This window comes from Nitrospinota bacterium, assembly GCA_016217735.1.
Taxonomy (GTDB): domain Bacteria; phylum Nitrospinota_A; class UBA7883; order JACRGQ01; family JACRGQ01; genus JACRGQ01.
In genome coordinates this window covers 1-56,829 of the sequence record JACRGQ010000067.1, presented here as the reverse complement: position 1 = coordinate 56,829, position 56,829 = coordinate 1, and the positions used below count along the sequence as shown (strand labels likewise).

56 protein-coding genes and 4 tRNA genes (1 of these 60 only partly in view) are annotated in these 56,829 nt (G+C 59.5%); 40 read left to right on the top strand and 20 right to left on the bottom strand.

All coding sequences use genetic code 11. The annotated features are described in order from the left end of the window. On the top strand, positions 1 to 1,748 hold the 3' portion of the coding sequence (locus tag HZA03_11425) for an LTA synthase family protein (GenBank protein ID MBI5638567.1). It extends 115 nt beyond the left edge of the window; the window shows 1,748 of its 1,863 coding nt (coding positions 116–1,863); its start codon lies beyond the left edge, outside the window; the stop codon is at positions 1,746 to 1,748. Between the two features lie 179 nt (positions 1,749 to 1,927). Here the strand turns inward: HZA03_11425 and HZA03_11420 are convergent, their stop codons facing one another. Together HZA03_11420 and HZA03_11415 are read right to left on the bottom strand one after the other, a co-directional pair. Continuing rightward, complete coding sequence (locus tag HZA03_11420; protein ID MBI5638566.1) at positions 1,928 to 2,596, bottom strand: hypothetical protein; 669 nt, start codon at positions 2,594 to 2,596, stop codon at positions 1,928 to 1,930. 40 nt (positions 2,597 to 2,636) lie between these two features. Next, positions 2,637 to 3,446, bottom strand: a complete 810-nt coding sequence (locus tag HZA03_11415; GenBank protein MBI5638565.1) for an enoyl-ACP reductase — start codon at positions 3,444 to 3,446, stop codon at positions 2,637 to 2,639. An 88-nt stretch (positions 3,447 to 3,534) separates the two neighbouring features. Here HZA03_11415 and HZA03_11410 point away from each other — a divergent pair, with 88 nt between their 5' ends. Together HZA03_11410 and HZA03_11405 are read left to right on the top strand one after the other, a co-directional pair. Further along, complete coding sequence (locus tag HZA03_11410) at positions 3,535 to 4,536, top strand: zinc-dependent alcohol dehydrogenase family protein (GenBank protein ID MBI5638564.1); 1,002 nt, start codon at positions 3,535 to 3,537, stop codon at positions 4,534 to 4,536. 14 nt (positions 4,537 to 4,550) lie between these two features. Beyond that, the gene (locus HZA03_11405) at positions 4,551 to 4,856 is read left to right on the top strand and encodes a hypothetical protein (GenBank protein ID MBI5638563.1); all 306 of its coding nucleotides are present in this window, start codon (positions 4,551 to 4,553) and stop codon (positions 4,854 to 4,856) included. On the opposite strand, the gene HZA03_11400 is transcribed toward HZA03_11405, so the two are convergent. Then, entirely contained in the window at positions 4,857 to 6,488 is a 1,632-nt protein-coding gene (locus HZA03_11400) for a PPC domain-containing protein (GenBank protein ID MBI5638562.1), read from the bottom strand. 220 nt (positions 6,489 to 6,708) lie between these two features. On the opposite strand from HZA03_11400, the gene HZA03_11395 reads away from it, so the two are divergent. The 3 genes from HZA03_11395 to HZA03_11385 all read left to right on the top strand — a co-directional run bounded on the left by HZA03_11395 (position 6,709) and on the right by HZA03_11385 (position 7,061). Next, positions 6,709 to 6,786, top strand: a tRNA-Arg gene (locus HZA03_11395). A gap of 10 nt (positions 6,787 to 6,796) precedes the next feature. Further along, a tRNA-Ser gene (locus tag HZA03_11390) sits at positions 6,797 to 6,886 on the top strand. Positions 6,887 to 6,971: 85 nt separating this feature from the next. Then, a tRNA-Ser gene (locus HZA03_11385) sits at positions 6,972 to 7,061 on the top strand. Positions 7,062 to 7,173: 112 nt separating this feature from the next. On the opposite strand, the gene HZA03_11380 is transcribed toward HZA03_11385, so the two are convergent. The 3 genes from HZA03_11380 to HZA03_11370 all read right to left on the bottom strand — a co-directional run bounded on the left by HZA03_11380 (position 7,174) and on the right by HZA03_11370 (position 10,158). Next, on the bottom strand, positions 7,174 to 7,737 hold the full coding sequence (locus tag HZA03_11380; GenBank protein ID MBI5638561.1) for a YkgJ family cysteine cluster protein: 564 nt from the start codon (positions 7,735 to 7,737) through the stop codon (positions 7,174 to 7,176). 153 nt (positions 7,738 to 7,890) lie between these two features. Continuing rightward, positions 7,891 to 8,910, bottom strand: a complete 1,020-nt coding sequence (gene queA, locus HZA03_11375) for a tRNA preQ1(34) S-adenosylmethionine ribosyltransferase-isomerase QueA (protein MBI5638560.1) — start codon at positions 8,908 to 8,910, stop codon at positions 7,891 to 7,893. Between the two features lie 3 nt (positions 8,911 to 8,913). Continuing rightward, positions 8,914 to 10,158 (bottom strand): SpoIID/LytB domain-containing protein, encoded by a 1,245-nt coding sequence (locus HZA03_11370; protein ID MBI5638559.1) that lies wholly within the window; start codon positions 10,156 to 10,158, stop codon positions 8,914 to 8,916. Positions 10,159 to 10,346: 188 nt separating this feature from the next. Between HZA03_11370 and HZA03_11365 the strand changes: the two genes are divergently transcribed. From HZA03_11365 to acs, 5 genes are all read left to right on the top strand, one after another. After that, positions 10,347 to 10,556, top strand: a complete 210-nt coding sequence (locus tag HZA03_11365; protein MBI5638558.1) for a hypothetical protein — start codon at positions 10,347 to 10,349, stop codon at positions 10,554 to 10,556. Positions 10,557 to 10,758: 202 nt separating this feature from the next. Next, positions 10,759 to 11,901, top strand: coding sequence for a hypothetical protein (locus tag HZA03_11360; protein ID MBI5638557.1), 1,143 nt, complete (start codon positions 10,759 to 10,761; stop codon positions 11,899 to 11,901). Between the two features lie 133 nt (positions 11,902 to 12,034). Continuing rightward, positions 12,035 to 12,316, top strand: a complete 282-nt coding sequence (locus HZA03_11355; GenBank protein ID MBI5638556.1) for a type II toxin-antitoxin system RelE/ParE family toxin — start codon at positions 12,035 to 12,037, stop codon at positions 12,314 to 12,316. A gap of 18 nt (positions 12,317 to 12,334) precedes the next feature. Next, positions 12,335 to 12,637 carry a HigA family addiction module antidote protein gene (locus tag HZA03_11350; GenBank protein MBI5638555.1) on the top strand — a complete coding sequence of 101 codons (303 nt, stop codon included), beginning with the start codon at positions 12,335 to 12,337 and terminating at the stop codon, positions 12,635 to 12,637. Positions 12,638 to 13,065: 428 nt separating this feature from the next. Next, a complete protein-coding gene (acs, locus tag HZA03_11345; GenBank protein ID MBI5638554.1) occupies positions 13,066 to 15,045 on the top strand; it encodes an acetate--CoA ligase in 1,980 nt (659 codons plus the stop codon). Between the two features lie 91 nt (positions 15,046 to 15,136). Here acs and HZA03_11340 read toward each other — a convergent pair. Next, a tRNA-Val gene (locus HZA03_11340) sits at positions 15,137 to 15,211 on the bottom strand. Between the two features lie 117 nt (positions 15,212 to 15,328). On the opposite strand from HZA03_11340, the gene rimO reads away from it, so the two are divergent. From rimO to HZA03_11310, 6 genes are all read left to right on the top strand, one after another. Further along, the gene (gene rimO, locus HZA03_11335; GenBank protein ID MBI5638553.1) at positions 15,329 to 16,615 is read left to right on the top strand and encodes a 30S ribosomal protein S12 methylthiotransferase RimO; all 1,287 of its coding nucleotides are present in this window, start codon (positions 15,329 to 15,331) and stop codon (positions 16,613 to 16,615) included. Positions 16,616 to 16,738: 123 nt separating this feature from the next. Beyond that, positions 16,739 to 16,939: a hypothetical protein gene (locus HZA03_11330; GenBank protein ID MBI5638552.1), complete on the top strand. Its 201-nt coding sequence runs from the start codon at positions 16,739 to 16,741 to the stop codon at positions 16,937 to 16,939. After that, positions 16,936 to 17,271, top strand: coding sequence for a divalent-cation tolerance protein CutA (locus HZA03_11325; protein ID MBI5638551.1), 336 nt, complete (start codon positions 16,936 to 16,938; stop codon positions 17,269 to 17,271). The genes HZA03_11330 and HZA03_11325 overlap by 4 nt, the downstream gene beginning before the upstream one ends. Positions 17,272 to 17,418: 147 nt before the next feature. Next, the gene (locus HZA03_11320) at positions 17,419 to 19,638 is read left to right on the top strand and encodes a DUF721 domain-containing protein (GenBank protein ID MBI5638550.1); all 2,220 of its coding nucleotides are present in this window, start codon (positions 17,419 to 17,421) and stop codon (positions 19,636 to 19,638) included. A 236-nt stretch (positions 19,639 to 19,874) separates the two neighbouring features. Further along, the gene (locus tag HZA03_11315; GenBank protein ID MBI5638549.1) at positions 19,875 to 20,564 is read left to right on the top strand and encodes a hypothetical protein; all 690 of its coding nucleotides are present in this window, start codon (positions 19,875 to 19,877) and stop codon (positions 20,562 to 20,564) included. A gap of 65 nt (positions 20,565 to 20,629) precedes the next feature. Then, on the top strand, positions 20,630 to 21,016 hold the full coding sequence (locus HZA03_11310) for a response regulator (GenBank protein MBI5638548.1): 387 nt from the start codon (positions 20,630 to 20,632) through the stop codon (positions 21,014 to 21,016). A gap of 18 nt (positions 21,017 to 21,034) precedes the next feature. On the opposite strand, the gene HZA03_11305 is transcribed toward HZA03_11310, so the two are convergent. Together HZA03_11305 and HZA03_11300 are read right to left on the bottom strand one after the other, a co-directional pair. Beyond that, positions 21,035 to 22,420, bottom strand: a complete 1,386-nt coding sequence (locus HZA03_11305) for a diguanylate cyclase (protein MBI5638547.1) — start codon at positions 22,418 to 22,420, stop codon at positions 21,035 to 21,037. Further along, positions 22,417 to 22,740 (bottom strand): hypothetical protein, encoded by a 324-nt coding sequence (locus HZA03_11300; GenBank protein MBI5638546.1) that lies wholly within the window; start codon positions 22,738 to 22,740, stop codon positions 22,417 to 22,419. The genes HZA03_11305 and HZA03_11300 overlap by 4 nt, the downstream gene beginning before the upstream one ends. Positions 22,741 to 23,062: 322 nt before the next feature. On the opposite strand from HZA03_11300, the gene HZA03_11295 reads away from it, so the two are divergent. The 3 genes from HZA03_11295 (at position 23,063) to fliE (ending at position 25,368) form a co-directional block, all read left to right on the top strand. Beyond that, positions 23,063 to 24,490, top strand: a complete 1,428-nt coding sequence (locus HZA03_11295; GenBank protein ID MBI5638545.1) for a DUF4403 family protein — start codon at positions 23,063 to 23,065, stop codon at positions 24,488 to 24,490. Positions 24,491 to 24,632: 142 nt separating this feature from the next. Beyond that, positions 24,633 to 25,052 carry a flagellar basal body rod protein FlgB gene (flgB, locus tag HZA03_11290; GenBank protein MBI5638544.1) on the top strand — a complete coding sequence of 140 codons (420 nt, stop codon included), beginning with the start codon at positions 24,633 to 24,635 and terminating at the stop codon, positions 25,050 to 25,052. Positions 25,053 to 25,062: 10 nt separating this feature from the next. Further along, positions 25,063 to 25,368: a flagellar hook-basal body complex protein FliE gene (gene fliE / locus HZA03_11285; GenBank protein ID MBI5638543.1), complete on the top strand. Its 306-nt coding sequence runs from the start codon at positions 25,063 to 25,065 to the stop codon at positions 25,366 to 25,368. Between the two features lie 217 nt (positions 25,369 to 25,585). On the opposite strand, the gene HZA03_11280 is transcribed toward fliE, so the two are convergent. From HZA03_11280 to HZA03_11245, 8 genes are all read right to left on the bottom strand, one after another. Next, a complete protein-coding gene (locus HZA03_11280) occupies positions 25,586 to 27,163 on the bottom strand; it encodes a HAMP domain-containing histidine kinase (GenBank protein MBI5638542.1) in 1,578 nt (525 codons plus the stop codon). 4 nt (positions 27,164 to 27,167) lie between these two features. Continuing rightward, entirely contained in the window at positions 27,168 to 28,103 is a 936-nt protein-coding gene (locus HZA03_11275; protein MBI5638541.1) for a hypothetical protein, read from the bottom strand. A gap of 47 nt (positions 28,104 to 28,150) precedes the next feature. After that, on the bottom strand, positions 28,151 to 29,014 hold the full coding sequence (locus HZA03_11270) for a 5'-nucleotidase C-terminal domain-containing protein (protein ID MBI5638540.1): 864 nt from the start codon (positions 29,012 to 29,014) through the stop codon (positions 28,151 to 28,153). A gap of 2 nt (positions 29,015 to 29,016) precedes the next feature. After that, complete coding sequence (locus tag HZA03_11265; protein ID MBI5638539.1) at positions 29,017 to 31,065, bottom strand: TonB-dependent receptor; 2,049 nt, start codon at positions 31,063 to 31,065, stop codon at positions 29,017 to 29,019. A gap of 201 nt (positions 31,066 to 31,266) precedes the next feature. After that, positions 31,267 to 32,427 carry a nickel pincer cofactor biosynthesis protein LarC gene (gene larC, locus HZA03_11260; GenBank protein ID MBI5638538.1) on the bottom strand — a complete coding sequence of 387 codons (1,161 nt, stop codon included), beginning with the start codon at positions 32,425 to 32,427 and terminating at the stop codon, positions 31,267 to 31,269. Beyond that, on the bottom strand, positions 32,408 to 33,184 hold the full coding sequence (gene larB / locus HZA03_11255) for a nickel pincer cofactor biosynthesis protein LarB (protein ID MBI5638537.1): 777 nt from the start codon (positions 33,182 to 33,184) through the stop codon (positions 32,408 to 32,410). The genes larC and larB overlap by 20 nt, the downstream gene beginning before the upstream one ends. Beyond that, positions 33,184 to 34,191 carry an NAD(P)-dependent glycerol-3-phosphate dehydrogenase gene (locus HZA03_11250; protein ID MBI5638536.1) on the bottom strand — a complete coding sequence of 336 codons (1,008 nt, stop codon included), beginning with the start codon at positions 34,189 to 34,191 and terminating at the stop codon, positions 33,184 to 33,186. Before HZA03_11250 ends, larB begins: the two co-directional genes overlap by 1 nt. A gap of 55 nt (positions 34,192 to 34,246) precedes the next feature. Further along, entirely contained in the window at positions 34,247 to 34,624 is a 378-nt protein-coding gene (locus HZA03_11245) for a hypothetical protein (GenBank protein ID MBI5638535.1), read from the bottom strand. A 132-nt stretch (positions 34,625 to 34,756) separates the two neighbouring features. Here HZA03_11245 and der point away from each other — a divergent pair, with 132 nt between their 5' ends. The 11 genes from der (at position 34,757) to HZA03_11190 (ending at position 46,433) form a co-directional block, all read left to right on the top strand. Continuing rightward, positions 34,757 to 36,289, top strand: coding sequence for a ribosome biogenesis GTPase Der (gene der / locus HZA03_11240; GenBank protein ID MBI5638534.1), 1,533 nt, complete (start codon positions 34,757 to 34,759; stop codon positions 36,287 to 36,289). Next, positions 36,261 to 36,968, top strand: coding sequence for a type 1 glutamine amidotransferase (locus HZA03_11235; protein MBI5638533.1), 708 nt, complete (start codon positions 36,261 to 36,263; stop codon positions 36,966 to 36,968). Before der ends, HZA03_11235 begins: the two co-directional genes overlap by 29 nt. A gap of 4 nt (positions 36,969 to 36,972) precedes the next feature. Beyond that, the gene (locus tag HZA03_11230) at positions 36,973 to 37,797 is read left to right on the top strand and encodes a phospholipase A (protein MBI5638532.1); all 825 of its coding nucleotides are present in this window, start codon (positions 36,973 to 36,975) and stop codon (positions 37,795 to 37,797) included. 200 nt (positions 37,798 to 37,997) lie between these two features. Further along, positions 37,998 to 38,165 (top strand): hypothetical protein, encoded by a 168-nt coding sequence (locus HZA03_11225; protein MBI5638531.1) that lies wholly within the window; start codon positions 37,998 to 38,000, stop codon positions 38,163 to 38,165. 171 nt (positions 38,166 to 38,336) lie between these two features. Then, positions 38,337 to 39,773: an Asp-tRNA(Asn)/Glu-tRNA(Gln) amidotransferase subunit GatB gene (gene gatB / locus HZA03_11220; GenBank protein ID MBI5638530.1), complete on the top strand. Its 1,437-nt coding sequence runs from the start codon at positions 38,337 to 38,339 to the stop codon at positions 39,771 to 39,773. A 97-nt stretch (positions 39,774 to 39,870) separates the two neighbouring features. Next, a complete protein-coding gene (locus HZA03_11215) occupies positions 39,871 to 40,398 on the top strand; it encodes a cytochrome c (protein MBI5638529.1) in 528 nt (175 codons plus the stop codon). A gap of 69 nt (positions 40,399 to 40,467) precedes the next feature. After that, positions 40,468 to 41,724 carry a (Fe-S)-binding protein gene (locus HZA03_11210; protein MBI5638528.1) on the top strand — a complete coding sequence of 419 codons (1,257 nt, stop codon included), beginning with the start codon at positions 40,468 to 40,470 and terminating at the stop codon, positions 41,722 to 41,724. A 67-nt stretch (positions 41,725 to 41,791) separates the two neighbouring features. Beyond that, positions 41,792 to 42,517 (top strand): hypothetical protein, encoded by a 726-nt coding sequence (locus HZA03_11205; GenBank protein ID MBI5638527.1) that lies wholly within the window; start codon positions 41,792 to 41,794, stop codon positions 42,515 to 42,517. Then, positions 42,514 to 44,193 carry a type II secretion system ATPase GspE gene (gspE, locus tag HZA03_11200; GenBank protein ID MBI5638526.1) on the top strand — a complete coding sequence of 560 codons (1,680 nt, stop codon included), beginning with the start codon at positions 42,514 to 42,516 and terminating at the stop codon, positions 44,191 to 44,193. Before HZA03_11205 ends, gspE begins: the two co-directional genes overlap by 4 nt. Beyond that, positions 44,193 to 45,407, top strand: coding sequence for a type II secretion system F family protein (locus tag HZA03_11195; protein ID MBI5638525.1), 1,215 nt, complete (start codon positions 44,193 to 44,195; stop codon positions 45,405 to 45,407). The genes gspE and HZA03_11195 overlap by 1 nt, the downstream gene beginning before the upstream one ends. A gap of 9 nt (positions 45,408 to 45,416) precedes the next feature. Continuing rightward, complete coding sequence (locus tag HZA03_11190; GenBank protein ID MBI5638524.1) at positions 45,417 to 46,433, top strand: glycosyltransferase family 2 protein; 1,017 nt, start codon at positions 45,417 to 45,419, stop codon at positions 46,431 to 46,433. Between the two features lie 197 nt (positions 46,434 to 46,630). On the opposite strand, the gene HZA03_11185 is transcribed toward HZA03_11190, so the two are convergent. Further along, positions 46,631 to 47,320, bottom strand: coding sequence for a class I SAM-dependent methyltransferase (locus HZA03_11185; GenBank protein MBI5638523.1), 690 nt, complete (start codon positions 47,318 to 47,320; stop codon positions 46,631 to 46,633). Positions 47,321 to 47,520: 200 nt separating this feature from the next. Between HZA03_11185 and HZA03_11180 the strand changes: the two genes are divergently transcribed. The 9 genes from HZA03_11180 to HZA03_11140 all read left to right on the top strand — a co-directional run bounded on the left by HZA03_11180 (position 47,521) and on the right by HZA03_11140 (position 53,825). Continuing rightward, complete coding sequence (locus HZA03_11180) at positions 47,521 to 47,979, top strand: capsular biosynthesis protein (GenBank protein MBI5638522.1); 459 nt, start codon at positions 47,521 to 47,523, stop codon at positions 47,977 to 47,979. Beyond that, entirely contained in the window at positions 47,979 to 48,464 is a 486-nt protein-coding gene (locus HZA03_11175) for a hypothetical protein (protein ID MBI5638521.1), read from the top strand. Before HZA03_11180 ends, HZA03_11175 begins: the two co-directional genes overlap by 1 nt. A gap of 1 nt (position 48,465) precedes the next feature. Beyond that, positions 48,466 to 49,164 carry a glycosyltransferase family 2 protein gene (locus HZA03_11170; protein ID MBI5638520.1) on the top strand — a complete coding sequence of 233 codons (699 nt, stop codon included), beginning with the start codon at positions 48,466 to 48,468 and terminating at the stop codon, positions 49,162 to 49,164. A gap of 1 nt (position 49,165) precedes the next feature. Then, a complete protein-coding gene (locus tag HZA03_11165) occupies positions 49,166 to 49,531 on the top strand; it encodes a DUF2304 domain-containing protein (GenBank protein MBI5638519.1) in 366 nt (121 codons plus the stop codon). Continuing rightward, positions 49,524 to 50,414: a 4-(cytidine 5'-diphospho)-2-C-methyl-D-erythritol kinase gene (gene ispE, locus HZA03_11160; protein ID MBI5638518.1), complete on the top strand. Its 891-nt coding sequence runs from the start codon at positions 49,524 to 49,526 to the stop codon at positions 50,412 to 50,414. Before HZA03_11165 ends, ispE begins: the two co-directional genes overlap by 8 nt. Then, positions 50,414 to 50,725 carry a septation regulator SpoVG gene (gene spoVG / locus HZA03_11155; protein MBI5638517.1) on the top strand — a complete coding sequence of 104 codons (312 nt, stop codon included), beginning with the start codon at positions 50,414 to 50,416 and terminating at the stop codon, positions 50,723 to 50,725. Before ispE ends, spoVG begins: the two co-directional genes overlap by 1 nt. Before the next feature lie 367 nt (positions 50,726 to 51,092). Then, positions 51,093 to 52,502 carry a sigma-54-dependent Fis family transcriptional regulator gene (locus HZA03_11150; protein MBI5638516.1) on the top strand — a complete coding sequence of 470 codons (1,410 nt, stop codon included), beginning with the start codon at positions 51,093 to 51,095 and terminating at the stop codon, positions 52,500 to 52,502. A 2-nt stretch (positions 52,503 to 52,504) separates the two neighbouring features. Next, positions 52,505 to 53,605, top strand: coding sequence for a TIGR01212 family radical SAM protein (locus HZA03_11145; GenBank protein ID MBI5638515.1), 1,101 nt, complete (start codon positions 52,505 to 52,507; stop codon positions 53,603 to 53,605). Next, positions 53,598 to 53,825 (top strand): DUF2905 domain-containing protein, encoded by a 228-nt coding sequence (locus HZA03_11140; protein MBI5638514.1) that lies wholly within the window; start codon positions 53,598 to 53,600, stop codon positions 53,823 to 53,825. The genes HZA03_11145 and HZA03_11140 overlap by 8 nt, the downstream gene beginning before the upstream one ends. Before the next feature lie 7 nt (positions 53,826 to 53,832). Here the strand turns inward: HZA03_11140 and HZA03_11135 are convergent, their stop codons facing one another. Next, a complete protein-coding gene (locus HZA03_11135; protein ID MBI5638513.1) occupies positions 53,833 to 55,545 on the bottom strand; it encodes an EAL domain-containing protein in 1,713 nt (570 codons plus the stop codon). A 489-nt stretch (positions 55,546 to 56,034) separates the two neighbouring features. After that, positions 56,035 to 56,829, bottom strand: a 795-nt coding sequence (locus tag HZA03_11130) for a tetratricopeptide repeat protein (protein MBI5638512.1), incomplete at its 5' end; no start/stop codon positions are given.

Below are 56,829 nucleotides of genomic sequence, written 5' to 3'. Positions count from 1 at the left end.
TGCAAATTCTCCACGGCTTCGCCGAGGGCATCCGGTTCGACCTCTCCATCTCCCTCACCTTTCTTGCCCTTCCGTTCGTAATGATGAACCTGCCGGGGGCGTTTTTTCGCGGCGCGAAATGGACAAAAGCGTGGGGATGGGCGGCGTATGCCATCCTGCTGGGCGGAGCGCTGCTGCTGGCGGGGGATACCGCCTACTTCGGCGAAGTGCGCCGCCACACCGCCACCGAACTGCTGCTGCTGCGCAACGACATCCACTACATCTTCGATATGGCCTTCACCGTCTACCTGCCGCAGTTGCTTGTCTTCGCCCTCTTCGCGGCGGCGACCGCCCTGCTCTGGAAAAAGATACTGCACCGCCCCGAAAAGGCCCCCAAAAACGCGCCGCTTAATTTCCTGCTGTTGACCATCGTCCTCTTCCTCGGCATACGCGGCAGCGTATCGGACAAGCCGCTCGGCATCATCGACGCCTTCTCGCGCGGCAACACGGCGCTGGGAAACCTCATGCTCAACGGCGCGTTCACCGCCTACCATTCCATCCGCCACGCCGGCCGCGCCAACCTGAACCTCATGCCGCCGCAAGAGGCGAAAGTGGCGCTCAACCTGCCCGATGGCGAATACCCCATGCAAAAACGCTTTGCCGCCGCGCCGACCGGCCATAACATCGTCTTCGTCCTGATGGAAAGCTGGGGGGTGAAATACATCGACAGCTTCGGGCACAACAATTACCAGGTGACGCCGAACTTCGACCGGCTGGCTTCCGGCGGGATGAAATTCACCAACTTTTACGCCGCGGGCCAGCGGAGCATCACCGGCATACAGGCCACCATCACCGGCGTCCCTCCGGTGAACGGCATCCCGGCGCTCGGCTTCGGGCTGGAGGTATCCGCCATTTCCAAATTGGGCGAGATCGCCCGCCGCCACGATTACGAAACCGTTTTCCTGCAGGCATCCCGCCGCCGCTCGTTCATGGTGGACGCCATCGCCGGCGCCGCCGGGTTCGCGGAATATTACGGCATGGAGGATTACCCCCGGCTTTTGGACTACCCCGACTACACCGCCAGCAAATTCGGCTGGGACTATGAAACGCTGATGTTTTTAAAAGCGCGGCTCGACAAGGCGAAAAAACCGTTCATCGCGTACCTCTTCACCGGCACCACGCACACCCCCTACCCCCCCCTCGGGAAACGGTGGGATTTAAAGGCCCCCGCCGCCGAAAGCGAAGAGGGGTTTTTGAACACCCTCCGCTATTCCGACTGGAGCATCGGGGAATTCATGGCCGCGGCTGAAAAAGAGCCGTGGTTCGCCAAAACCGTTTTCATCTTCACCGCAGACCACGCGCAGGTGCATTACGGAAACGGAAGCGGCGGGTACCGGGAAAAATTCAACACGCCGCTCGTCATTTACGCGCCGGGAATTTTCAGGGAGCCGGGGGTGATCGGCACCGTCGGCAGCCAACTCGATATCCTGCCGACCATCATCGACCTCCTCGGCTTCGGCGATTCTTTTTCCGCGATGGGGGATTCGCTCTTCCGCAAAACGGAGCAGCGCGCATTTTGCAGCGAGGGGGATGTGGTCGGCATCATCACCGACAAAGGCTTCCTCACCCATTCGCTGCGCAACCGGCTGGAAACCGGCTACTCCGAAAGAACCGCCCCGCCAGGCTATTTCGACAGATTGGAAAAGGAACTGCTGGCCGAAAACCAGATAACTTTCGACCTCCTCAAATCAAACCGCTGGGCGCGGTAACGCGGAAGTTTGTCCTCGTCACCTAAAAAAGCTCTTTCCCAATGCTTCTCCCTGTCATCCCGGGCTTGACCCGGGACCCAGAAATAATATCAAAGCTCTCTTCATCAGCCCTAGCGGGCCGATGGGGGAAGCTTTGAAAATATGTCTGGGTTCCCGCTTTCGCGGGAATGACAAGGGAATTAGCGGTTGAGCTGGTCGACGGCGAAAAAGATGCCGGTTGCTTTTTTCGGGTCGATGCCGGATTCGTGGCGCTTCCCCTTGGCCACGGCGGAGCGGAAGCCGACGATGTCGGGCTCCGCCTCGTCCAGCCAGATCAGATCCCCTTCCATCAATCCCCCGGCCAACGCGCTTTTCAGGCCGCGCGCGCGGCAGTCGGCGGTAAATCCGGCCAGCGTCTCCGGCCCGCAATAGTGCCCCAGCCGTTTGCCGCTTTTGTCGTAGGTATCGATAAGGCAGCCCCACACCCCGGCGCTTTGCGCGGCGGCGGGATATTTTTTGAGCGCGGCGTCATCCATCAGGTCGGCGTAGAAACCCGCGACAATGCGGGTATACGGCGCGCGCGCGTCAAGCGAGCGGCGGATGGCCGACAAAAACCACGGCGCCTGCTCCGCCGAAACGTCCTTCAGCCCCACCTTCACGATATCGGCCCCCGCCAGCGCGGCGTCCACCGCGCGTTGCGCGTAGAATTCCGGTTCATACGCGGCGTCGCCGATGGCGGCGGAAAGGGTGACGGCGTCCCCCGCGGCGGCGCGCACCGCCTCTATCGAGGCCAGCATCGGCATGCCGAGCGAGCCGCCATGCGGGTCTTTCAGATCGAGAAAATCGGGCATCCGGGGAAGCTCTTTCACCTCCCCGGCGTTGATGACACTGATGAGCGTTTTGATGTGGCTACTCCGCCTTGGCCGCTTCTTCGGCGGGAACGCTGGCCATGATGTTGTAGCCGCAATCCACATACATGATCTCGCCGGTGACGCCGGACGCGAGCGGCGAGCAGAGATACAGCGCCGCCTTCCCCACCTCTTCCTGCGAAACGTTGCGGTGGAGCGGCGCGGTTTTTTCGTGGTGCTTGAGCATGCTGCGGAAATCGCCGATGCCGCTGGCGGCCAGCGTTTTGATCGGCCCGGCCGATATGGCGTTCACGCGTATCCCCTTGGGGCCGAGGTCGTTGGCGAGGTAGCGCACGGACGCTTCCAGCGCCGCCTTCGCCACCCCCATCACGTTGTACCTCTTCACCACCTTCTCCGCGCCGTAATAGGAAAGGGTCAAAACGCTCGCTTCGCCCCCTTCCATCAGCGGCAGCGCCGCGCGGGTAATGGCCACCAGCGAGAAAACCGAGATGTCCATCGCCATGGCGAACCCTTTGCGGCTGGTGGTGTAAAAATGATCCTTTAAGTCCTCGCGGTCGGCGAAAGCGACGGCGTGGATGAGAATGTCGAGGCGGCCGACTTTTTCCTTAAAGGCCGCCATGACCTTTTCGATCTGCTCATCGCTCGTAACGTCGCACGGCTCGACGAACGTGGCGCCGACCGACTCCGCCAGCGGGCGGACGCGCTTTTCCAGTATCTCACCCGCGTAGGTGAAGGCAAGGTTCGCCCCGGCGCGGTGCAGCTCTTCCGCGATACCCCAGGCGATGCTGCGGTCGTTTGCCACGCCAAAGATGAGCGCGTTTTTTCCCTGAAGCGATAACGGGTAGGTCATGGCGTCTCCTTATCTTTAACCAAGCGCAAAAGTAACGTAATAAGCGGGAAAGGTCAACCCTCGCCGCCGCCCGGTGTAGAATGGCGGCATGAAAGCATGGGTATTGCGCAAGCCGGGACCGCTGGAGGGGAACCCGCTCAAGCTTGAGCGGCTGAAGCTGCCGGTGCCGCTGCCGGGGGAAGTTTTGATCGAAGTGACCGCCTGCGGCGTGTGCCGCACCGACCTTCACACGGTGGAGGGGGAGATCGCCGCGCCGGTGCTGCCTATCGGTCCCGGCCACCAGGTGGTGGGGCGCGTGGTGGAGGCCGGAACCGGCACCAAGACGTTCAAAGTGGGCGACCGTGTGGGAGTGGCGTGGCTTTTCGCCACCTGCGGCGAATGCGCGTATTGCCGCCGTGGCAATGAAAACCTTTGCGCCCATGCGCGCTTTACCGGACTGCACCGCAACGGCGGCTATGCCGAATACATGGTGGCGCGCATTGAATACGTTTATAAAATCCCCAAGTCGTTCGACGACGCCCACGCCGCCCCGCTGCTCTGCGCCGGCATCATCGGCTACCGCGCGTTGAAAGCCAGCGGCGTGAAGGCCGGACAACGGCTGGGGCTGTTCGGCTTTGGCGCGTCGGCCCACATCACGCTGCAAGTCGCGGCGCACCAAGGGGCGGAGGTCTATGTTTTTTCCCGCTCCGCGGAACACCGGCGGCATGCGCTGGCGCTCGGCGCAACGTGGGCCGGCACGGCGGAAGAGACCGCCCCCGCGCCCCTGGACGGGGCGATCTCCTTCACTCCCGCCGGAGCGATTATTCCCGCCGCGATGGAAAAATTGGATAAAGGGGGAACGCTCGCCCTCGCGGGGATTTACGTGGACGATATCCCGGCGATGGATTACGAAAAACACCTTTTCCATGAGAAGAAAATATGCTCCGTCACCGCTTTCACGCGCGAAGACGCCGCCGGGCTGCTGCGCGCCGCATCGCGCGTGCCGGTGAAGACCGACGTAGAAATTTTCCCGTTCAAGGACGCGCCGCTGGCCCTCAAAAAGCTCAAGGAGGGCAAAATAAACGGGGCCGCGGTTCTAGGTATGGCATAGTTGAGGAACACATCATGAAAATCATACTTGGATTCCTGCGCACGGCCGGCATTATGCTTGCCGCGCTGGCCGCGGCGGGATTTTATATGCACTACTCGCTGCTGGCCGCAACGCAATATACGCCGCTGTTCCAGGCGCTGGTGCTCGGGACATCCGTACTCTGCCTTATCGCCGGGCTGACGCTTATTTTCCTGATGCGGCTGGTGCTGGTGGCTGTGCCGATGCTGCTGATGCTCATCGTCAGCCGGATGGGAGGAATGGGCGGCGCGGGGGGCGGTTTCACCTGGCGCGGCGGCGATTTCGGCGGCCCTTTTAACTGATCACTGAACGGTGAACGTGTAGTAGCCGTATTTCACTATCTGCGGCGGCCAGGGGGAACCGGTGCTATACGCGATGTCTGTGCCATTGATAAGGGGACGGTACGGCTCCAGCTTCAGGTAAACCGTCTTTGTGGCGGTGGCCGTGTATGCAATCCGCGAGGCGCGGGAACTGGCGCTTTCATCGTCGTTCTGGTCCAATTGCGTTGTGCCGTTCGTATCATAGAGCGTCATCAACGTGTCGGCCCCGTCCCCCAACGCGCTGGTGAAGAACGTGTACGCCGTGCCATTGGTGACGGCGACGCTGAACCAATCGGCATCTCCCGCGCCGAAGAAGGTGTGCGCCTCGCCGGCGGCGCCGGAGACGATTGCCCGCGCGGCGGCGGAACTGTTGTCCGGTTCATAGGCATCGGCGAGATACTTGATGCCGCGCGCCGCCAGCAGCGGGTCGAGTTGACCGGCGGGATGCCCCGCCGCGGCGGCCCAATGGTCGTAAAACCCCTCGAAGGTGACGTATGTATCGGCCTTGAGTCCTCCCGTAACATCGGTCCATATATCGGCAAACCCAAGCCCCAGCTTTGGCGCGGCTCCGGCGCTGTAGATAGTCCAAAGCACGTTCGCCACCGCCACCTCGTTGTCGGCTCCGGTGGTAAGGGAGGCAAAGGACGGGGTATCGATTTCAAACGTGAACCCGAGCGTGACGCTGCCGGTGCCGCTGCCGCCATTGGTATCCACATACACATGGGGATTCGGCTCTCCCAACTCCGCCTTCACCAGGCTTGAAAAGAAGTTGGCCCATCCTTCACTCCATGTAAGCCGGATATCGTAGTGTCCCGTCAGACCGTGCGCGCCGCCGCCGGAAGAGTCTTTCGAGAAGACGGCGGCGGCGTAGTGTCCCATCTCGTGAAGAATCACGCTGTCGTCATACGCATCGGAATCGGAGGCGCTGCCGAGAATATCCAACCGATGCGCTCCGCCGGAAAGGGAATAGTAGGTGCCGGTGGTTTTGCCGGTGTGCCAATAGGCGGTCAGGGATGGCAGCGTTGCGGCGGGAGCGTATTTCAGCAACACCGACTGGGCCTTGACGAGGTTATCGTAAATGTTGAATGCGGAACCGGCCCCCGTCATCCCGGCGGAAAGGGTCACATTCCAGGTATCCCCGCCCGCCGCCGCGATATCCGCCGAACGGACGGCGTAAGTGGAACTGTCGAGCTCATCCTTCACCACGGCGGCATACACCGCCCCGCTTTGGGCGAGCGCCCGGACGTAATAGGTGCCCGCGGCGGGAAGCGTGAGGCTGTAGGCGCCGGCGGCATCGGTCGTGGCGGCGGCGGCCACGGCGGAGCCGCTCACCAGCTCGACGGCGGCATTGCGCACCGGCAGACAGGCAACGCCCGTGAAGCCGGTGGCATCGTAGGTGCGGTCTTCGTAATAAACGGTGCCGGAAAGGATGGTGGTCCCGCCGCCCGACGACGTGCGGGACGGCGCGGTATAACAGGAACCGGTGGGGGACAAGCCGCCACCGCCATTGCCTCCCCCTCCGCCAGGGAGCGAACTGGAAGTTTGGCCGCAGGCGCACAGGAACATCGCCGCGAGAACCGCCCATCCCTTGCGCGGCATCATCGGTTCATCCATCCGTCAGCGGGATAAACAGCCGCTTTTCCGCGCACCCCGAAGCGCGCCAAAAGGCGGGTATCCCCCAGGCAGGGGAGATTGCTAAAATGCGGTCAGCCGCCGCGCGGTGCTCCATATCTGCATGGTAATACGAAAGGGGCTTTTTGATGCGCGGATTTATTTGCCCTTTAGGGCGGTTTTATGTATCATTACCGCTTCCGGAAATGCAGCCGGTCATTATGCGCCCGTAGTTCAGCCCGGATAGAACGTCAGATTGCGGTTCTGAAAGTCAGAGGTTCAAATCCTCTCGGGCGCACCATTTTTATAGTGGAGAGGTGGCCGAGCGGTTGAAGGCGACGGTCTCGAAAACCGTTGTACGGGAAACCGTACCGGGAGTTCAAATCTCCCCCTCTCCGCCAAAAAAACCGGACAGTCCTGTTTCATAAAGATAAATGCGCCCACAAGGCCGCGCGGCATCACCAGCCGCCGACCAAAGCCTATAACGGAGAGGTGACCGAGCGGTTGAAGGTGCACGCCTGGAAAGCGTGTGTACGGGAAACCGTACCGGGGGTTCGAATCCCCCCCTCTCCGCCATAACTAAAAACCACTCCCAACGGGAGAGGTTTTTAGTTATGGGTGGGAAAGCGGAGATTCAAAAAAGCGGACAACCCGCGTCATTTGCGCGCTACGTCAGATGGCGCGGATATTATACGATGACCGGCTTTTCCAATGCCCGTCCCACAACCTTGAACGGGATGTTTTTCATGCCCGGCACCGGGACGGTGGCATAATCCTCGGTCTCGCTTCCCAGCGCGGCAAGCGCCGTTTTCATCTGCTTGGCGAGGATCGCCATGTCGCGCGCCGTCAGTTCGCAGTGATTGTAGCTATAAATAACCCAAGTCAGCTCCCCTTCCACCATTTTCAAGTCCAGCGGAAAAAGGCGGCAGTCGATCGGCCGGTGATCGTGGATGGTGCAGCGCCCCTCATTCAGGAAATGGCACCCCTCGCGGGAGGTGGTTTTTAAAAAGCGCACCTCGTTGCCGGTGTGGGGATTCACGACGATTTCAGAGTAGACATCCGGGTGCAGCCCCGTGAATTTCCCGATCTGCGCCACGTCGAACGACGTCAGGAACGGAGGCTCGATGGTGCCGCCATGCTTTATGTTCCCGCAGCACTTTGCGCCGGAGCAATCGCGGCACGCGTCCAGCGCGCCATTGTCGTTGAACGGTTGAACGAGAGCGGTCTTTTGGCCGTCAGGCTCGGCGAACATATCGATGGTTTCCCCTTAAATGGTTGATGGGTTGAGAAAAAAGAATAGCGCCCGCATCGGGAAATGTCAGGCTTGATATCGTGGATATCATCTTAATGTTGAATGCTACGACAAATAAGAATAAATGCAATAAAAAAATTTGTTCCGCCATGTCTAGATAATCAGCATCGCGTCGCCGTAGGAGTAAAAGCGGTAGCGCTCTTGCACCGCGGCGGCGTAGGCGGCCAAAATCCGTTCGCGTCCCGCGAAGGCGGCGGCCAGCACCAGCAGCGACGATTTCGGCAGATGGAAGTTCGTGATGAGCGCGTCCACCACGCGGAACTCGAAGCCGGGCGATATGTAAAGCCCCGTCGGGCCGCTGAATTCGCCGCCGTGCCGCGCCGCCGCCTCCAGCGAACGGGTGACGGTGGTGCCGACCGCCACCACGCGCCCGCCGCGCCGCTTTGCATCCAGCAGGCGGTCAAACAGCGGGCGCGGCACGTCGGCGTATTCGGGGTCGATGGCGTGGCGGGTAATGTCTTCTTCGGTAATGGGCTTGAACGTGCCGGGTCCCACATGTAAAGTGATTTTTTCCCGCAAAACCTTCTTTTCCGCCAACCGCGCCAAAAGCTCCGGCGTGAAATGGAGTCCGGCGGTGGGGGCGGCGCAGGAGCCGTCCTTCGCCGCAAAAACGGTTTGATACCGTTCGCGGTCGAGCGGTTCCTCTTCCCGCTCCATATACGGCGGCAGCGGAATGGCGCCGTGAACGCGGAGCCATTCCTTGACCGCCTCCTCCGGCAACGCGAACCGGAAAACGCCCATCTCCCCTTCGCGCCGCAGAAATTCCCCGCTCAGCCCATTGCCAAAATCAATCCGCATTCCGGGTTTGAGTTTTTTGAGGCCGCGCACCATGGCGACGACTTCGCCCGCGTCGAACCGGACAACCAGCATCTCGATTTCCGCTCCGGCGGGAATTGTGCCGAAAACGCGGGCGGGGATCACGCGGGTCTCGTTCAGCACGAGGGTATCGCCGCCATTGAGCAGTTCCGGCAGATCGGCGAAGGTGTGATGCGAGATTGCGCCGGTGGCGCGGTCGAGCCGCATGAGGCGCGACCGGTCGCGTTTATCGGCGGGGTATCGGGCGATGAGTTCCGGCGGCAGCGGAAAATCGTAATCGGCCAGCCGCGTGCTGATGGCTCACTCCGGCACGGAAGCGAGAACATTGACGGCGACGGTTGCGCCGGGATAGTACTTGCCCAAAATATCGCCGAAGCGGCGTCCGGCGTCCGCCATCCCCTTGGCTCCCCACTGGCAGAGACCCACGCCATGACCGTAACCGATTCCCTTGAATGTGACCATGGTGCCCTGTTTTTGGATGGTGAACCGGGTGCTTTTCAGGCGGGCCGGGCCGAGCGCCAGGCGGAAAGCGACGGCGTCCACCATCGTCACGTTGCGTCCGTTGTGCAGGGCAAGCGTTTTCACGCGCCCGGTCTTCGTGCGGCTTTGCGTGGCAAGCGATGCGATTTTGCCGCGGTGAAGCCCGGCGCGGGCGAGGGCCGCCTCGATCTCGTTCATCCGCACGCCGATCTGCCATGTGTAATAGGGGGATTTTTTGCCGTATTCGCACGGCACCGATTTGAGATACGGCACACTCACCTTTTGGAAGACTTCGACTCCATCCTCGGTGCGGTCGCCGCAGTTGGCGTGGAAGAAGGTGCGGGCCACCTGATTCTTGTACATCAGGATCATCCCGGCGGTGCCGCTGACCGCTTTGTCGGTGCGGGGGTCTTCGTTGGCCACGCCGCCGTATACCTGATCCATCACGGTGGTTTCCAGATCGAAGTAGTTTTCGTTCATTTCCTGCCGCCGGAAAAGCGCGTAGGTGCGGGCGGCAACCGCCTGCGCTTTCAGGGCTTCCACCGGCCACGATTTCGGCATCTCGGCCGCCACCACGCTGCGAAGGTAATCCTCCAGCATGACGTGGTTCACCACGTCGAAGGTTCCCTTGCCGTTATCCCACAAAACAATGTAGCCGCGATAACGCTTGCCGTTGATGCCGATAATGCCGTCCGGCGATTCCACCCGGATGGAGCGGATGGGGAAAACGAGCGTGTTGATGCGGATGCCGTGCGGGCTGCGCTGGACGGTAATAGTTTGGAGATCGCCGGTGTTGAGGCGCGCGCCGCTCTCGGCGGAAGTGATGAGCAGGTTCCCCTCGCCGGCGAGAGTGGCGGACGAGGCGGCGCGGATGAGCGCCACCCGCATTTCGAGACTGAGGAGACTTTCCAGGCGCGGCGGGGCGACGGCTTTCTCCGGCTCGTCAAGGATGTTGCCTTCCGGCGCCATCTCAAAGGGGAACGGCGCTTCCTCCTCCGCCCGCACGGCGGCGGGCGCGGCGCAAATCAACAATGCCGCCACAAGCGGCCATGTGAAATTCTTCATATATGTTGAGACTCCAGGTTGCCGCAAAGATTATCTCATACTTCGCCACGGGGCAAATAAATCCGGGGGGATTTTTGCTTTGTCATGCCGGGTCAAGCCCGGCATGACAATCCCTCAGCAAGTTTGGGCTTTTCAACCGCATCGCGCGGGATTATGATTTTCACACGGACGCATCCGTAGGGGGAGATATGACCGAGACCAAAAAGACCATCGTTTCCATGCAAACCGAAGAGCGCGTCTTCGCGCCGCACAAGCACCAGAGCGAACACACATTCATCGGTTCGCTGGACATGCTTATCGCCGCCCGCGCCTTGAGTTTGGGCAGTACGCTCGTCACCAACAACACAAAAGAATTCGCGCGCGTTCCCGGCCCGCACTTAAAAGACGGGACGCGCTGACAACCACCGCGCTTTAGTGGATGCGCGGGGCTTGAAAATCGGCGGCCATGCCGTATCTGGGTAAATAATTTGACTATTTTTACCGGGGCGCGTATTGTTTTTCTCATGGGGGGAAGGTGCTAAACGGAGATCATTTTGAAAATATCGCATAATGCAAAACTTGATTTCAACCGTGTCCCCGATTTCATGGAATTCGTGATTCTTGAAAAAAAGTAACAACACCGCCGGCCCGCTGACGAAGGCCGTTTTCAGCATTTTGTTTCCAAGTCTTCTCCTTCCATTTTTTATTGGCGAATCGGAAGCGCAACCCATAAAAGTAAGAGGATACATGGTTGACCGTTTTATGGAGACCGAGGTGGATTCGCGGGAGGCCGCCGAGCTGTTTTCATTGTTAAATGACAGCTCGTTTCAGGCTGGATACCGTGCGGGCGCTCTACGCGGGGATGGCGGCTTTAGTGAAGAGGGTCTGGAAAGACTTGCGGTTTCCTTCTCCGTGGATTATGCCACATTAATATTCATCAACGGGGTACTATCGTCTTCCGCGAACCGCCTGGCGAACCAAGAGTTCTTGGCGATACTCGATCGGATAAGGAGAGGGGGCCATTCTCCGTCCGGAAAAAATCAGGAATACAAAATTCTTTTTGTGCCCGGATTCCATTATAAAAGCGACAGGCAAACGGGAGCCGATTTCTCAAAGCCTATGAAAAAACTCGCGGAGTCGGGATTTGACGTTGAACTGATAGAAACCCTTGAAGATGGCGGAGTCGCCGCCAACGCGCAAATTATTGTTTCTAGCATTAGACGGCACCTTGGAAAACAAAAGAAGATCATTCTAGTAAGCACCAGTAAAGGAAGCACCGATGCGTCTGTCGCTCTCGGAGGAGGATTCATTTCAGAATCCGATGTGTCAATAGTTAAGGCATGGGTAAGCGTTGGCGGCATTTTGAGAGGCACTTATCTGGCGGATAATGCGCTCCTGTGGCCCAAGTGGTGGCTTGCGAAGTTTGTCCTCTGGATACAGGGAATTGATTCGTCCGTCGTTCCCGAGTTGGCCGTGGGAACCGCTTCCCCGCGCTTCGCGAAGTTACGCTTCCCCGCCGGCCTTCTCAAAGTGCAATATGTGGCCGTTCCACTTTCGGGACAAGTATCGGATGATGTAAGAGCCAGGTACCAAGAACTCAGTCCTCGCGGTCCAAATGACGGCCTAACGCTGTTAGCGCATGAAATAATCCCGGATTCCCTTATCATCCTCGAACCCGGCTTGGACCATTACTACCGGGATCCGGAGATTGAATTGAAGACGCTGGCCCTTACCGAAATGGTGATGGGGAAGGAATTAGAGTAGGGGAATGAGGGTCTTGACCCGGCACCCGGAAATATTTTCAAAGTTCTTTTCCCATTCTTTCGCGCTCTCGGCTTCTTGCTATTTTGAGCCGCATAATATATACGGGTACCGTTACATGTGCCAATATACGATTGTGATACGGAATTTCAAGGACAAGGACGCAAAGGCAATCTTTGAGCGAAGAAGGGTTAAAAAATTCCCGGATTCCCTGGCCCAACGGGCTTTTGAAAAACTTATCATGCTGGATGCCGCCGAGCGGATAGACGATCTGCGGCTTCCGCCCGGCAATAGGCTTGAGGCCTTGGGCGGCAACAGAAGGGGACAATGGGGTATCCGGATCAACGGCCAGCGGCGGATATGTTTCCGCCGGGAAAACGGGAACGACGCTGATGTGGAGATATGCGATTACCACTGATGATGGAGGCGGTAAAAAATGTCGAAAAATAAACTCAAGCCGGTGCATCCCGGCACGCTGTTGCTTAAGGAATTTTTAGAGCCGCTGGGGATCAGCCAGCGTGCGCTGGCGGGAGGCATCGCGGTGCCGCCGCGCCGCGTCAACGAGATCGTTCTGGGCAAGCGCGGCATCAGCGCCGACACAGCCCTGCGCTTGGGGCGTTATTTTGGCATGTCCGCCGGGTTTTGGCTCAATCTTCAAAAACGCTTTGAAATGGATACCGCCATCGACCGCGCCGGAGACCTCATAGAACGCCAGGTAAAAGCGCGGAGCGCGGCGTAGGTTTTTCCCCAAAAGAATAAAGCCTGGATGCCCGGGGCATGACAATCAATCGTTAGCCGGAGGTTGAGGGGAAGTTTGGGCTTTTCATACCAACCGCGCGGGATTATGATTTTCGGCAGGGATACAGGTTATGCGTGTGTCATCCTGAGCGTAGCGAAGGAGCGGCGGAAAAAATGCGGACAGCCGCCAACGGCGGGTGTTCCGGCATTTTGACACGAGCGTAGCGAAGTGTAAACAAACCGCCGCGGAAATGCCCTTTAAGGGCGAATGATCTCTTTCCGGGTAGGTGCGACTTTAGCCGCACAATCGGCCCGCAGGGCCGACCTCTCTCTTGGCGCTCCGCGCCAATGTGCGACTGAAGTCGCACCTACCCCGATAAGGGATTCTTCGCCAACGGCTCAGAATGGCATGGTACAAGAGGGAGAGAAATGACCGAGACCAAAAAGACCATCGTTTCCATGCAAACCGAGGAGCGCGTTTTCGCGCCGCACAAAGAGCAGAGCGAACACGCATTCGTCGGTTCGCTGGAGGCATACCGCGCCGAGTACGAACGCTCCATCAAAGACCCCGATGCCTTCTGGGCCGGAAAGGCCGAAGAGCTTCACTGGTACAAAAAGTGGGATACCGTCTGCGAGTGGGAATTCAAAACCCCGATGGTCAAATGGTTCAAGGGGGGCAAGCTCAACGTAAGCTACAACTGCGTTGACCGCCACGCGCACGGCCCGCGCCGCAACAAGGCGGCGCTCATCTGGGAAGGGGACGACGAGAACGACAGCCGCGTCCTCACCTACGGCGACCTCTACCGCGAGATAAACCGTTTCGCGCTGGTGCTGAAAAGCCACAACGTGCGCAAAGGCGACCGCGTGGCCATCTACATGCCGATGATACCGGAACTGCCCATCGCCATGCTGGCCTGCGCCCGCATCGGCGCGGTTCACAGCGTGGTCTTCGGCGGTTTCTCCGCCGAATCGCTCCGCAACCGCATCGACGATTCCACTCCCGAGCTGCTCATCACCGCCGACGGCGGCTATCGCGGAAAGAAGTTCATCCCGTTAAAAGCCATCGCCGACGAAGCCCTCAAGGGGCACACCCCCATCCGCGCCGTGCTGATGGTGCGCCACTGCAAAGAGCAGGTGGCCGTTACGGCGGGGCGCGATTTCTGGTGGCACGAAGAAATGGCCAAGCAGCCGATGAGCGCATACTGCGAGCCGGAGCAGATGGGCGCCGAAGACCCGCTCTTCATCCTCTACACCTCCGGCAGCACCGGCAAGCCCAAAGGAGTCTTGCACACCACCGGCGGCTACATCCTTTACGCCATGCAGACCTTCAAATACATCTTCGACTACAAAGAGGACGAAACCTACTGGTGTACCGCCGATTGCGGCTGGATAACCGGCCACACCTACATCGTCTACGGTCCGCTGGCGAACGGCGCCAGCGCCGTGATGTTCGAGGGGATACCGACCTATCCCGATCCGGGCCGGTTTTGGCGCATCTGCGACAAATACCGCGTGAACATCTTTTACACCGCCCCCACCGCCATCCGCGCGCTCGCCCGCGAGGGGGAGAAGTGGGTGGAGCCGTACGACCTGTCGTCGCTGCGCGTGCTCGGCAGCGTGGGCGAACCGATCAACCCCGAAGCGTGGATGTGGTACTACCGCGTGGTGGGGCGCAAGCGCTGTCCCATCGTGGACACCTGGTGGCAGACCGAGACCGGCGGCATCCTCATCACGCCGCTGCCGGGGGCGACGCCGCTGAAACCGGGCAGCGCCACCCTGCCGTTCTTCGGCGTCGTGCCGGAGGTTATCCGGCAGGATGGCAGCAAAGCCGATGTGAACGAAGGGGGCTATCTCGTGCTCAACAAGCCGTGGCCCGGCATCATGCGGACGGTCTACGGCGATCACGCGAAATTTCGCGCCACCTACTTTGCGATGTTCGAGAACCGCTATTTCACCGGCGACGGCGCGCGCGTGGACGAAGACGGCTATTTCTGGCTGATGGGGCGCATCGACGACGTCATCAACGTGGCGGGCCACCGCATCGGCACGGCGGAGGTGGAAAGCGCGCTGGTATCGCACGAAAAAGTGGCCGAGGCCGCGGTGGTGGCCATGCCGCACGACATCAAGGGGCAGGCGCTCTACGCCTTTGTGATACTGAAAGCGCCGTTCGAGGGAACCCCCGCGCTGGAGAAAGAGCTGAAGGAGCACGTCGCCAAAGAGATCGGGCCGATAGCCAAGCCGGAGGTGATACACATCACCCACGGACTGCCGAAGACGCGCAGCGGCAAAATCATGCGCCGCATTTTGCGGAAGATCGCCGAGAACGATATCGACGCGCTGGGGGACACCTCCACGCTGGCCGATCCCTCGGTGGTCGACATGCTGGTAAAAACCCGCCACGTGAAATAGGCGGAATCGGGCTTCAAATCCCGCATCGCACAAAAAAATATATGAATGGCGTGATGCGGAAGACCGCGTTGAATTTAGTATTAAGGAAAAATGGTGGGCGATGCAGGATTTGAACCTGCGGCTTCTTCCGTGTGAAGGAAGCACTCTACCACTGAGTTAATCGCCCGATTAAGGAGCACATTATAAGCATATCGGGCCATGCTGGCAACCCTCGCTTTTTCGGGCCGCTTCATTTTTAAAGACGCCTAAATCCTTCCCCGGAAATTCGCGCTATAATCTCCGCATGAAAAATCTGCGCAACATGCGGCTGCACATGGTTTCGCTCGGCTGCGCCAAGAACCGGGTGGACAGCGAAAAAATCCTGGCCATCCTGCAGCAGCAGGGATGCACCATCACCGACAACCCCGAAGAGGCCGACTGCCTCCTGGTGAACTCCTGCGGCTTCATCGATGCCGCCAAGCGCGAGACCATCGACACCATCCTCAATCTGGCCGAGATAAAAAAGACGCGGCCCGGCGCAAAGCTGGCCGTGATGGGCTGCATGGTGGAACGCTACAAGGCCGAACTGCAAAGCGACATCCCGGAGATCGACTACCTGCTGGCCATCTCGGACGAATCGACCAAAGAGGTCTACCGCACCGACAACATCAAACGCGTCACCCAGCCGGGGGTTGTGTCGGCCTATCTCAAAATCGCCGAGGGATGCGGCAACGCCTGCTCTTTCTGCTCCATCCCCGCCATCCGCGGCCCGCTGAAAAGCCGCCCGCCGGAAGCGGTCATCGCGGAAGCGAAAGAACTTCTCGCCATCGGCATCCGCGAATTGGTCCTCGTGGCGCAGGATACCACCCGCTACGGGGCCGATCTGCGGAAGAAAAACGGCCTCGTGGAGCTTTTGAAAGATTTGAAGAATTTGAAAGAATTGCAAGGAGGGTGGTTGCGGGTGATGTACCTCTATCCCACGCTCATCACCGACGCGATGATAGACATGATCGCGTCCGGCCCGCCGTTCACGCCGTACATCGACGTGCCGTTCCAGCATTACGACGACGCGGTGTTGAAACGGATGGGGCGGCAGGAGACCAGCGCCGATATCCGCTCGCTGATGAAACGGATACGGGAGAAAATGCCGCACGGGGCGATTCGCACCAGCTTCATCGTCGGCTTCCCCGGCGAAACGGAGAAGCAGTTCGACAATCTTCTGAACTTCGTCAAGGAAGCGCAGTTCGACCATGTGGGGGTTTTCACCTACTCCAGCGAGGAGGGAACGGGGGCGGCCGCCTTCGCCGATGACGTGCCGGAAAAGGTAAAAGAAAAACGCCAAGCGCAGTTGATGAAAGCGCAGAACGCGATATCGAAAAAGAAGAACAAGGAAAAACTGGGGAAAACATTCGACGCGCTGGTCGAGCGGTACGACAATGAAAACCGGCTGCTGATCGGGCGGCTCGCCACGCAGGCGCCCGAGGTGGACGGCGAAACGATTTTAGACGAGTGTGAAGCCGCCCCCGGTGAGATAATTAAGGTAACAATAACCGGGGCGATGGACTACGACCTGATAGCGCACCCCGTTTAAAGATTAATTTCCTCCCCTTTGCAAGGGGAGGTGCAGGTGGGGTTAAAAACCTCCCCTGTATCCCCTCCTTGCGAAGGAGGGGATGATTATGTGCAAATGAAGGGATCGGAGGGCCGGAACGGAATGAGTGGCGTTGTGTTCATGCTGGGGCGTGCGCTTCAGCTTTTGGGGATCATCTATGTGGCGATGGCCTTTTTATCCTTTTTCGGCACCCCCGATATGGCGAAGATGATGAAGGACACAGCCATCGGCCTTGTGGAGTTTTACGCCGGTTACTTCCTTGTGATGAAAACCGGCGAACGTGTGGAGGAGCCAAAAAAATGAACTGCGCCGTAAGCGACTACGCCCTTTGCCTCATCACCGCCCCCTCGAAAGAAGTGGCGGAAAAAATAGCGTTCGCGCTCGTCGATCAAAAACTGGCCGCCTGCTGCTCCATCATCCCCGGCGTCACCTCCATCTACACATGGGAAGGAAAAACCGAAAAGGGGGAAGAGGCGCAGATAATCGTCAAAACGCGCAGCGAATTTTTCCCGCAATTGATGGCCGCCGTGAAAGAATTGCACAGCTATCAGGTGCCGGAAATCATCATGCTCCCCATCACCGCCGGCCTCCCCGCCTACCTCGACTGGATGGACCAGTCGCTGAAGAAGGGCTGATTTCCAAATCCAGCGGCAGGGGAGCGGGGCTTTCAATCGCCATTGTGCCGCGTTTCGGCGTTCCCGGGCCGGGTTGCATGTATTCTTGAGCCTTCCGCGCATTTCATGTTCTAATAGCCCAACCAAACTGATTATAGGAGCAGGACTGTGATTCCCTTGCGTGACGCGCTGGACCGCGCCCTCAAGTCGGTCAGGCTGCAAAGCCTTTCCACCCTCGCCAAGATCAGCGCGCGCTGGCCCGCGATTGTGGGCGAGCAATTGGCGGCGGTGTGCAGTCCCGCGTATATCGCCAAAAACACGCTGGTGATTCATGTCCACGACCGCGCGTTTCTCGCGCCGCTGGACTACGCCCGCCTGCAAGTGCTGGAAAAAACGCGCAACGTCATTGGAGATACGAACAACGTGCAAAACATAACCGTGAAATTCGCCGAGCGGCCGGCAATGCCGTTCCCCCCCGCCGCCGAAGAGCCGGCGGACGCGCCCCTCGCTGCGGCCGACGAGCAGAGGATAGACGCGGCGGTGGCGGTGGCCGCCGGCCCGGAATTAAAGGGCTCGCTGGAACGGCTGTTCCGCGCCGGCGCGCGCCGCGGAAGGAAACTTGCGGCGGTGGCGGCCGCGGCCTGCATCATGCCGATGCTGGCGGCGTGCGCATCGGGCGGCAAGCCCCATGGCGCGCCGCGGCCCCCCGTGGCGGAAAAAGCGGCCGAAGGGGAGCCGCGGGCGGCTTCTCCCGCCGATGCGGCGGCCAAGGCCGGGGCGGAGCGGGAGGGATATGCCCACTATCTCAGCGCGCAGATGCTGATAAATGAAAACAAGCTCCCCGAAGCGCTGGAGGAACTGAACAAAGCCAAGAAGGCCGACCCCAACGCGCTCTCCGTTTACCTGGATATGAGCCGCATTTCGCTGGCGATGGGGAAATACCGCGATGCGGTGGACGCCGCCCAAGCGGGGTTGGTCATTGATCCGAACCATGTGCAGCTCAACGCGCTGCTGGGGGGTATCTATCACAGCTTCAAGAATTACACGCAGGCGGAAAAATATCTCCGCAAGACGCTTGAACTGGCCCCCACCCGCACCGACATCCGCCTGAACCTGGGGGTGAACTATCTGGAGATGAAGCGCTACGAGGACGCCGAGCGGGAACTGCTGCAGGCGCTTAAGGAAGAGCCGCAGTCGCAGGCGGTCATTTTCTACCTCGCGCGCGTTTATGTGGAAATGAAGCTGTACTTCAAGGCGGAGGAATTTCTCACCATCCTCATTCAGCAGTACCCCACCTTCACCAAGGCGTATGAAACGCTCGGCTGGGTCTATCTGGCGCAGACGAAATACGACCTTGCCATCGACATCTACAAAAAATACCTGGAAAAGGACCCCAAAAACGAAACGGTGCAGCAGCGGCTCGCCACCGCCTATCTGATGAAAAAAGATTACGGCGAAGCCCTGGATGTGTACAAGGAGATCGAAAAGAGCGATCCCGGCACCATCGATTTGGCCCTCAAGATGGGGCTGCTTTACTTCCAGCGCGGCGAATGGAAAGAGGCGCTGGAAAAATTCCAGCTGGTGAAACTGAAAGACCCCGCCAATGAGACGGCGCCGTACTACATCGCCCGGATTTACGAGGAGATGGGGATGTTCAAGGAGTCCCTGGTGGTGTGGGGGGATATGATCAAGGGGGGGACGGACGATACCGCGGCCGCCGAGATATATGTCCACATGGGAGGCATTTACGAGAAGCTGGGACAGCTGGACGATACGCGGGCGATGTTGGATAAGGCGATGCTTTTGAAGAAAGACGACCCCGAACTTCACTACCTGATGGGGGTGATTTTCGTGAAAAAGGAGAATTACGCCGCGGCGGTGAAAAGCATGAACCGGGCGATAGAGCTGGCCCCCACCCGGGCCGAGTACGTTTTCCACCTGGGGGCCACATACGAAAAGATGAAGGAATACGACAAGTGCGTGGCGGCGATGCGCAAGGTGCTGGAGATCAACCCCAACCACGGCGACGCGCTGAACTACATCGCGTACCTCTACTCGGTGCAGAATCGCAATCTGGACGAGGCGCTGCAGCTTATTCATCGCGCGCTGGAGATGGATGCGGACAACGGGTATTACCTCGACACCCTTTCGTGGATATACCACCGGCAGGGGAAAAAGGAGTTGGCGCTTGCCACTATTAAAAAAGCGATTGCCAACACGAAGGATAAGGACGCCACGGTTTACGAGCATCTGGGGGACATCCACTACGCCCTCGGGAATTTCGACGATGCGGCGGCCGCCTTCGCCGTTTCGGTGGAAGTGAAAAGCAACCCCAACGTATTGAAAAAACTGGATGATGCGCGCGTCAAGGCAAAGGGGACGAAGTAGCGCCGACGGTGATGGCATGAAACCCGGATTCCAAACTGAAGGTGGAATTTCTGGCGCGGGTGGCGCAAGGCATGGCGCAATTTCCGGAAAACGCGGGAAAATCCATCATCGGGTTTGTCCCGGACCGAAATTGGAAACGCGCTTTTTTGATCATCTGTCAAAAAGGCGCCGGTCGTTTCATATCTGAAAAGCAATGCGATGGATATACGTTTATCATTTCCAATTTCGGGAACGGGATGAAAAGACTGGCCGCGTTTTTGCCGCTTTTTCTTGTCTCGTGCGCCATCGTCACACCCCCCGCCGCCCCTCCTTCGGCCGGAGAGCTTGCCCCGCTGCTATCCCAAAACATCTGCGCGCCCCATGTGCTGATGACCGGGCGCGCCACAATCAAAGTCGGCGGCGAACGGCTGGCCGCGCGGGCGGCGTTGCTGGTCTCGCGGCCGGCGCGGCTGCGCCTGACATTGAGCGATGCGCTGGGGAGCGTCTGGTTTCTCGCCACCGCCGACGAAGAGAATCTCTTTTACGCTTCGCCGGCCCACGGGGCGCGTGAAACATTCCCCCGCCGCGCCGGCGCGCCGATCCGCCTGGGGGGGGAACGGTATTGGGCCGAAGATTTTATCGATAATTTCCCTCCCTGCCTTGATCCCGCCGTATTGCGCGAGGGGGAACTGCGCTATTCAAACGGAGCGCTGCGGCACGAACGGGAGGGGGTGAAGCGCCGCTGGGAGTTCTATCCCGGCGGGCGGATCAAAAGCCTTGTGCTGCTCCGCCCGGCGGCGGCGCCCGCCCGGTTCGAGTTTGCATACGGTGAAGAAAAGGGCGCGTTCAGCGTGACAATTAACGGCGCATCGGAGTTTCATTTTACCCGCGTGGCGGAGGTGGATCTGCCGCCGGTTTCGGCGTTTGGGCCGCCGGTGGAAAATTAGGGGCGGCTGAATTTGGTCCGCTTTGCGTAATGATAAATCCTGCTGTTATAATGTCCGCTGAATATATGGAAAACACCAGGCCGGTTCTTATCGTCGACGACGAGTACTACGTCACCCGCGGCATATCCTATTTGCTGCAGGACGAAGGGCTGGCCTGCGTCACCAAGAACGATTCCGAGGGAGTGGTCGCCCTGGTCGCCAAGGAACGGCCCCAGGTGATCGTGCTGGACATCAACATCCCGAAGGTGGACGGCTTTCAGGTGCTCAAGGAAATCCGCCAGCACGGGGAATTCGACGACGTGGTCATCATGATCCTCACCGCGCGCGGCCACGAAGAGGACATCCAGAACGGGCTCAAGCTGGGGGCGAACGAATATATCCTGAAACCGTTCAATCCGCTGGAACTGCGCGACAAGATAAAGGCGGTTTACGCCGCGAAGCGCGGACACTGAGCCCCGCCCCTTCCCCCGCTATTTATCATGGCAGGCCGTAACGCGGTTGCGTCCGGCCGATTTTGATTGATAGAGCGCCTGATCGGCCAGCTCGATGATTTCCGACACGCTGTCGGCTGTGGCGCTGTCATCCGGATACGCCGCTATCCCGATGCTGACCGTCAGCTTCCCCAACGGTTGAAGTTCGGCCCCCGGGAATCTGCCTTCTTCAACGGCCTCGCGCAGGCGGTTGGCAAGCGCCATCGCATGGTCTTTGCCCGTCTTTGGCAGGATGACGGCGAACTCTTCGCCGCCGTAACGGGCGACGATATCGGTTTCGCGCATTGCTATCCGCATGATTTTCGCGATTTCGATCAGCACCTCGTTCCCCTTCAGGTGGCCGTGGGTATCGTTGAATTTTTTGAAGTGATCCACGTCGATCATGCAAAGCCCCAACGGCTCTCCATAGCGTTCGGCGCGCTTGAGCTCCGTCAGGAGCGTCCGCACGAAATACCGGTGGTTGTAGACCTTTGTCAGTTCGTCGGTCACGGCCATTTCCTCCGCCCGCTCCAGCATCAGCACTTTTTCCACGGCGCTGGCGGCCAAAGCCCCCAAAAGCCCCATCAGGCTCAGTTCGCGGGCGGTGAATTTGCGCGGGCGGAAGTCGTCCACATACAGGATGCCGACGATTTTCCCTTCGGCCTTCAGCGGCACCGCCACCAGCGAGCGGAACCCCTGGTCCTTGAGGTGGGACGTATCGAACTTCGGATTATTTTCCAGTTCTTCGATGACGGTTGGCTGGCTGTTCGAAAGGATGTGGGCGGTCAGCCCGCCGGGCCGCACCTTCCATGCGTGCAGGGGGGGCTTGTCGCCGCGGAACCCCATGACCACGGACATCCGCATCTCCCCCTTCTCTTCGTCGAAGAGCGCGGCGGAGCCGGCCGCCATTTCCAGCAGGTCCATCGCCGCTTCCACGATCAGCTTAAGGGCATGATCAGATTTTTCCGCGTTCGCCAGCATGAGTCCGATGTTGTAGAGCAGCATCTGCTCTTCCAGCGTCCGCTTGGCGGCCTGTTCCCGCGCTTCGCGTTCTTCCACCATCCGCCAGACCAGGTTGGCGGTCATCCCTTTCACCACTTCGGTTTCGGGACGGTTGAGGTCGTTCAGGAAAGCGCCCACGTGCGGATTGCCGGTGGCGTCGATGACGATGTCGATGCGGGGGAGTTTGATGAAAAGTTCCTTGAAGTCGGGAGTGGTGAAGATGCCGTGCTGTTTCGCCCATGCGATGCCGGGGGCATCCTGGCTCCGGCTCGAAACCCCCACGATTTCTATATCGGGGTCTTCGGCGAACATCTTGGCCAGCGGCAGACCTCCTTTACCCATCCCGATGATGGCTACTTTAAAGCGGTCCGCCAGCCCCTTCATGGTTCCTTCGCGGCCGGCCAGTGCGTGCCGCGCACCTCGTCGCCCATCCAGGTCACTGAATAGGTATGGCAGGCGCGGCACTCCGTTGCGCGCGCGCGCGCCGTACCGGCATGGCGCTCTTGCGCGGCGGGAACATGGGCCGCCGCATCGAACGTCCGGTGCGTGTGGCAGCTCATGCAGTAGCTGATGATGATTTTGTTCGAATCCTTTTCCGCGGTTTTCGGGTCGAAGGCGCGCTCAACATCGCCGGTGGCGCAGGCCGCCATAAAAAGGGTCAACGCGAATGCCGTGACCGCCGTGATGCCGAACCGGTTCCCCATCCCCTCAAATCTCCGAAAAAATGCCGGCGAAGAAACCGCAAAATTGCCCCATCCCCCGCAAAGCGCCGTCCGCCCGTTTCCGGGGCGGGCAGAATAATTAACGCCCGCATTCTACTACCAATTTGCGATAATGCAGCCCACTTTTTGCCCGGCCGCCACCCTATGTGGATATATAATATCCCATTACTCCTGACAGTTTCACAGCGTATCACAGCCGTGTGCGGTTATCAATCGCGGCGCGGGAAATCTCCCGCGCCGGCCGGGGGCGCGCATGAGCATCCCGCCGGGATGAAGAACGGGATGCCGGGGTATAATTCACCGGATGAAACGCGATTCCTCCCCGTCGGCGGTTCTCTGCGCCCTGTTGCTCGCCTGCGCGGCGGGGTGCGGCGGCGGGCTTGGCGTGCCGAAGCCGGCTTTTGAAGCGGAAGCGCCGGAGCCGGACCTTCCGCCGGAGGAGAGCGCGATTGAAATTCCGGTGACGGTGCATCTGGATCCCATTTTGCGGAAGGTGGAGGAAAAGGTTCCGCTCGAATTCAACAGCAAAGGGTGGGAAACCGTCGGCACAAGCCCCGTGGGGGACGTGGGAGTGAAGTACCGTGTTTGGCGCGGGCCGTTGCAGGCGAACCTCGCCGGGAACAAGGTGACGATTACCGTGCGCCTCCACTATTCGCTGGCGGTGGCGCACCGGCTCAAGGCCGGGCTTCTGGCGGGGGGCAATCCGCCCTGGATGCAGTTTGGCCAATGCGGCGACGGCGGCGAAGCCCCGCGCGAGGCCGTTTTCAGCATGGAGACCGCGCTCGCCTGGGCCCCGGACTGGAAGGTGCGCTCCAAAACAAAACTGCTGCCGAACCTCTATCCCAACAGCTGCGGCGTGACGGCGCTCAATTTCGATATCACCCGCGCGGTTGACGGCAACGTCCGCCCCCGGCTGGAAGAGGCGGCGAAACTGATCGACGAACGGATACCGGCGGCGGCCGACTTCAAAAAAACCGCCGAGGAGGCCTGGAAGCGGATGCAGACGCCGCTGCGGCTGGAGAAGGATGTATGGCTGCTGCCGAATCCGCGCGAAATATATGTGACCCCCATAGACGGCGCCGGCGACCGGCTTGCCACCGGCATCGGCATCGCGGGCAGCCCCGCGCTGGCGGGGGGGAAAATGCCCGCGCCCGGCGTCCTGCCGCTGCCGGAGCTGAAAACGGGACCCAAAGGGAACGGCACATTCCGCGTGGCGCTCAAGGCGGAACTGGATTTCGACGCGGCGGCGGAGCAGCTCCACCGGCGGCTCGCGGAAAAGCCGGTGGTTCTGGGCAAGCGCCGGGTGACTATTACCGGCGTGACGATTTACCCGTCGAAGGAGCGCTGCGTGATACAGCTCGGGCTGAAAGGGGATGTGGACGGCGTCATCTATTTCATGGGAGAGCCGGTCTACGACGAGGCGAAGGGGCTTTTGTCTTTGGACAAGCTCGACTACACGCTGGAGACCGAGAACGTTCTGCACACCGCCGCCGAATGGCTGCTGCACGACGATTTCCGCGCGGAGATGCGCAAGCAGGCCCAGTGGCGGATGGATACCGGGCTGAAGGACGCCAGGGGGAAAATCGAACAGGCGCTCAACATCGCGCTGGACGAACACGCCACCCTGCGGGCGGAGGTGAAAGAGCTGTATGTGCGCCGCTTTTTCATGGGCCGGAAAGGGTTTCGGGCGGACATCGTGGTGCAGGGAACCGCCGCCGTGGCGTGGAAGTAGCCCGGAGGGCGTCAAAAATTTGGGGAAAATCCTTCCGATTTGACGCCCTTTTTGGCATGGCATAACAGCCATGTGCCATATTTATCAATATGTTGATCAAACGGCACATCCCTTGCTCCTTTGACAGGCAAGAGGAAATATTATGGGACTTATCAACTCGGTACTGTTTAGCGACCGCACACCGGCGCTGCTGAAAAGGTCGCTCGATCTCAACGCCCAGAAGGCGTCGGTTCATGCCGCCAATATCGCCAACGCCGAGACCCCCGGGTTCAAGGCGTCGCGGTTTGAATTTGAAAGCGTGTTGCGCGGCGCGGTGGACGGCTCGGCCATGCCGCTGAAGGCCACCCACGCCGGCCACTTCGGGGCTCCGATGCAGGATATCAAGGGCATCCAGGGAGTAACCGACGTCGATTTGACGCGGGGGCGGATCGACGGCAACAACGTGGACATGGAAAAAGAGGTTACGGCGTTTTCAGAAACGCAGATGGCCTACGACGCGGCGATCACCGCGATGAACAAGCGTGGCAGCATCATAAAATCGGCTATCACCGACGTGCGATAAGGAATAGACGATGAAAATCACCGGGCTTAACACGAATTTCAAGCCGCTGGGTGCCGACCTCGGCCTTAAATCGGCGCATACCGGCGGAACCACCGGCAAAAGTTTCGGGGACGCGCTGAAGGAATCGATGGACGAAGTGAACAATCTCCAGATCGACGCCGATAAATCCATCGAAGCGCTGGTCAGCGGCGAGAACAAGGACATCCACGGAACGATGATAGCCCTTTCAAAAGCGGATATTGCTTTCCGCATGACGGTGCAGGTGCGCAACAAGGTGATCGACGCATATCAGGAAGTTATGAGGATGCAGGTATAAGCGGTTTTGACCGGGCATGGCGTAGGCCCCGGCCCCGCGCTTCGCGGGCGGTGACGGCTTGGAGAGAGTAACGTTTTTCCCCGCCGCCGCCCGAATTTATTTCATCGAATTTGCCTTCCATTAAGCATATCCGTCATTCTGAAGGAGCGTCAGCGACTGAAGAATCCTTTTCCCGAAAGAGATACTTCGCCGCGCCCAGTACGACAAAACCCGCGCCTCAGGATGACCGGAGCGGCTCCGCCGGAATGCTAATGGTAAAAGCGGTTCCTTCTCCAACCGTGCTTTCAACGGTGATTCGTCCCCCATGCGCTTTGATGATCTCGTGGCAGAATTGCAACCCCAGTCCGGTTCCCAATTCCCCCGCGGTCCCCGGCACGCTTTGAATTATATTGCCGGCAAAAAGCCGTTCAAGATTTTCCGGCGGAATGCCAATGCCGGTATCCTTTATGTTTAACGCAAATCCTTTGTCGGTCATTTCACCCGCAATCGATATCCCATCTCCACATTCGCAGAATTTTATCGCGTTGGAAACAAGATTCTGGATTGCCTGGACAAAAAGAGCCTCATCCGCCTTTATAGTCAGTCCCGGCTTTAGGAAGTTATGTATGGTGATATTTTTGGCGTCCGCAAGGGCCTGCAGCGGCTCGATGGCGATTGTCACGATTCTGGCGGCATCGCACTCCCCAAAACGATAGGTGAACTTGCCCATTTGGATACGGTTTAAATTCAGCAAAGCGTCTATCAGTTTTAACAGGCCCTGGGTGTTTTTAAGGGCGGCGGCAAACACGTTTTTGGTTTCCGGATTGACCTGGATTTCAGGCCGCCCTTGCATATGCCGGATAAGTACTTGCAAGGACGCAATGGGCGAACGCAAATCGTGGGAAGCGGCGGTGACAAATTTGTCTTTTAGCCGCGTCGCCTCCTCGGCTTGGTCCCGCGCGGTCTGCAATTCCCTGGTTCTTGCGATGACCAGTTCCTCAAGTTGTTCGTAATATCGGGACAACTCCTTTAATGCATGCTGGCGTTTTTCCACCGAATCGTTGAATGCCTCCACCAATTTTTTGATTTCGCTCCTGGATCGCAGCGGGATGCGGTAGTCCAGGTTTCCCTCCTCGATCTCGCGGACGCCCCGGATAAACTCGTCTAAAGGCCCAATGACCTGTCTGGACAACATGGCGTACAGCATGAACACCAACAGCAAAAGCCCGGCGGCGACACCGGTGACAACCAGCGCGCTCAACCGGCCAATTTCAACACGGTCATCATCAAGCGTAATAAAAACCCGGACCGCCCCCCGCAGTGTCTTTGCCTTCCGGGGCGGCGGTTCCCCCGCGCCTTCAAAAAGCAATGACTCGGCATCATTCGGCGAAGTGGCGGCATACACCGGGCATGTGACGCCGACCACCATGCGATATTTTCCAAAGGAGAATTTTTCCTTTTGGATCGCGGCCGGCAACGGCGCAAGCGGTTGCGGGTGATACCCTCCCCGGGAGAACTCGTATAAAATCCCCCCGGTTCCTTCCTTCTCAACGATAGCGGCATATGCGACGTTTTTTTGGCGCTTTACCCCCTCCAGCATTTTCCCCAATATCACCTTGTCGCCCGTAAGGAAGCCGTATTCGCTGTTCACGGCAATTTCTTCCGCCAACACCTGCGCGAGATTCATATGGTTCTCAACCGTCGTGGCCGAAATATAGGACAAGGCGGTGTAGATCATGATGGCGGCCACAAGCAGGAAAACGAGAGCCAGGCGGATGGCGAAATAAAACCGCAGCCCGTGAGGATTGAATTTCATCAATTTACTCATAGTATTCCACCCACACGCCCCCAAAGCGCTTGATCCGGGGAATTTTCAGGTGTTCCGCGATACGCCGGTTGACGTAGTATCCGCCTGTTTCGGGATACAGATAGCCGATGTCCGCCGGCGCTGTTGCCGCCAGCGCCTTTTTTGCAAGCATCGCGGCTTGGGCGCCGATATCGCCGTAATCGGAAAACGCGGTGAACAGCGCCCCCTTTTGGACGGTTTTTTTGGAAAAGCCGATGACGGGAATCCTTTTTTCCAGGGCCAATGCAAAAAGATATTCTATGGATTGTTCCGTCACCACCGTTTCGTCAAACACCAGCCATATCGCATCGGAAGCCTCCACCGCGCGGCGGAAGGCGCCCGGCGCCCCGTCCGGCGAAGAGACCTTTTCTTCCACAACCCGATACCGGTGCCGGTACCGGGCGCGCGCCGCCGTCAGGCCGTCGGTCAATTCATCCGATAAAATCCCGGAGCCGTAAATCACGCCGATTGTTTTCGCTTCCGGGAGCAGCTCATGCAAAAGGGCGAATTGATCGGCCGGGTTGGGGCTCAGCGTGATGCCGAAACCCAAACTGCCGTATCCCAGAATTTTTGCGGGTTCCGGCGCCATGAGCGTCAGCACGGGCAGGCGCTCCGCGAAATCGGCGGCGGCGGCCATCGCCTTGGCTCCAACAGCCACAATCAACCGCGCGCCGCCGTTCGCCGCGCCCTCGAGATAATGCCTTCCATCGGCCACATCGCCGTTCATGTCATGGGTGGAGATTGTTACCCTGCCCACGCCGGCGGCAAATGAGGAAACGGCCTGTTTATACGGGGGAATATCTTGCGATACGAGAATGGCGATTTCCGCCGGAAAAGCCGGCGCGGCGGCGGTTATGGCAAGGCAAGCCAATATCCCTAAGATGCGATGAAAGCGCATATTAGCGGACAATAGCACCTCCCCGGCAACATACAGCACGCCTTTGTTCCTATAGCCTCTTACTGATGGGTAATGACCAGGTTCAGATTTGGGTCGGAGCAGTTGGATGGATCTCCAGATGCCAAAGGCGAAAACTTTAAAAAGACCTCGACCATCGCGTCGTAGAGGTAAATATTGGTATCCACCACATTGGACCCCTTGGCAAGGATATCCCAATATTTATCGTAATCCGCAAAACCGGGGGCGTTTTTTATGTATTTCTTCAGCACGGCCATGCGATACAGCTTGGTGGTGTCGGCAAGATCAATCGGGGTGGTCGTATCGGGATTGAAGGTTTTAAAGTTAACCGCGGTAATGCGGGAACCGACGGGTTTTGTAACATCGGCAAAAACCTGCAATTGGCCGGAGACCTGCAAAAACCGTCCGTAACTGGCGCCCGGCGTGCCATCCGGCTGCATACGGCTGAAGCTGTTTTCGAGCATCTCTTTTATCACGGCGCCGCTGAGGCTCACGGTAACAATGGTTGCCGGATTGGTGGCCGGGGCAATGCCGCTCAGGTTGTCATAGGGGAGGAACTTGGCCACATCCCCCTTGGTAATAAGACCGGCGTGGAGATTATCGCCCGCCGGATCGGGCGGATTGAACCGGACGGTTCCAGCGTTTACAACGGCAAAATCAGCGTTCGTTTTCCACACCATAGTATCCGCAACGAGGGTTCCCAAACCCGTCTGGCAGCTTGCCATCGAGGAATAGTGCGTGGTTAGCTCGTATTTAATGCTCCCTATAACGGTAGCGTCGGTATAGGGCGCATATTTTTCATCGTTGTTTTTAACATTCAGGTTTCCGCATGCCTGAAGGGTGAAAAGCGTCATTCCCATCATCAATGCGGCGGTTAATAATCGGCCCATGTTTTTCCGGTTCATTGTCAAAACTCCTTTTCCAGTTCAAAAAGGAATATGCGCTGGCTGGTCTGGATATGGTTCTTTGCGGCGCCAATATCAGGAACCGCCGGAAGCCGGTGGCGGGTGTCGGAATAGATTTCCCGGTAATCGGCGTTGAGCAGGTTAAAGGCCGACAGTTTGACGTTTACGCCCCGCAGCACGTTCTTTTTCGATAACGCCAGGTTCACGATGTTGAACGGGCCTTCCACGTCGGCCCGCCCCAGAATGATTTCCTGCGAAGTGCGGGCATTTGCTTTTGCCGTTCCGAAATAACCGTATGTGAGCGTGCCGTTAAACCCGGCGGGCAGATACACGCCCAGCACCGCATTGCCCCGCAGTTGCGGAACCTGCGTCAGATAACTGTTTGAAACGACATCCTTCGCGTTAAAGAGGGATGCGTTCCACATGAAAAACGTTCCGGATTCAAAGGTGTGTTTCGCCTCGATTCCCGCGCCGTTTATTTCCAGTTTTCCGCCGTTCTCGAAGCGGGTGATCGCCGCCAGCGATGTGTTGAACAGCGTGGTGATGTAATCGCTCAACGTTTGGCGGTACGCGTTAACGCGCACAAAGCTGTTCGCCGCATAGGTATAACCGATCCCCGCCTCCAGCGTTTCGATTGTTTCCGGCTTTAGCGAGGGGTTGCCCGCGAACTGCAAATCGGTCTCGTCATAAAGCTCCCTGAACGTCGGAGCGCGGAAGGCGGTGGCGTATTGCAGCTTGATGTCGAGTCCGGCAAGCGGATAAAAAGCCATGGCCGCCCGCGGGTTGACGGTATCGCCGAAATCGCTGTAATGGTCGTAACGGACGCCGCCCACCAGATTAAAGTACCGGCTGGGCGTCCAATCGTCCTGGAGATACGCGGCGTGGATGTTGCGGGATCTCGACGGAAACGTATAACCGTTCCAGTTGGCCAAATACCCTTGGGGAACGGCGCCCACGTCCGGTTCACCGGCATAGCTGGTCAACACCCGCGGGTTGCGTATGCTTGAATCTTCAAAAACCCCGCCGACGGTGAGGTAATTGTCGTCCCCGATCATGGAGCGGCCCCGCAGCTCGAAACCGCCGGTAAGCACATCGTATTTTTTCTGGAGCATCATGCCGTTCTGGAAATATTCCGGCTGCCCATCCCCATTCAGGTCGCGGTTGTCGGTGTAGCCATCGGGATACAATTGGATTTTTTTCTCCACCATCCAAAGGTCGCCATACAGCCGGGGTTCCACCAACACGGTTTTTTCACTTCCCCACGGGCGGGAGATATCGAGGGAAAAGTAGCTGGAGGAGTAATGCGAACCATCGGCCACGATGTTCTGATAGGCAAACCCCGGCCCGCGGTCATCGTTGTAAAACGCGAACCTGGTATTTGTCTCCCCATGATCCCACTGGACGTCCCCCATCAATTTCCGCTGATTTCCCTTCATCATCGCGGGCGCTTTGGAATAGGGCGCGGCGGCGGTGTTGTTGGAGAGGCGGTCCCACGGGATGGTGGCATCGCCGCCGCCGGTGTCATACAACTCGGCGAAGGCCGATATCCGGTCGCCCTCCCGGACATCGCCATAACCGGCATTCAGCTTCCATGTGTTAAAAGAACCGCCACCGGCCTTGATGCGCCCGTTTTGGGCCTTTTTCATGATGATGTTGATGACCGCCGCCACCGCGTTGGTGCCATACAGCGCCGATCCCGGGCCGCGGATGACCTCCACCTTTTCAATGCCGTCCACGGGTAGGTCGTAAAACGCGGTTCCATCGTGGAAATTGTTGAAGCGGTGTCCGTCGATCATCACCAGGATATCGGAGGGTGTTTGAAGCCCGTTAACCGCGAGCTGGGTTTCGGCGGAATTGGAGTGTGCGATATGAAATCCGGGGATGATATTCAAAACATCCGCCATATCCTTTGCCGCCATCGCGGCGATGGTTTTGGCGGTGATGACCGTGATGAAGCCCGGCGACTCCGGAACCGGTTTTGCCCGGAACGCGCTTATGGAGTTCATCTCCTCGGAAGTGAAGAACATTGATTCATCGCCATTGAAAGCCATTTGGTCGCCGGCAAACGCCGAAACCACGGCTGAAAAATGCAACATTGCCGACAACAACAAAAAAATCCGCGCAATGCGGATACTAAATACCATCGCCGCTTCCTCCAATTGGAAAGACTTTATGCAACGAAAGTATACAGGTTTACTTTGGCGATTTAAATGGTCCGGAAGTATTATTTGCAAGTCCGGGAAATGGGTTGGCTACTTTAAGGCGGCGCCGAGGGCGGCGCGGTAGACGGCGTCGAACGGCTTTCCCGCTTTTTCCGCCAGCGCTTTGCAATCGTCATACTCCGGTTTCAGGCGGCGCTGGCCGCCGGGGGTGAGCGCTTCTTTTATCCGCACTTCGCCGAACTTCGTTTTCACCTTGATGACTTTGCGTTCCAGTTCGAACCGTTCCACCTCGTACTGCCGCACACCCAGCGTGGGGGTTTCCTCCAGCATCAGGTTGCGCAGGTCCGCCGCCTTCAGCGGATCGCAGAGCACCGAAAGGACGAACGCCTGCCGCCCCTTTTTCATTGTTACGCTTGCCACCCATACATCGAGCGCCCCCGCGCCAAGAATTTTCAGCGTCGCGTAGCCGAGGCTTTCGGGCGTGGCGTCGTCGATGTTCGTCTCCAGCACCATCAGCCTCTTGCCGCGCCCCGCAGGTTCCCCCAGCACGATGCGGAAAAGGTTCGGCACCCGGTCTTGCCGGATTTTCGTTCCGGCTCCGTACCCCACGGCCAGCGGCTTCATCGCCGGCATTGGCCCGAAGTTTTCGGCGAGGGCGGCGGCAATTGCCGCCCCGGTGGGGGTGGTCAGTTCCATCGGGGTGGCATCCGGCGTCAGCGGAATCCCTTTGAGCAGCAGGATCGTGGCGGGGGCCGGCACCGGCATCATGCCGTGCATGGTATCCACCATGCCGCCGCCGGTCGGGATGGGGGAGCAGGCGAAGCGGGTGATGCCGAGCCGGTGGAAGCCAAGCGCCACGGCAACAATATCGACGATGCTGTCCACCGCCCCCACTTCGTGGAAATGCACCTTCTCGATGCTCTGGTTGTGTACCTTCGCCTCCGCCACGGCGATATTTTTAAATATGAGGAGCGCGGTCTCTTTCACCGCCGCGTCCAGCTTGCTCGTTTCGATGAGCCGGCGTATGACGGCGTAATCGCGGCTCTTCTGTTTTTTCGTGATGTGGACGCCAAACTGCGTGGCGGCTATGCCGCTCCGTTTCACCGGCTCGGCGGTAAGGCGGTAGCCATGCACATCGATTTTTTTCAGCTCGCGTTTCAAATAGGCCAGCGGCACGCCGAGATCGATCAGCGCCCCCACCACCATGTCGCCGCTGATGCCGGAAAACGCGTCAAGATATGCGATTTTCATTTTTGTCCTTATATTTCCCTTTGATAATCCGGCGGGCCATCGCGGCCGCGCCGAAACCGTTGTCGATGTTCACCACCGCGATGCCGCTGGCGCAACTGTTGAGCATCGCCAGCAGCGGCGCGAGGCCGCCGAACGCCGCGCCGTAGCCGACAGACGTTGGCACCGCCACCACCGGCGATGCGACCATGCCGCCCACCACGCTGGCGAGCGCGCCGTCCATCCCGGCGGCCACGATAATGCAGTCGGCCCCTTGCAGCGCATCGCGCTGATCCAGCAGCCGGTGGATGCCCGCGACGCCGACATCGTAAATCGTCGTCACGTTCAGGCCCATGATGGATGCCGTTACCGCCGCTTCTTCCGCCACCGGAATATCGGAGGTTCCGGCGGTGAGCACCAACAGGCGCCCGGTTTTCTTTGCCGGTTTCTTTTCGACGGTGATTGCGCCGCTCGGCGCGTGATAGACGGCGTTCCTTGCCACCTTTTTCACGGCGGCGTACATCTTTTTGTCGGCACGGGTGGCCAGCAGCCGGTCGCTCCGTGCAAGGAGTTTTTTGGCGATGGCGGCAACCTGCGCGGGGGTTTTACTGGCGCAGAAAATCACCTCGCAAAACCCCTGGCGGTGCGCGCGGTGGTGATCCACCTTGGCGAAAACGATATCCTCATAGGGCTCGTTCACAATCTTAGCCGCCGCGCTTTGGGGCGAAAGCGTTCCGCGCTTCACCGCCGCCAGCATTTTTTCCAGATGCGCGCGGTCCATCAGTAAAACTCCCCCTTAAGACTGCGCCCCATCAGTTGCGCCACCGCTTCCTTGGGATTTTTTCCCTCGTGGCAAACGCGGAACACCTCGGCGCAGACCGGCATATCGACCCCTTTTTTCTTCGCCAGTTCGTACAGCGAGCGGCTGGTGAGCACCCCTTCGGCGACGGCCTTCATGCCGCCGAGGATTTGCCCGATGCTTTCCCCCGCGCCGAGCCGCATGCCGACCGTGCGGTTGCGGCTCAAATCGCCGGTGGCGGTGAGGATCAGGTCGCCGATGCCGGAAAGGCCGGCGAAGGTCGCTTCGGAGCCGCCCATCGCCTTGCCCAGCCGCACCATCTCGGCCAGGCCGCGCGTGATGAGCGCGGCGCGGGCGTTGTGCCCCAGTTTGAGGCCATCGGCGATGCCGGCGGCGATGGCGATGACGTTTTTCACCGCGCCGCCCAGCTCCACGCCGATAACGTCGTCGTGCGTGTAAACGCGCATCCGCTGGTCGCTCAACAGATCTTGCACCTTTTGCGCCGCCGCCGGGTCGCGCGAGGCGGCGGTGATGGCGGTCGGCAGCCCCATCGCCACCTCCTTGGCAAAGGTGGGGCCGGAAAGGCAAACCAACCTACGCGCCGCGGCGGGCGGCAGCAGCTCGTCGAAAATCTCGCTCGGCATGCGCAGCCGGTTATTCTCGATCCCCTTCGTGGCGGAGACGATGACCGCATCGGGCGCGAGATGCGGGATCATCTTTTTGATGACTCCTTCCATAACGTGGGACGGAACGACAAAAAAGACCGCCTCCGCGCCGGCGGCCTTCGCCAGGTCCGTGGTGGCGGTGATGTTTCCGCTTAGCGTGAAACCGGGGAGAAAGGCGGAATTGACATGCGCGTTGTTTATTTCATCAACCACTTCGGACTCGTAAGCCCACAGCGTGACCGGCACCCCCTTGCCGCCGAGGTGGCGCGCTATCGCGGTGCCCCAGGCCCCCGCCCCGATAACCGATGCTTTATTTGATTCCATGTGCGCTATTAGACACAGTTAGGTGAAGCGCCGTCAAATTAAGAAGCGGCGGCCGTTATTTGACCGAAAACGACTTTACCGTGAGTATTTTGTTGCCGTCCTCATCCTCATCCACAACGCCGGTCACTTCCACCTTCTTGCCGACCAGCCCAAGAAGCTCGTTCCCCTTGGCGTCGTCGTTCACCAGATAGTATTCAGTTCCTTCCAACCACTCCTCCTGGATTTCCACGGCGATGACTTTGTCGTTTTCGTCCACCGCCGCTTTTGCGACGACGCCGGTAATGGTGACTTCCTTATCCGGCGGGCGGGCAACCTCTTTTTGCCGGGCGTGGGCCTGGGGAGCGGCGCCCGCGCACAGGATGAGCGCGCAGAGAAGGAGCGGACGCATGGCTGCAACCCGGAAGGAGACCGGGAAACGCGGCATCGGCATCATGGAAAACAGTATAGCGTACCGGAGCCGATTTTCCATGCACCGGCCCGTGGGCGGCCATTCCGGGCCGTTCAGGGCGGGTGTCGCTCAAAAGACACCACGGCGGCGCGGCAAAGTGATAACATAACTTCCCATATGGCTAATAAACCGTCTTTCACCGTCTGCCTCGTCGGGCGGCCCAACGTGGGCAAGAGCACCGTCTTCAACAAGCTCACCCGCAGCCGCAACGCCATCGTGGACGATATGCCGGGCGTCACGCGCGACCGGATGTTCGGCAACGCCGATCTCTCCGGCGTGAACGCGCTCATCATCGACACTGGCGGCATCGAGGTGGCGCAGGACGATATCATCACCAAGCAGATACGCGAACAGGCGCTGCTGGCGGTGGAAGAGGCCGACGTCATCTGCTTCGTGGTGGACGGCAAGGAGGGAATCAGCATCCTCGACCGGCAGATCACCGATATTCTCCGCCGCACCAGCAAGCGGGTGGTTCTGGCGGTGAACAAGGTGGACAACCCCCGGATGGGCGACATGCTGGAGGACTGGTACGAACTCGGTTTCGAAGACATCGTGCCGATTTCGGCCGAGCACAGCATAGGCCTGGGCGAGCTTTCCGACATGCTCACCAAGGGGGTGCCGGACGAACTGCGCTACGTCAAAGAGGAAGAGCCTAAAGAGGAAGCCGCCGAAGCCCCGATCACCATCACCGTGGTGGGGCGGCCCAATGTGGGGAAATCGTCGCTCATCAACCGCATCATGGGCGAGAAGCGGCTGGTGGTGAGCGAAATCGCCGGCACCACGCGCGACGCGGTGGACACCACGGTGAAATACCACGGCAAGGAATACATCTTCATCGATACCGCCGGTATCCGGCGGAAAAACCGCGTCTCGCAGAAACTGGAAAAATTCTCCATCATCATGTCGCTCAAGAGCATCGAGCGGGCCGATATGGCGCTGCTGGTGCTGGACGCCACGCAGGGCGTCACCATGCAGGACGAGCGGGTGGCCGGCATCATCAACGATCATTACCGCGCCTGCGTCATCCTGGTGAACAAGTGGGACCTGGTGGAAAAAGACACCATGTCGTCCGCCCGCTTCCAGCGCGACTTGGAGGAAAAGCTGAAGCACATCGCCTGGGCGCCGGTGCTGTTTGTCAGCGCCGAGACGGGGCAGCGGATGCACCGCATCTTCGAGACCATCGAGCAGGTGAAACTGGAATACCGCAAGCGGATAGACACCGGCCCGCTGAACCGGAAGATCGTCACCTGGACCTCGCGCGTGCCCGCCCCCATCGTGAGCGGCCACCGGCCCAAATTCTTTTTCATCACGCAGTCCCATGTGGCGCCGCCGACGTTCATCTTTTTCGTCAGCAAGCCGGCCTGTGTGGCGGAGACGTACCACCGCTACCTGATGAACCGCATCCGCGAGGACTACGGCTTCACCGGCGCGCCGATAAAGTGCATCTTCGACCACCGCCCCGGCCGCCACGCAAAGGAGGAAAAACCGCGCCGCGAACCGGGTCCGGCCAAGCACAAGGAAACCGCGCGGGAAAAAACCGGCTTCAAGCGCCTCGCGCGTAAAGACCCGAAGGCGGCCAAGCTGAAGCGCGGCCCCCATAAAACATCGGAGGTAAAGAAACATGCGCGCCCTGGCCTTAAGAAACGTTAGCATCGAAAGCCCCGGCACATTCGGGGAGTTTTTGAAGCGCAACGGCTTCACCATCGACGATATCGACCTTTCCAAAGGGGAACCATGCCCCGCCACCGCCGACGGCTACGCCGTGACGCTGATCATGGGGGGGCCGATGAACGTGTACGAAGAGGAGAAGCACCCCTTCCTCGGCGATGAGCTGCGGCTGCTGCGCGATATCATCAAAAAGAACCAAAAGGTGATCGGCTTTTGCCTCGGCGGCCAGATGATCGCCCGCGCGCTCGGCGCGAAGGTGACAAAAAACCCCGTGAAGGAGATCGGCTGGATGCCGGTAACGCTCACCGAGGAAGGAAAGCGCGAGCCGCTGCTGGCCGGCCTGCCGGAAACGCTTACCGTTTTCCAGTGGCACGGCGATACCTTCGCCATCCCCAAAGGGGCGGCGCATCTCGCCCGGAGCGAAGCCTGCGCCAATCAGGCGTTCCGCCACGGCAACGCGCTGGCGCTGCAAGTCCATCCGGAAGTGGAAGAGGCCGACGTGCGCGGCTGGGGCGAAGAGTACCTGCCCGAACTGCTGCGCGAACGGGGCGCGCGCGGCAGGGAACAGCTCGTGGCCGAAACCCGGCGCTCATTCCCCCGCATGCTGAAAGACCGCGATGCTTTTTATGAAAACCTTTTGCGCTGGATTCTTGAACGGTAATCCGGTGAAACGGGTTTTCTCCCTCCTTCTGGCCGCCGCTTTGCTGGCTCCCGCCGCCGCGCGCGCCGATGATCCGGCCGAGTTCCTTTACAACTTTTGCAAAAGCGACGGCGTGGCCGACGGCCTGATACCGGCCAGCGAGGAGTGGGGTATCCACCCCCACAAGCGGAACTATGTCCTCATGGGCCAATGGGGAACGCCGAACGCGGCGGACGGCATGATGAATTACATCAAATACCAATTGAGCATCAAACAGCATCTGTGCAAGAGCCTGAATTTCGGCTATACCCAAAAATCGCTCTGGAGCGTCACCGCCCCCTCCCTTCCGTTCCGCGAAACGAACTACAACCCGGAATTTTATCTGGACTACACCGATAACGGCTCCGGCATTTGGCGCTGGGGAAAGATCGGGCTGTTCGAGCACGAATCGAACGGGCGCGACGGGCCGGATTCGCGCAGTTGGAACCGCATCTACTGGGAGCCCCGGCTCGTGATCGACGATCCGGAAAAACTTCCCCTCGGCTTCACAACGCTCGTCGCCGCGCTGAAGTGGTGGTACGCCTACAGCGCCGTCGAAAACGCCGACATCCGCGACTATCAGGGGAACAACGAGCTTTCCATAACCCTCAACCAATACTGGATGCAGTGGGCCGTTATCGTCCGCAAGGGGCGGATATGGGATTACGGCAGTGTGCAGGTGGATATCAACTACCACTTCATGGGAAACATGGATATTTTTTTCCAGTTCTGGGACGGCTACGGCGAAAGCCTGGTCGATTACAACCGCAGTTCCACCCGCTACGGCTTCGGCATTGCCATCAACCGTTAAACCCATAGGCAAAAAGTGCCGTGACCGGCAAACCTTGCTGGATTGTTGACGCCGCCAACGGCTCCCGCGGGCGTCAAAGGGATGACTGGCCGGATAAAACCAAGCCAGATTAATCAATAAAAACAACGATATGGAAATTTTAACGTCATTTATCCGCTCTGGCACAGGACTTGAAATACATAGGTGCAGGAGACAAAAAAATGACTAAAGAAAATATGCTGAAGTTGCTGGAAAGAAGTCACGGCGAGCTGATCACCATCCTCCTCGATGAAGCGCGGAAGCTGGAAGCGGATCAGGCCAACGCCGAAGAACTGGCCCATGAAACCTTTTCCGACCTCCGCCGCCACCTTGAACTCAGCTTTAATTAAGTCCTGACGGCGGATACCGGTTTTTGGATTTAACCTCCCCAAAACCGGCATCCGCTTTGTCCACCCCCTGTTCGCCTTCGCCATGCCAAATTTCCCCCCCCCTCGGAACAACCATGGCGGATGTCGTTTTCAATTTGATTTCCCCCCCGAACCCCGGTTTAATAGGCACCCATGAAATACGAACCGGTTATCGGGCTGGAGGTGCATACCCAGCTCAACACGAAATCGAAGATATTCTGCGGCTGCTCCACCGAATTCGGCGCCGCGCCGAACACCCAGACCTGCCCCATATGCCTCGGCATGCCGGGTGTGCTGCCGGTGCTCAATAAAGAGGTGGTGGCAAAGGCCATCCGCGCCGCGCTGGCCCTCAACTGCACCGTGGCCGATGTGAGCCGCTGGGCCCGCAAAAACTATTTCTACCCCGACCTGCCGAAGGGCTACCAGATATCGCAATACGAGCTGCCGCTGGCGGTGAACGGCCACATCGACATCGTGGTGAACGGCGCGCACAAGCGCATCCGCATCCACCGCATTCACATGGAAGAGGACGCCGGAAAAAACATCCACGGCGAAAATTTGGGCGATCCGGCGCACAGCTATGTGGACCTGAACCGCACCGGCGTGCCGCTCATCGAGATCGTGAGCGAGGCCGACATGCGCAACAGCGAAGAGGCGAAGGCCTATCTTGAAAAGCTCCACTCCATCCTGCGATACCTGGGGGTGAGCGACTGCAACATGGAAGAAGGCTCTTTCCGCGCCGATGCCAACGTCTCCGTGCGTCCCTTCGGGCAGGAAAAGTTCGGCACCAAGGCGGAGGTGAAGAACGTGAACTCCTTCCGCTTCATCCAGAAAGCCATCGACTACGAGATCGAGCGCCAGAGCGATCTCATCGACGACGGCGGGCGCGTGATACAGGAGACCCGCCTGTTCGACAGCGCCAAAGGCATTACCATCTCGATGCGGAGCAAGGAAGAGGCGAACGACTACCGCTACTTCCCCGACCCCGACCTCGTGCCGCTGCGCGTTTCCGAGGCGTGGAAAAACGAGATCGCCGCCACCCTGCCGGAACTGCCGGACGCGAAGATCGCCCGCTTCCAGAAGGAATACGGCATCCCCGAATACGACGCCGTGCAGATGGCCGTGGACCAAAAGGTGGCCCACTACTTCGAGGCCGTGGTCAAGATGGGGAGCGACCCGAAGGCCGCCAGCAACTGGATAATGACCGATGTGCTGCGCATCATGAAGGAGCGCCAATTGGAGATAGGGCAATGCCCCGTCACCGCCGCCATGCTGCACGGGATGCTGGAACTCATCAAGGACGGCACCATCAGCGGCAAGCTGGCCAAAGACGTTTTCGCCGGCATGGAACAGACCGGCAAGGACGCTAAACAGGTGGTGGCCGAAAAAGGGCTGGTGCAGATTTCGGATACCGGCGAGCTGGAAAAGATCGTTGATGGCGTGATCGCCGCCAACCCCGGCAACGTGGCCGAATACCGGTCGGGCAAGGTGAAGCTGATGGGCTTCTTCGTGGGCCAAGTGATGCAGGCATCAAAGGGGAAAGCCAACCCCGCCCTCGTGAACAAGATACTGAAAGAAAAGCTCGGCTGACCGGTCCCCGGCGCGGGGACTTTTTTCCCTGAAACCTTTTGCCGCATACGGCATCTATACAAGAGCAGGCTGAAACACCACATTAGGGAGGTCTTTAATGATACGTGCCATATTGTATCTGTTCGGAGCCGTTGCCATCATTTTCGCCGCCTACGGCACCAGCCACGCCGCGGAGACCGCGCAACCAATGCAGGGCGGCATGCACTCCGGCCACATGATGCACGATATGCCGGGCGGGCCGATGCACGGCGGCCGGATGATGGGCGGCCAGATGATGGACGATACGCGCACGCCGCTCAACCTGCCGCCGATGATGGCGCAGCACCAGAAGGCGAACATGCGCGAGCACCTGAAAGCGGTGAACGAAATCGTTCATTACATGGGCGCGAAAGACTTCGCGGCGGCTTCCAAAACCGCGCACGAAAAGCTGGGGCTTACCGCGCATATGAAACAGATGTGCGACAACATGCCGAACGAAACATTCCGGACGATGGGCATCGACTTCCATAAAAGCGCCGATGACCTGGGGGAAGTTTTGAAAACGAAGGATGCCGACAAGTCGCTCAAGGCGCTCGACGCCGTTTTGACCAAGTGCACCGCCTGCCACGAGATGTTCCGCCAGTAGCATCTCCCTAAATCGGCGTTTGCGGATTTTTCATGGTTCCACCATGAAAAATCCGGCTATCCTGAAAGAATGCACAAGGAACTGAAAGATTACAAAAACCTTATCGACAAGTGCGTCCTCTGCGGCGGCTGTCACCCGGATTGCCCGACGTACCAGTTGAGCCGGATGGAGCACGACGCCGCGCGCGGCAAGGTGCTGCTGGCGAAGGCGTTGCTGGAAGGCGAACTGGAGCCGACGGATACGCTGGCCCGCACATTCGATCACTGCCTTACCTGCATGGCCTGCGTGGAGGCCTGTCCCGCCGGGGCCGACCCGGTGAAGGTGATCACCGCCGCCCGCGACGAGATGCGGAAAAAGCGCGGCCTCGGTTTCATCCCAAAATTCATTTTTTCCAAAATCCTGCCGAACCGCGCGCTGATGCCGCTGCTGGCATTGGCGATGGGAACCGCAACAACGCTGTTCAAACTCCTTCCGCCGGTTTTCCCCGGCATGAGGGAGATGACACACGGCGGTAAAAAAAAGCTGATACCCGCCTTCCGTTTCAGCAGCCTCAAAGGGACGCTGCCGGATGTTTTTTCCGCAAAAGGGGAAAAAACGATGCGTGTGGCCTATTTCACCGGCTGCATGGCCGACTGGGTTTTTTCGGAAGGGGGCAAAGCGGTCATCGACATTCTCACTCTCTGCGGCGCGGAAGTCGTCCTTGTTAAAGATGAGGTCTGTTGCGGCGCGCCCGCGTTTTTCGCCGGCGACCGGGCCAGCGCCGAACTGATGGCGATGAGGAATTTGGCGTTCTTCGCCAAAGCGGACGCCGATTGCATCGTCACCTCCTGCGCCACCTGCGGCGACGTTTTACAGCAGGTCTATCCCGATCTCGTGCCGGGCGGCGAAACAAATAAATTCTCCGGCAAGGTGATCGATTTCCAAAAACTGCTGGCGGGGCCATTGCTGGCCCGCCTGCCGGTGAAGGAGCATGCCGGGCCGAAACTGAAGGTGACGTATCATGACCCCTGCCACCTCTCGCGCGGGATGAAGGTGGTGAAAGAGCCGCGCGAAATTTTGCGGCGGCTGCCGGGCGTGGAGTTCATCGAGATGGCCGAGGCCGACCGCTGCTGCGGCGGCGCGGGGACGTTCTCGGCGGACTACTACGGCGACGCGGTTGAGATAGGGCGGCGGAAAGCCGAGAACATCAAGGCCAGCGGCGCGCAAATCGTGGCGACCGAGTGCCCCTCGTGCGAGATGCAGCTTCTGGACATGGTGGGCCGCTTCGCGCCGGGGGTGGAGGTGCTCTCCACCGCCGAGGTCATCCGCCGCGCCCTCGGGCGGTAAACCGGCCAAGCGTCGAAAAACCGCCGCGTTTCACACAAACGGGGGATGCTGGTAAACTATACGGCTGATGATGCAGGAAGCGTACAACCGGTTTATTAAAGGGCTGGCCCTGATACCGCCGAAGTACTATCTCGGCGCGGCGGGGGCCGTTATCCTGCTGCTCTCCTACGGCATCGGCAAAACCGCCGTTACCCCCGTCGCCGTTGTAACGGGGGTGAAGGCGGACACGGCAAAAACAGCCGGCGCGCTGATCACCCCAAAAAATCCCGCCGCCGTGCCTCCCGCCATCGCGCAGGGAAACATTTTCCGCAAGCAGCGCAAGGATTTTGCGCCGCCCGACAGTTTGGCCAAATCGGGCGACGAGCCGGTGCCGGACCTCAAGCTGCTGGGGCTAATCATCACGGATCAGAGGCGGCTGGCCATCGTCGACGCCGAGCTGAAAAGATATTTCAGGCGCGAAGTGGCGCCCGACCTCGTTATCAGCGGCATCAAGCAGGCGCAGCCGGCCGAAGACGGCCGCTTTTATGAAGTGGCGGCGCTCCCCGGGAAAGGGGAGAAACTCGCCTCGCAGACGTTCAACGAGGGGGACATCATCGCCGACTACCGGCTGGACCGGGTCAACGAGACCTCCATCGAGGTGAGCAGCCTCGCCAGCGGCAAGCGGACGGTGATCCACCTGTTGGACGCCGACGAGGCGGCCGCTTCGCTGGAATCGCGCGCAAAGCACGTCAAGCCGGTGCCGTTACGCGGCCCGGATATATCGATGCACGGCAGCGGGGCGGCGACGCCATGAGCGGCGCGGGGGCCATCGAGCAGGCTCTGCTGGACGCCGGAAAACTCTCCGGCGACGCGCTCAAGGCGGCCAAGGCGCAAAGCCAGGGGAACCGGAGCGTTTGGAAAACCGCCGTGGCGCTCGGCTACATCGCCGAAACGGACGCGCTGAAACTTATCGCCCGGCAATTCGGCATCCCCTGCCTCGGCCCCGAAGAGATGCCCGATTCCACATTCGATATCGCCGCCGCCGGAATCTCATACCGTTATCTGAGCGAGAACCGCATCTACCCCGTGCGGCTTTCCGGCGACACGCTGGAGGTGGTGCTGTGCGATCCCGCCGCCATCCCGCTGGCCGAGGCGCTGTTGCTCGGCGCGGGGCGCGACCTGAAGGTTTCCCTCGCCACCGAAGAGACGGTGCACCTGGCCGTCGAGCGCGCCTTCGGCAAGGGGGCCTCGGTGATGGACAGCATCGTCGGCCGCGTGGACGAAGAGGGAGGCCCGGAGGAAGAGGCGGAAGACGCCGATCACCTGGCCGACCTCGCATCCGGCGCGCCGGTCATCAAGCTGGTGAATCTCGTCATCCAGCGCGCGGTGGAGCGCGGCGCCTCGGACATCCACATCGAGCCGTTCGAGAACGATGTCTCCGTGCGCTACCGCGTGGACGGCATACTCCACCACGTGGAAGCGCCGCCGAAAAAAACGCACGCCGCCCTGCTCTCGCGCATCAAGATCATGGCGCGGCTCAACATCGCCGAAAAACGGCTGCCGCAGGACGGCCGCATCCGCACCCGCATCGGCGGCAAAGATATCGATATGCGCGTCTCCACCCTTCCCACCGTGCATGGCGAAGGGGTGGTCATGCGCATCCTCGACCGCGGCAGCGTGGTGATAGACCTCGGCGCGCTCGGCTTCCCCGAAAGGGAGTTGGGGCAGTTCAACGAAATAATCCAAAAACCGTACGGCATGCTGCTGGTCACCGGCCCCACCGGCAGCGGCAAGACCACCACGCTCTACGCCGCGCTGGACAAAATCAACACGCCGGACAAAAAGATCATCACCGTGGAAGACCCGGTGGAATACCAGATGAAGGGGATCAACCAGATTCAGGTGCGGCCGCAGATCGGCCTCTCGTTCCAAAACGGCCTGCGCTCCATCGTGCGCCAGGATCCGGACGTGATAATGGTGGGGGAAATCCGCGACTTCGAGACCGCCGAGATAGCCATACAGGCGGCGCTCACCGGCCACATGGTCTTCAGCACCGTACACACCAACGACAGCGCGGGGGCGGTCACCCGCCTGCTTGATATGGGGGTGGAACATTACCTCATCAGCAGTGCGCTGGCGGGTGTGCTGGCGCAGCGGCTGGTGCGCGTGCTCTGCCCCGCGTGCAAGCGCCCCTACAACGCGCCGGAGAACATCCGCGCGATGACCGGCGGCGCCACCGCATGGCGCGAGCAGGGATGCAAGGAATGCGGCCACACCGGCTACCGGGGCCGCCTCGGCATTTACGAAATGCTGGTGGTGGACGACGCCGTGCGCAACCTTATTCTCCAACGCTCCTCCTCCCACATCATCAAGGAACAGGCGCGCCGCGCCGGGATGCGCACCCTGCGCGAAGACGGCTGGCGCAAAGTGCGCGACGGCCTCACCTCGGTGAGCGAGGTGGCCCGCGTGACGGCCGAAGAGGTGCTCTGATGCCGGCGTTCGCGTGGCAGGCCACCGCCCCGGACGGCCGCGTGGTGAACGGCGTGATGGATGCGCCCGACCGGGCGGCGGTGGTGGAGCGGCTCCGCAAAGACGATTTTTTTCCCGTCGCCATCGCGCCGGAATCCAAGCGCCGTTCGCTCGCCTCGTACTTCCCCCGACGCACGGCAAAGCTGGCGGCGCGCGAGTTGCTCGATTTCACCCGGCAAATGGCGGTGCTGCTGAAAAGCGGGCTGGAGCTGGACCGCTGCCTTGTCATCATGCGTGACCTGATGTCCGCCGATAGCGGACGCGCCATCGTGAATAGCATACAAAAGGACGTCCACGCCGGCGAAACACTCAGCCGCGCGCTGGCGAAGCAGGAGGGGAGCTTTCCGCCGATCTACCTGAACATGGTCCGCGCCGGCGAGACGGGCGGCTTTCTGGAAAAGGTATTCGAGCGCCTTTCCGTTTTCCTTGAAACCCGGATGCGGCTTATCGAATCGGTCCGCTCCGCGCTCATCTATCCGGCGGTGGTCGTCACCGCGGGAATCGTGGCGGTCGGCGTGCTGATGGTCTACGTCATTCCGAAATTCGCCAAAATTTTCGAGGGAATGGGGGGCGAACTCCCCTTTTCCACCCGGATGCTTATCGGGTTCAGCCACTTCATCGGCGGCTATTGGTATTGGCTGCTGGCGGCGGCCGTCGGCGCGGCCTTCGGCTTCCGCCAATGGCTCGCCTCCCCCGCCGGGCGGGTGAAGCGGGACGCTGTCGTGCTGCGGCTGCCGCTCTTCGGGCCGCTGGCCACCAAGACGATGCTGGCGCAGTTCACCCGCACCTTCGGCACCCTGCTGCAAAGCGGCGTGCCGATCATGCAAAGCCTGATGATCGTCAAGGATACGGTCTCCAACAAAGTCCTCGCGCGTCTGCTGGAAAAAACCGCCAAAGGGGTGAAAGAGGGGCGGCGCATCAGCGCGCAGCTTGCCGAGAGCGGACTTTTTCCGCCGCTGGCCACCCACATGATATTGGTGGGGGAGGAGAGCGGCCAGTTGGATGAAATGATGCTGAAGATGGCCGCCATCTACGACGAAGAGGTGGAGACCGCCGTGAAGCGGATGCTCGCCCTGCTGGAACCGGCGCTCATCCTCGCCATGGGCATCGGCGTCGCTTTCGTCGTCGTTTCGATGCTGACGGCGATTTTCTCCGCCAACGACCTGCTGATGTAAGGGGGCCGGGTGCAGGATACGCCGCTCGTCTCCGTCGTCGTGGTTACGCTCAATAACGCCGCGCTTTTGAAAAACTGCCTCGCGTCGCTGTACGCCCAATCATGGCCCGCCATTGAAATCATCGTCGTCGATAACGGCAGCGAAGAGGATATCGCCGGGCTGGTGACGAAAGAATTCCCGCGCGCGAAGTTTTTACGGTTCGAGGAAAATCTCGGCTTTGCCGAAGGGAACAACCGGGGCATTGCCGCCGGCGGCGGCGAGATTGTGGCGCTCATCAATAACGATGCGGTGGCTTCCCCCGGCTGGGTGAAAAGTTTAGTGGAGGCCGCTATTGCCGAGCCGCGCGCGGGGGCGGTCGCCAGCGTCATTATCGATGGCAACAATCCCGCAGTCTTTGACAGCCTCGGCATGGGGGCCGCGCTGGACGGTATGGCGCGGCAGGTGGCAAAAGGGGAACCGGTGGCCAAGGCCGCGTATCCGCGTGAGCTGCTGATGGCCTCGGGCTGCGCCTGCCTGTATCGTCGCGCCGCGCTGGACGAGGTTGGTTTTTTCGATCCCGATTTCTTCGCCTACTGCGAAGACAGCGATCTGGGCCTGCGCCTCCAAATGGCGGGGTGGCGCTGCCTGCTGGCGCAAAACGCGGTGGTGCACCACTACTACTCCATGACCTTCGGGCGCTTCTCGATGAAAAAGGTTTATTGGGTGGAGCGGAACCATTTTTGGGTGTTTTTTAAAAACTACCCGCTGATCCTTTTTCCGCTGCTGCCATTCGCCACGGCGTGGCGGCTTTTTTTGCAGGCGTGGTATCTTTCGCGCGGCAACGCCGCCACCGACGGATTCAAACAAAACACATCGATGGGGGAACTTTTGAAGGTCTACCTGCGGGCCTATTGGGATATGGCGCGCGGAATCCCGAAGATGCTTGGCAAGCGGATGAAAAATCCCCGGCGGCTCGGCATGTGGGACGCCGCGATGCTGCTGCACCGCCACCGCCTCACGGCGAAGCAGGTGCTCGGCATACGGTAGATAACATGTTATTCGATTGTTGAAAAGCCTCCTCTGTCATTCTGATGGAGCGTTAGCGACTGAAGAATCTCTTTCCGGAAAGCGATTCTTCGCCGATGGCTCAGAATGACAGGAGTGGTGGAATAAATATGCGGCGGCGGAATGCAATGGAGCCAGCCGCGCACAAACCGCCACGGGAATCCGCCGTAGAGGACAATCTACGCGGCCTTTTTCGCGGAAAAGTAGAGAAAACCGGCGAAGCGGCGCAGCAGGGCCGATTTCTCAACCACCGATTCCACCGCGCGGGTGGCGCGCATCACCGGCTCGTTGATGCCGTAGACGGCGAATCCGCCGGTGGCGTAGCGGTAATCGGCAAAACCCGCATCGTTCAGCAGCGCCAACACTTTCGCGGGGGATATGCGCCGGAATCCTTTTTCGATGTGCCAGTTGCCGTACAACACTGGGAAGACGTAGTTCATCGGGCAGAGCGCGCTGTTCTCGCCGCCGAAGGCTATGCAGCCGCCCGGTTTGAGCACCCGGTTGATTTCCTTCAGGCCGCGCCCGATGTTTTCAAGGTGGTGCAGGATGGAAAAGCCGTAGACCACATCAAAGCTGTTATCGGCGAACGGCAGGTTTTCCACATCCGCCACCATCAGGCGCGTCCGCAGACCCTCGAATTGTTTTACGCTGTTGAATGAGATGTCCACGCCGATGCGCGGCCGCAGGCGCGCGCTGTACCAGCCGTCGCCGCATCCTACCTCCAGCGAATCGTCGAACCGGACGCCGGAGGGGAGCACCGCGCGGAACCGCGAGAGGTGTACTTCGTTGTTGAGGCCTTTGAGGTCGAGCGAGCAGCGCGCCCTGTTGTCGTTGTACCATTCCTTTTGAGTTTCTTTTTGCCCGCCCATGATGAAAAGCTTATCCCGCTTTGTTCACGGAACAAAGCGGGAAAACCCGCAGTTGGCGCTTTGCGCCAATGTACAGACTAAAGTCCGTACCCACCTAAAGAATCATTTTTTCGGTGAGTACATGCTCTCCAGCATGTACGTTCCCCCGGAGGTGGAAGAAAGTAACGGAACAAAACGCCAAACCGTGCAAAAATAGCCCGGTGGACGGCAAACGAAAAAAGATAGCGCTGGTCAGTTCGCACGGGGGACATCTGACCGAAATCCTCGCGCTGCGCGGAGTGTTCGAGGGACACGACACCTTCTTCATCACCTATGAGGGGGCGTCATCCGCCGGCCTTTCCCCCGCGCACCGCATTAAAAAATTCCACGATAACCCGCTGCGCGTTTTCACCGTCTGGGCGGAGGTGTTCGGCATTCTTTGGAAAGAGCGGCCCGGCATAATCTTTTCCACCGGGGCCGAGATCGCCATTCCCGTTTTTTATATTGCCAAGTTCTTTTTTGGCTGCCGCCTCATATATCTGGAGTGCAGCGCGCAGGTTTCCACCCCCTCGCTCACCGGGCGCATCGTCTATCCCATAACCGACCTCTTCCTCGTGCAGTGGGAACCGTTGCTGGCGAAATACGGCCCGCGCGCGCTTTATAGGGGAGGGCTGATCTGATGATCTATGTGACGGTGGGAAATCACGACCAGCCGTTTGACCGGCTGCTAACCGCAATGGACCGGCTGGCGGCGGAACTGGATGAAGAGGTGGTGATGCAGACCGGCGTTTCGCAATGCCGCCCGGTTCACGCGAAAGGGGAGCCGTTTTTCCCCTATGACAAGGCGGAAGAAATGATACGCGCCGCCACGGCGGTTGTGGCGCACGCCGGCATCGGCACGGTGATCGCTTGCCGCGCGCATGGCACGCCGCTGGTGATCTGCCCCCGCCGCGCCGCGAACGGCGAGCACTTCAACGACCACCAGCTTGAGATAGCCCGCGAGCTGATCAAAAATCCGCGCCCCGGCATCGCCGTGGCGCTGGAGGAATCGGCCATCGGAAAAGAACTGGCGGCGCTGCGCCGCGCCGGTAAAGCATCGGCGGGGGATGCCGATACGGCAAAGGGGTTGAAGGATTTTTTACGCGGCTACATAAACGCAAGCTGACATGGAAAACAGAACGCTTATCATCGTACCGGCCTATAACGAGGAACAGGCCCTTCCCGCCACGCTGGCGGAACTCAAGCGTCACTTCCCGCCGGAAAATATCCTGGTGGTGAACGACGGCAGCGCCGACGGCACTGGCGCGGCGGCGAAAAACGCGGGTGTGCGGGTGGTGAACCTGCCGGTGAACATGGGGATCGGCGTGGCGATGCAGACCGGTTACAAGTTCGCCGCGCGCAACGGGTTCGAGGCCGCCGTGCAGTGCGACGGCGACGGACAGCACCCCGCGCGGCAGATTCCACAGTTACTGGCCGGATTGACGGAAGGGAACAATCTTGTCGTCGGCTCCCGCTTCGTCGACGCGGACATGGAGGGATTCAAATCGCTCTTCGTGCGGCGGCAGGTGATCCGTTATTTCTCGCACCTGATCGCGCTGCTCACCGGCGTGCGGGTGTGGGACGTGACCTCCGGCTTCCGCGCGGCCGACCGGCGGGTGATTGAAATTTATTCCGCCGACTACCCCTTTGACTACCCCGAGCCGGAAGCGCTGGTGCTGTTGGCGCGGCACGGCTGCCGCATCGCGGAGGTGCCGGTGGTCATGCGCGGACGGCAAGGGGGGGTATCGAGCATCGGGCTGTTTGCCGGGCTTTATTATGTGGTAAAAGTATCCATCGGCCTTTTGGTGCAACGGTTAAGGAGATAGGATGAACGCGGAACTGCGGATTATTTCGATTCTCGTGTCGCTCGGTTTCATCGGCATTATTTTCGAGTTGGTCCGGCGCAAGCGGCTGAAGGAGAGCTACGCCCTCACCTGGTTTTTCACCGGCTTCGCGTCGCTGGCGGCCGCGCTTTTCTCCGGCTGGCTGGATGCGCTGGCGCACCTGCTCGGCTTCGGCCTCACCTCGAACGCCATCATCGTCTTTTTCATTTTCCTCTTGCTGACGCTGCTGCTCGGCATGAGCGTCGCCATCACCCGTCTTTCGGAGCTGGTGCAAGCGCTGGTGCAGGAAGTGGGGCTGCTGAAAAACCGGCTGGAGGAAAAGGAACGCGCCGGCCGCCGCGATGTTTAAAAAACTCTCGGTGGCAAGCCCGGCGAAAATAAACCTCGTCCTCAAGGTTACGGGCAAACGCAAGGACGGCTATCACACGCTGGCCACCCTTTTTCAGATGCTGGAACTGGCCGATACGCTCACCTTCAGCCCCGACCCGTCGGGGCGTGTGCGGGTGATCTGCTCGGACCGCTCGATACCGGAAAAAAAGAACCTCGTCTACCGCGCCGCGCAGCTTCTCTGGCGCCCCGGCCTGCCGGGCGTGCGCATCGAGGTGAAAAAGGAGATTCCCAGCGGCGCGGGATTGGGCGGCGGCAGCTCGAACGCCGCCACGGCGCTGATGGCGCTCAACCATATCTGGCATTGCAGGCTCTCCCCCGAACGTCTGCGCGGACTGGCGGCGGGGCTGGGGGCCGACGTGCCGTTTTTTCTGACCGCCCCCCGCGCGTGGGCCACCGGCATTGGCGACAGGCTTACTCCCCTGCCCCCCGCGGCGGACTTCCACATCCTGCTGGTGAAGCCGCGCGTAAAAATACCCACCCCGATGGTATATCGCCTTTATGACGAACGTTTGACAAAAAAACCAACCGTACTTAGAATGAATCCTATCTTCAATAAAAAGGGGTTTTTACTGAAAGATACGGTCCGGTTTCTGGAGAACGACCTCGAAGACGCCGTTCTGGAAACGTGGCCCGTGGTGAATCGGATCAAGCGCGAATTGATCGACTCCGGCGGGAAAGGGGTGATGGTGTCGGGGAGCGGGAGTACGGTATTCGCTTTGTTCAGTAGCCGGCGGGAAGCATTGGCGGCGCAGCGCGCCCTTTCACGGCGGCCTTGGTGGTGCAGGGTAACATCGCCAAAAGGGGATATGCAGCATGCGGCTTCTTTTCTGGGAGGACAATAATGGAGATAACGGAAGTTGTGATCCGGACGGTGGAGGACGAACGCCTTAAAGCCTACGTTTCATTGACAATCGAAAATGCGCTGGTCATCAAGGACATAAAGATCGTCGAGGGGAAAAACGGCCTTTTTGTATCGATGCCCAGCCGCAAACGTAAAAACGGCAAATACCAGGACATAGCCCACCCCATCAACAGCGGCTTCCGCAAGCAGCTGGAAGACCATGTTTTCGATGAATACCGGAAAATTGTCGGGGATTCGTTCGTGGTGGCCCGCGAAATTCCGGCCCACCATCAAGAGGCGTACGAAGTCTAACGGGACGCAACGCGCCCGATACAGGCCCGCCGTTTGCCCGGCGGGCTTTTTTATTTTCTTGTCATCCCCATGCATTTTTTCAAAGCTCCCTCCATTCCCTCTTTCGAATTGATCCACCCTCTCCAACATGTCCAATGAGCCTATGGAGCGATGGAGAAAGCTTTGAAAATATTTCTGGGTGCCGGTTCAAGACCGGCATGACAGGGAGAGGCCGGCCCCGCCGGGATGTCCCTTCTTTCAAATGTGGATAACCATGCGGCCCCGCATAGTAGTACAATATTTCCCGGCACGGCCCCGGGGGGATAGTGCCGCGTTTACCCCGCTTTATTCACGGAAGAAAGCGGGAAAACCTTTACCCAAAGGAAATATGACCGACATACTGGTGGTGGACGACGACGGGAACATGCGCCAGGCGCTGTGCGAAGCGCTGGAGCGCGCCGGCTACAGCGTGGAGCCGGCGGCGGATGCCGCGGCCGGGCTGATGAAGCTGGAGATGGGGGAGTTCCGTCTCGTCGTTACCGATATCCGCATGCCCAAAAAAAGCGGCCTCGAATTTCTGGACGAGATCAAGGCGCTGCGTCCCGCCCTGCCGGTGGTGCTGATCACCGCATACGGCACCATGGAAACCGCCGTGGAAGCGATGCGCAAGGGAGCGGCCGACTATCTCCTGAAACCGTTTTCCGCCGACACGCTGGAAAAAACGGTGAAGCGCCTGCTGGAAGGCGAAGGGGCGGAAACCGTCAAAGCCCCCGCCGCGCCCCGCCCCGCGGCCCGCGCCACCCGCGCGAAAGAGCGCCCCATCGTCACCAAAAACAAAAAAATGCTGGAGATGCTCGAAATGGCGGAGCGGACGGCCGCGTCCCGCGCATCGGTGCTCATTCAGGGGGAAAGCGGCACCGGCAAAGAGCTGCTGGCCCGTTTCATCCACCAAAAGAGCGACCGCGCACACGGCCCTTTTGTGGCCATCAATTGCGCGGCGATTCCCGAAACCCTGCTGGAGAGCGAGCTGTTCGGCCACGAGAAGGGGGCCTTCACCGGCGCGATGGCCCGCAAAGCGGGCAAATTCGAGCTTGCCGACGGCGGCACCATCCTGCTGGACGAAATATCCGAGATGGATCCCGCCGTGCAGGCGAAACTGCTGCGCGTGCTGCAGGAGCGCGAGATCGACCGCGTGGGGGGAACCGCCCCCGTCGCCGTCGACGTGCGGGTGATCGCCACCACCAACCGGCGGATGGAGGAATTTGTCCGGCAGGGAAAATTCCGGGAAGACCTCTACTTCCGCCTGAACGTCATTCCGCTGGTGATTCCGCCGCTGCGCGAGCGGCAGGAGGATATCCAGCCGCTGGCCGAATACTTCGCCGCCCGCTTCGCCGCCGAAGCGGGAAAAAACGTGACCGGCCTCACCGCGGAGGCGATGGACATTTTGCAAAAATGCCGGTGGCGCGGCAACATCCGCGAACTGGAAAATGTGATGGAGCGCGCCGTCCTGCTGGCGCGGGGCGGGAAGGTCGGCCCGGCCGATCTCTTCATGCTCCCCGCGGGCGACGAAGCGCCGCCGGCGCGGCCCGCATCGGGCGGCCCGCGCGAAATGCCCAAGGGGGCCGCGCCGTACATGGAGCCCGGCATGACCGTGGAAGAAATGGAACGGCGGCTGATATTCGGCACGCTGGACAAAGCGGGAAACAACCGCACCAAGGCGGCCGACATGCTGGGCATATCGATACGCACCTTGCGCAACAAACTCAACGCCTATAAAGTGGAAACCAAAGGGGAATAACAATGCCTGAAGACAGGTTTTATTCGCTCGGCAAACACCTGAAGAAGGTCTTTGACGAACGTGTGCATAAAATAGCCGTACAGATACCCACCGTGGGCACCATCGTGGAGGGGGGCTATTCGCTTTGCGCGGGCGGCACCATCGCCGCGCCGCCGGACGAAATGATCTCCACTTCCGTCGGCGCCCAGTTGGCCGCCGCCAAGGAGCGGGTGCGGCAGCGTTTCAAGTTCGGCAAGTTCATCGCCCACATCCACGCCGCGCCGGGGGTGCTGACCTCCCTGGAGAGCATCCAGTCGGCGGTGGACGAGATCGCGGTGGATAACGAGGTGATCGGGCTGAACATCACGACGCGCCCCTATTGCCTCACGCCGGAGATGACCCGCTTCCTGCGCAACGTGTCGAAACAGATGTTCACCTGGCTGGAACTGGGGCTGCACAGCACGCACGACGAAACGCTGCGGCGGATCGGCATGCGCCTGCGCTGGGCCGAAGCGCGCGACAATGTGATGGCCCTCATGGGAACCAAGATGCACATCGCGCCGCATGTGGTGTTCGGCCTTCCCGGCGAAACGCCCGCGATGATGCGCGAAACGATGCGGGTCATATCCCGCATGGGATTCGAGGGGATGAACATCCACCACTTCTATGTGCTGCGCGGCTGCCGCTTCGAACAGGAGTTCAACGAAGGGACGCTGCCGATGATCGGCCGCGAGGAATATGTAAGCCTTGCGTGCGATTTCATCGAGATGCTTCCCCCGGATACCGTGCTGCACCGCATTGTGGGGGAAGCGCCGGATGACCGCCTGCTGGGGCCGGACTGGACCCTGATGAAGAAAGAAAACCTGGATCTCATCGTTGCCGAACTGGCGAAGCGTGGGAGCGCTCAGGGGCGCTATTGGGATGTCGTCGAGATGACTCCGGTATTTATCCACCCCCGCGCGGCGCCTGCCCCAGCCGCCCCAACGGTTGATTCCAATGCCGAGACCCAAACGATGTCGTCCGCCGATGCCGCCGTTGCCGTGCTTGATGCCGATACCGCGCCGTCCCCTGATACCGCGCCCGATGACGGCGCGCCCGCTCCCGGCCCCGCCGACAATGGGTGACGCAACGCCAATCGCCAAAATGCTGATCGGCGTTGGTCTGCTGATAGCCGCCATCGGCGTGGCGCTGCTCTTGCTGGGCAACAAGCTGCCGTGGCTCGGCCGCCTGCCGGGGGACATCGTGATCAAGCGGGAGAGCTTCACCGTCTACTTCCCGCTCGCCACCTCGATTATCATCTCGCTCGCCCTCACCCTTCTCTTCTGGCTGTTCGGAAGGAAATAAAAGGCCTTCATTGGCACGGCAGCATCCTGCCGGATTGTATCAGATCCATCATCCCGTCTTCGGAAAGGGGTTTGCTGAACAGATACCCCTGCAACTGGTCGCATCCTATGCCGCGGAGGAAAGCCAGCTGTTCCGGATTTTCCACCCCTTCGGCTATCGCCTGTATGTTTATGCCGTGCGCCATGGATACGATGGCCTTGGCGATGGCGCGCGCATTCGGCTCCATCGCCAGGTTGTCCACAAACGATTTGTCTATTTTCAACATGCTGATGGGGAACTTCGTCAGATAGGAAAGCGACGAGTAGCCGGTGCCAAAATCGTCGATGGAAATGGAAAAACCGTGCTTGCTGAGCGAATTGAGGATGTTTATCGCGGACTCGACGTTGCGGACGATAATGCTTTCGGTAACCTCCAGTTCGACATCCCTTGGGTCCAGCCCGGAATCGCCGACGATGGCGATGAGGTTTTTCAGGATGTCCAGGCTGTCGAGGTTCTTGGTCGACAGGTTGACGGAGACCTTGAGTGATTCGGCTTTGCCGTTGAACATCCTCTTCATCTCTTTTGTGAACTTGCACGCCTTTTCCATGATGAGGGTGTCCATCTCGACGATCATCCCCGTCTGCTCCGCGATGGGGATGAACTCCGCCGGTCCGCCGAATTTCCCGATGGATTCCGGCCAGCGGGCCAACGCCTCCATCCCGATGATTTTGCCGGTGCGCAGATCGATCTTGGGCTGGTAGTGGGCGGTCATTTCCCTGCTCTTTATCGCCTTGCGGAGCTGGATTTCCATCTCCATCCGGTTGATGGCTTTCCTGTTCAGCGATTCCGTGAAGTAGTGGAAGTTGTTCCTCCCCATTTCCTTTACATGGTGCATCGCCAAATCGGCGTTCTTCAGCAGGCCCGCGGCGGTTTCGCCGTTTTCGGGGTAAATCGCTATGCCGATGCTGACGGTGATATAGAATTCGTTCCCGTCCAGGGAAAAAGGCTCCGCCATCCGCTTCCGGATGCGCGAGGCGACAATGCCGATATCCTCTTCCTTTTCCACCGCCTCCAGAATGATGGTGAATTCATCGCCGCCGATGCGCGAAACCGTGTCCACGTCCCGCGCGCAGTGAACCAGCCGCCGGGAAATTTCCTTCAGCAGAATGTCACCGATGTGGTGCCCCAGGCTGTCGTTGATATTCTTGAAATTGTCCAGGTCGATAAACATCACGGCGAACTTCAGCCGCTTGCGTCCGGCGCGGTTGACCACCTGCTCCAGGCGGTCCATGAACAGGTGCCGGTTGGGGAGCTTGGTCAGCGCGTCGTGGTACGCCCGGTGCAGCAATTCCTCTTCATTATGCTTGACCTGCGTCAAGTCATGAGCCATGGAGGCGTAGTAAACCTCTCCCCCGTTCTCGGGATTCCCCAATTCAGTTATGGACATCCGCTGGGGATAAATGTTGCCATCTTTGCGCTTGTTCCACACTTCGCCTTGCCACGCGCCCTTGAAGCTGAGGTCGTCCCACATCTCCCGGTAAAATTCGCGGCCGTGTTTTCCGGATTGCAGCATTCGCGGTGTTTTGCCGAGAGTTTCTTCAAAGGAATAACCGGATATTTGGAGAAACGCGTTGTTGGCATAAACAATGGCGCCGTTTTTCTTGGTTATCAGGATGCCTTCCGCCGCATTTTCCACCAGCTTCAGGGCCAGATCAGGCAGGTTCTTTACATCTAACGGCATTTCCCTTTCAGGCAGGCGCTTTACATTCGATGACATTTGCCTCATGGCCCTGTTTATCCCTCTAAATAAATTTACGCCGGTTATTTGACTATTTCAGTGCAATGGTCATGCCTTGCGAGAAAAATATTTTTGAAATATCAGCAATTACAACGGGTTAACATTTAAGCGGGCGACAAACATTTGACGGCAACCCCCTCAATTGGGGGCATAACGAAGGAAACGCCTACCAATCAGGGAGGGGGAGCTACAGATCTCGGTGGGCCTGCCTCCCGTGTCATACCCGCGCACGCGGGGAGCCAGACATATTCTCAAAGCTCTCTTTCCCCAAGCACCTCCCTCTCGGTGGGATGGACACTGCTGTCCTTCATCAGCCCAACGGGCTGTTCCTTTTCCCTGCTCCCAGATTGAAAAGGAGAGCGCTATGAAAGCTTTAAAAATGGTGCCGATAAAATTGAAGCGATAATACGAGATTATAATTTAGGAAACGTGCTACCACTTGACACCTTGGGATGTCAGGTATTCCTGTGCGGGTTTATGGTCGAGGCGCGCCCCAGCTTTATAATCCTCTATAGCCCGTTTGGTATCGCCAAGGGCGCCGTAGGCATTCCCCCGGCTGACGTAGGCTTCCGCATTCTTCGGATCCAGCTTAATCGCCGCGCTGTGGTCTTCGATCGTGCGCTGGTTATCGCCAAGGGCGAAGTAGAGATCGCCGCGCGCGATGAAGGTGGCGGCATCCGAGGCATCCAGCGCGATCGCCGCGCTGTAATCCTCTATCGCTTTTTTCTTGTCGCCAAGGGCGCTGTAGACGTTCCCCCGTGTGCTGTAGGCGATCCTGCGTTCCGGGTCCAGCTTGATCGCCTCGCTAAGATCCTCGACCGCATGTTTGTTATCCCCCTGGTCGCGGTAGGCGGCGCCCCGGAAGTAGTAGATTCTTGCCTCCTTCGCCCCCAGCTTGAGCGCCGCGCTATAATCCGCAATCGCCCGCTTGGTATCGCCCATGATCCAATAGTTAAACCCGCGGTTGTAATAAATCTCGGCGTCTTTCGGATCCAGCTTGAGGGCCGCGCTGAAATCATCCGCCGCGCGCTGGTAATCCTGAATCTCGCTAAAAGCATTCCCCCGCATGGAGTAGGCGGCGCCGTATTTCGGGTCCAGCTTGAGCGCCGCGTTGCAATCCTCGATCACATGCGGATAATCGCCAATCCCCTGGTAAGCGGCTCCGCGCAAGTAATAGATCGCGGCATTTTTCGTCCCCTTATCGATGGCCGTGCTGTAATCCTCTAT

Coding starts and splice junctions, on each gene's coding strand:
- HZA03_11415 (MBI5638565.1), bottom strand. CDS start 3,446: ATGACCTACCCGTTATCGCTTCAGGGAAAAAACGCGCTCATCTTTGGC.
- HZA03_11410 (MBI5638564.1), top strand. CDS start 3,535: ATGAAAGCATGGGTATTGCGCAAGCCGGGACCGCTGGAGGGGAACCCG.
- HZA03_11405 (MBI5638563.1), top strand. CDS start 4,551: ATGAAAATCATACTTGGATTCCTGCGCACGGCCGGCATTATGCTTGCC.
- HZA03_11400 (MBI5638562.1), bottom strand. CDS start 6,488: ATGGATGAACCGATGATGCCGCGCAAGGGATGGGCGGTTCTCGCGGCG.
- HZA03_11380 (MBI5638561.1), bottom strand. CDS start 7,737: ATGTTCGCCGAGCCTGACGGCCAAAAGACCGCTCTCGTTCAACCGTTC.
- HZA03_11370 (MBI5638559.1), bottom strand. CDS start 10,158: ATGAAGAATTTCACATGGCCGCTTGTGGCGGCATTGTTGATTTGCGCC.
- HZA03_11365 (MBI5638558.1), top strand. CDS start 10,347: ATGACCGAGACCAAAAAGACCATCGTTTCCATGCAAACCGAAGAGCGC.
- HZA03_11350 (MBI5638555.1), top strand. CDS start 12,335: ATGTCGAAAAATAAACTCAAGCCGGTGCATCCCGGCACGCTGTTGCTT.
- acs (MBI5638554.1), top strand. CDS start 13,066: ATGACCGAGACCAAAAAGACCATCGTTTCCATGCAAACCGAGGAGCGC.
- rimO (MBI5638553.1), top strand. CDS start 15,329: ATGAAAAATCTGCGCAACATGCGGCTGCACATGGTTTCGCTCGGCTGC.
- HZA03_11330 (MBI5638552.1), top strand. CDS start 16,739: ATGAGTGGCGTTGTGTTCATGCTGGGGCGTGCGCTTCAGCTTTTGGGG.
- HZA03_11325 (MBI5638551.1), top strand. CDS start 16,936: ATGAACTGCGCCGTAAGCGACTACGCCCTTTGCCTCATCACCGCCCCC.
- HZA03_11315 (MBI5638549.1), top strand. CDS start 19,875: ATGAAAAGACTGGCCGCGTTTTTGCCGCTTTTTCTTGTCTCGTGCGCC.
- HZA03_11310 (MBI5638548.1), top strand. CDS start 20,630: ATGGAAAACACCAGGCCGGTTCTTATCGTCGACGACGAGTACTACGTC.
- HZA03_11305 (MBI5638547.1), bottom strand. CDS start 22,420: ATGAAGGGGCTGGCGGACCGCTTTAAAGTAGCCATCATCGGGATGGGT.
- HZA03_11300 (MBI5638546.1), bottom strand. CDS start 22,740: ATGGGGAACCGGTTCGGCATCACGGCGGTCACGGCATTCGCGTTGACC.
- HZA03_11295 (MBI5638545.1), top strand. CDS start 23,063: ATGAAACGCGATTCCTCCCCGTCGGCGGTTCTCTGCGCCCTGTTGCTC.
- flgB (MBI5638544.1), top strand. CDS start 24,633: ATGGGACTTATCAACTCGGTACTGTTTAGCGACCGCACACCGGCGCTG.
- fliE (MBI5638543.1), top strand. CDS start 25,063: ATGAAAATCACCGGGCTTAACACGAATTTCAAGCCGCTGGGTGCCGAC.
- HZA03_11280 (MBI5638542.1), bottom strand. CDS start 27,163: ATGAAATTCAATCCTCACGGGCTGCGGTTTTATTTCGCCATCCGCCTG.
- HZA03_11270 (MBI5638540.1), bottom strand. CDS start 29,014: ATGAACCGGAAAAACATGGGCCGATTATTAACCGCCGCATTGATGATG.
- HZA03_11265 (MBI5638539.1), bottom strand. CDS start 31,065: ATGGCTTTCAATGGCGATGAATCAATGTTCTTCACTTCCGAGGAGATG.
- larC (MBI5638538.1), bottom strand. CDS start 32,427: ATGAAAATCGCATATCTTGACGCGTTTTCCGGCATCAGCGGCGACATG.
- larB (MBI5638537.1), bottom strand. CDS start 33,184: ATGGACCGCGCGCATCTGGAAAAAATGCTGGCGGCGGTGAAGCGCGGA.
- HZA03_11250 (MBI5638536.1), bottom strand. CDS start 34,191: ATGGAATCAAATAAAGCATCGGTTATCGGGGCGGGGGCCTGGGGCACC.
- HZA03_11245 (MBI5638535.1), bottom strand. CDS start 34,624: ATGATGCCGATGCCGCGTTTCCCGGTCTCCTTCCGGGTTGCAGCCATG.
- der (MBI5638534.1), top strand. CDS start 34,757: ATGGCTAATAAACCGTCTTTCACCGTCTGCCTCGTCGGGCGGCCCAAC.
- HZA03_11235 (MBI5638533.1), top strand. CDS start 36,261: ATGCGCGCCCTGGCCTTAAGAAACGTTAGCATCGAAAGCCCCGGCACA.
- HZA03_11225 (MBI5638531.1), top strand. CDS start 37,998: ATGACTAAAGAAAATATGCTGAAGTTGCTGGAAAGAAGTCACGGCGAG.
- gatB (MBI5638530.1), top strand. CDS start 38,337: ATGAAATACGAACCGGTTATCGGGCTGGAGGTGCATACCCAGCTCAAC.
- HZA03_11215 (MBI5638529.1), top strand. CDS start 39,871: ATGATACGTGCCATATTGTATCTGTTCGGAGCCGTTGCCATCATTTTC.
- HZA03_11210 (MBI5638528.1), top strand. CDS start 40,468: ATGCACAAGGAACTGAAAGATTACAAAAACCTTATCGACAAGTGCGTC.
- HZA03_11205 (MBI5638527.1), top strand. CDS start 41,792: ATGATGCAGGAAGCGTACAACCGGTTTATTAAAGGGCTGGCCCTGATA.
- gspE (MBI5638526.1), top strand. CDS start 42,514: ATGAGCGGCGCGGGGGCCATCGAGCAGGCTCTGCTGGACGCCGGAAAA.
- HZA03_11195 (MBI5638525.1), top strand. CDS start 44,193: ATGCCGGCGTTCGCGTGGCAGGCCACCGCCCCGGACGGCCGCGTGGTG.
- HZA03_11185 (MBI5638523.1), bottom strand. CDS start 47,320: ATGGGCGGGCAAAAAGAAACTCAAAAGGAATGGTACAACGACAACAGG.
- HZA03_11175 (MBI5638521.1), top strand. CDS start 47,979: ATGATCTATGTGACGGTGGGAAATCACGACCAGCCGTTTGACCGGCTG.
- HZA03_11170 (MBI5638520.1), top strand. CDS start 48,466: ATGGAAAACAGAACGCTTATCATCGTACCGGCCTATAACGAGGAACAG.
- HZA03_11165 (MBI5638519.1), top strand. CDS start 49,166: ATGAACGCGGAACTGCGGATTATTTCGATTCTCGTGTCGCTCGGTTTC.
- ispE (MBI5638518.1), top strand. CDS start 49,524: ATGTTTAAAAAACTCTCGGTGGCAAGCCCGGCGAAAATAAACCTCGTC.
- spoVG (MBI5638517.1), top strand. CDS start 50,414: ATGGAGATAACGGAAGTTGTGATCCGGACGGTGGAGGACGAACGCCTT.
- HZA03_11150 (MBI5638516.1), top strand. CDS start 51,093: ATGACCGACATACTGGTGGTGGACGACGACGGGAACATGCGCCAGGCG.
- HZA03_11145 (MBI5638515.1), top strand. CDS start 52,505: ATGCCTGAAGACAGGTTTTATTCGCTCGGCAAACACCTGAAGAAGGTC.
- HZA03_11140 (MBI5638514.1), top strand. CDS start 53,598: ATGGGTGACGCAACGCCAATCGCCAAAATGCTGATCGGCGTTGGTCTG.
- HZA03_11135 (MBI5638513.1), bottom strand. CDS start 55,545: ATGCCGTTAGATGTAAAGAACCTGCCTGATCTGGCCCTGAAGCTGGTG.